We start from the raw sequence: 57,671 nt of genomic DNA on the forward strand, positions 1-57,671 counted from the left end.
ATTACCAAAGAGGTTGACGGTGAATTGTTCCTTGATGGCGTGTCTGACTCCGCGGTAAAAATCCGCTCACGGATCAGTGAACTGGAATTCTGGCCTGAACTGGAACAGTTCCGGGCTCTCTACGACGAGTGGATGGGGCTGGGCGCAAATGAATTGCCGGATGAAGAATACGGGCAGAGTATGCGCCGTGTGCTGGATATTCTCGGCCGTGCCGCGCTGACCGGCGGCATCAGTAAACTGCTGGATATCGAACTGCATTTACGTGAAGGCAACAGCGATCTTGTGATCCGTACCGACAGACAGCTGAACGAGTCTTCCAGTCACGGTATGGCTTACCTTATTTTGTGTAAGTTCCTGCTTGCCTTTACCCGTCTGCTTCGTGGTGAAGCCGATACCACTATTCACTGGCCTATCGATGAATTAGGCACACTTCACCAGAGCAACGTGAAGAAGATCTTCGATGCCTGTCAGAACAATAATATTAGCGTGGTAGGGGCCTTCCCGAATCCTGAGTCTGATGTATTAACGCTGTTTGAGAATCGCTACCTTATCGATAAAGTCAGCAGACAGTTACAGGTGGTTGAGCCAAAAGTCAGCGCTATTGCAGAACGCATTAAAGCCCGCCGCGAACAGGAGGAGTCAGCATGATGTCAGAACAGGGTCGTATTTTAAGTTTATTGCTGAAAGGGCAGTTTATTTGTCAGGTGAGTGATGAAGAAGGCTGGCGCTACCTGAAAAGCCGCGACAATGCACAGAAGCTTGAGCCTCATCTGAATGTGCTCAACCGCACTCTGGCGTCAACCGGTGAAGGCGACGTGTTTTTTGCTGCTTATTTAACGCTGGGTGACGATGAGCGCAAAGTGCTGACCCAGCAGTTTCAGGAAACTGCATCCAGTCTGGTGCCGCTGGTAGAATGGTTGTTACTGGTACAGCAAGCCAGTGAGTCAGATATGCCCGTCACGATGGGTAACGCACTGCGTTTAAATGAACTGCAAAGCGTCATAGAAGATACGCCGGCTTATGCAGAACAGCTTGAAAAAATCTCACGTTACCGGGTGTTTAACTCTACCAGTATGAATCTGGACGGTCAGCTTAAGCAGGTGTTTAAGCGTCTGACCGATATGGGATACCTGATTAAACCGAATACCGAAAAGCAGATTTATCTGGTCACCGGTAAAGTTGAGCATCTTTTTGAGATGATTAAATTTATCGACGAAACCGAAAGTCTGTCGTTGTCTGAGCAAGCTGAGGCTGCCGTGCAGCAGGGGAGCCTGATATGAGTCAGGTGTTGGTTCAGGCCGGCACGCGGTTGCTCAATGCGCTGGGCCGCCACAGCGACCTCATCATGCATGCTTACGTCAACGGGTCGGTAAAAGAGGCGGATTTTAGCCGCAAAGTGCTGGAACAACTGGTTCAGCTAGGTGTGTTGTGGCGTCCCGATCCTCAAAGTCCGCTGCGCTTGAAAAACGCGGTTCGTGCATTGCTGGAAGGCAGTTTGCAGGTTGAAAGAAACCGTACCATCAACACTAACATCACTGCGTCGCTGGCAAGCTTGCGCACGTTAGCTGAGCACTACAAAGAGTCGCTGCACTACAACCGTTTTAACGAAGCCCATGCTCATATGACCGATTTAACTGAGCATGTGTATCAGTTAACAGAGTCACTGACCAACAGCGTAAGGGTGCTGTTCAGTCGCATTAACAATGAGTTTGGCTATGTCTCTTCGGTAGAAGCAAAAATTCGTGAGAACGAACTGGCGCAGGGACAGGTGAGTGATTTACTGCAGCAACTGGAGAGTTTCCATTTCGATGAACTCAGTGAGCTCGCCGGCAGTAACCGTGAGTTGCGGCATTTGCTTGTTGTTGCGTTACAGCAGAGTTTCTCTAAAGCTGCGCAGGAACTGTCTGTGGTGCAGGCCCGCTTACTCGACCTGCTGGGGCGCTTCCGTGAGTTTCAGGGACGTACCCGTCTGCTTAAGGGCTTTTTACTGCACATGGAGCAACAACCGGATTTTACGCCGGGGAATTATCCGGCATTAAGTCAGGTGCCCGTGTTGTTCAATCAGGCAGAGAGTGTACTTGAAGCGGCGGCAGCCGACGTGAACCAGGTAGCTCACGAAGGTGACTATCAGATGATTGTCAGCACCCTGACTGACATTCATCGCCGTAAGCCGGATGAAAATGCCCACAAGGCCGCACAGGAAATTGAAGTCACGGCGCAGTCCAGTGTGTCACTGGAGAAGGATCCTATCCATGTTGCTGTGGATGATTACTTCTGTGATGTTATTGACTCCGGTCAGCCTAAATCTGCCCTTGAGTACTTTGAAGAACGGGAACTTGAGTTCGATAAAGAGGTATGGATTTATCAGGTTATCGGCGGTTATCAGTCGCTGGATGAAAACGATAAACAATTCTTCGCGCTGGATGCTTCCGGCCAGCCGGACGCTGTTTACACCGGCAATTTCTACATAAACGACGTTACGCTGGGGCTCAGATAGTCCCGGCGTAAATCGTCAACTCTGTGTCATTCACCCCGGTTTAGAACAATTTAGTCTGAACAAAGGGTGAAAATTTTTTAAATTTCCATATAATTAACATTTGTGTAACATAATGAACTTTCTGTAGCAGCTATGCGTAATAGGCGTGTCACATAGAGGAACTAAAGTGGCGCGCGAATTTGATAATACCGGCTAACCGTCGTTGTTATCAGACTGTTAAGGCATATGGCACACGAATGGAGATTATCATGCAGTTGTCCCATGAGCAGGCTTTTAATCAAGCTCTGATCCGTTTATCGGTTTTGTTATACCAGGTTGACGGTAAGGTCACACTTTCAGAACAGGATTATCTGGAAGATGTTATAAACCATTTAGACTGGCAAAGCCCCATTTGCCGCGAGGCATTTTTTACCGACGCTATCTACCAGACACGGCAGGTACTGGATGCAGGCGAAGAGCAACGTTATCTGCGTACGTTGCAAACTGACTTACTCTTTGATGCTGATAAGGCGCTGGAAGTGGCCATGGCCATCACCGGCATTGACGGCGAACGTAGTGATGAAGAAACAGAGCTTCTGTCACTGCTGACGCACAAGGTGCTTGCGAAAGCGCTGGTAAACCGTGCAAAACCGGTATCACCCTCGGAATTGAACTAGAACGATAAAATACGGCGTCTTGCAGAGATGACCGGTATCTGAATTCTGAACAGATAAAATAAGTACTGACGACATGAAAAAGGCCGCTTCAATTTGAAGCGGCCTTTGTTTTTGCTGTGTTGTTTACGCTATTTGCTGTTCATCAGCATCGGTGAGTTCTTTCTCCAGCCGCTGGGTTTCATCAGCCCGTGGCTTGGTGAAACGGGCGAGGGCGAGATACAGCACCGGTGTGAGGTAAAGAGTAAACACTACCGCGATACCTAATCCACCAAACACCACCCAACCGATAGCGTTACGGGATTCCGCGCCGGCACCGGAGGACAGGATAAGCGGCAGACCACCCAGGATGGTGGATACCAGTGTCATCATAATCGGACGCAGACGTACCTTACCGGCCTCTACTATGGCGTCGTAAACTGAATGGCCGTGGTCGCGGAGCTGGTCAGCGAATTCGATGAGCAGGATGGCGTTCTTCGCCAGCAGGCCTATCAGCATCACCAGACCAATCTGCGAATACACATTAATTGTGGTATTGGTCAGGTACAGCGCATAAATCGCTGCGGCGATACCAAAGGGTACAGTGAGCATAACCACAATGGCACTGTTAACACTCTCAAACTGCGCTGCCAGAACCAGCAGCACGATGATGAAAGCCAGAACATAAGTCAGTGCAACTTGCTGAGAGGTTTCTTCAAATGTTTGTGCCTCACCCAGGAACACAGTGCCAATGCCATCAGGAAGTGTGTCGTTGCCGAGGGCGCGGATTTTCTCTACAGCTTCATTGATGGGGAAGCCGTCAGGTAATTCCATTTCCAGTTTAATAGCTCTGCGCTGGGACTGACGCTCCAGCTCCGCGGCAACACCTTCTTCCGTGATGTACGCTACGCTGCTCAGCGGGATGAGTGAGCCATTATCAGACTTCACATAGAGATTAGTTAAATCCGACGGGTTGCTGGTATTTCGTCTGCTGGATTCCAGCATGATTGGAATCGCCTGGTCACCCACATTCAAATCAGCAATATCGTCGCCATTCACGGCAGCCCTGAGTGTCGCAGCAATGTCACTAAGCGGTACGCCCAGCTCTTCTGCCCGGCGACGGTCGATATTCACACGCATTTGAGGCTGGGTGGGTTCATAACTCACACGGGGTGAACCCAATTCCGGAATGTTGGTTTCAATAGCGGCTGCAAAGTCCATCGCGGCTTCATAAATACGTTCGTAGCTGCTACCGGTCAGGGCGAGTTCAAGTCCGCCACCCTGTCCACGTAAATTCAGGCTGTTGCCCCCGAATGCATTTCCCGGCGCTCCCGGAATTGCCTGCAACTGAGGACGGATTTCCGACACGATATCCTGTAATGATTTATCGCGGTCATCCCAGTGTTTAAGAGGTACTGTGATAAATACAATGTTTGGATCCCAGGAGCCGACTACCGTATAGATAGAATCCACAGTACCGTTTTCGACGTAAGGCAGCAGCACCTCTTCCATCTTATGAGCCTGACGATCCATAAAATTCATGCCTGCGCCGTCAGGGCCACGGGCGAAAATACGGATTGTGCCACGGTCTTCGCTGGGTAGCAGCTCATTGTTGATATTCTGAGCTGTAAACCAGGCGCCAACAGCAGCCAGAATACTTAACAGGACAATAAGCCAGGCGTATTTAAGCGACCATAAAAGTGAGCGCTGATAACCACGCAGGCATGCATTTCCGAAACGTCCCAGCGTGGCTGAAAATATGCCTTTCTCTTTGGCTTTCTTCACCGGCAAACGTGCGGTCAGAGCAGGTACCAGAGAAAGTGCGACGAAGGATGAAATGATTACCGCACCGGCCAGTACACCGCCGAATTCTCTGAACAGACGTCCCGCCGTAGACGGTAAAAATGCGATGGGGATGAACACCGAAGCGAGTACCGCCGTGGTTGCTACAACCGCAAAAAACACTTCACGGGTACCGATAACTGCCGCGGCTCTGGCTCCGAGGCCCATGCCCCGGCGACGCTGAATATTTTCTGACACCACAATAGCATCATCAACAATCATCCCGGTTGCCAGCACCAGTGCGAGCAGGGTAAGAATATTGATTGAGAAGCCAAGCATCCAGATAACGCCAAGCGCCCCGGCCAGGGATACCGGAATGGACAGGGCGGGGACGATGGTTGCACGCCATGAACCAATGAAGACTAATAATGTAAACACAACCAGAATAATGGTGATGCTTAAAGAGCCAATCACTTCGCCCACAGAATCACGGATGAATTCAGCGTCATCACTGGTAACGACAATGTCCATATCAACAAAGCGTTTGTTCAGATCTTCCACCATGGCCATAACTTCATCTGAAATTTCGATGGTATTAGAGCTGGCTTGTCTGATCACGCCTAAACCAATCACCGGACGACCGTCAAGGCGCACCATACTGCTGCTGTCTGCGGGGCCAAAAAATACGCTGGCGACATCGCCAACCCGGATATCTCCGCTGATCACGATATCTGAAACATCCTGTGCTGAAACAGACGTCGCATCTGCGCGGACGATGAGAGACTGGTCCTGAGACTGGATGCTCCCTGCAGGAACATCAAAGGGCGCTAATTCGAGTGCATTTGCCACATCTGTCATCGACAGGTTGAAACTGGTCAGCCGCAGAGGATCGACAGACACGCGAAGTACGCGCTCGCGGTCGCCACTTAACTGTACGTCAGCAACTCCGGGAATACTCAAAAATAGCGGCGCCAGATCGGTATCAACACGCTCGGTCAGCGTTTCCATATCCAGAGTGTCACTGGATACTGCCAGACTGACTACCGCCTGAGCGTCACTGTCTGCACGGATAATGGATACCTGTTCCACATCCTCGGGTAACTGGCGCTGTACACGGCTTACTGATTCGCGGGTTTCATTGGCAGCATCTTCCAAATCAATGCCGGGTCTGAACTCAACCCGCACGCGGGCGGAGCCTTCTTCGCTCTGAGCGTAGATATTTTTCACACCGCTGACCCGGGCCACTGCGCCTTCCAGCCGGCTGGTCACTTCAGCGTCCACGGTTTCCGGAGAACCGCCGGGGTACTCCGCCGTTACAGTGATTTGTGGTGTATCAACGTCAGGCAGTTCCCGTACTTCCAGACCGTTAACGGCAGCAAAGCCGGCAATGACAATAAGCAGATTAAGTACAACAATTAATACGGGGCGGCGAATAGAAACCGACGGCAAATCGCCGGTCTGTTGAGAGTGCTTAGTCATTGTTGTCGCTCCGGCGTGCCAGTTCGGTTGTGATTTGCTGCCCTTCACGAAGACGCTGAACACCTTCAGAAATCAGCATATCACCCGGAGACAGGTTACCGGATACGAGAATTGTGCCTCGCAGACGCTGATGCACAATCACATCAACGCGGCGGGCTTTACCATTTTCAGCAATCCACACGTAGGCACCGGTTGCACCCCATAACAAAGAAGCTTCAGGTACAGCCGCATATTCATTGCCATTAATCTCAAGGTTTACACGGAAGCTCATGCCCGGGCGGTAGTTGTCTAGATTGTTGTCCAGGATAGCCCGTGCACGTAAGGTACGGTCAGTTTCGCTGATACGCGAGTCAACTTCAGCAATTTCTGCCGGCAGTGTTTTATCGCGGTTTGTCCAGGGTTGTAACGTGACTTCCGGCTGGTTGAGCAATACAGTAAGCGCTGCTTCAGGGGCGCGGAAATCAACAAAGAGTTTGCTTCTGTCATCCAGAGTCGTGATGGCGGTGGTGGCTGTAATACGATCGCCCACTTCAACATCTGTCAGGCCGACAATCCCGCTGAACGGTGCTTCAACGGTGCGGTCTTCTAAATCTGCTTTGGCTTCATCAAGGGTAACTTTGGCAAGGTCACGGGTGGTTTGCGCCAGATCGAGTTCACTCTGGGGAATGGCGCCCTTTGCCCGGCTTTCCTGTAAACGTTTATAGGAACGTTCTGCGTCAAGTAACTGGAGCTCAGCGCGGCGAACGGCAACCTGCTGACGGCGGTCGTCCAGTTTTACCAGTACCCGGCCCTGTTCTACATACTGGCCCGGTACAAAATTCACTTCAGTCACTTCGTCTGCAACAGCGGGATACAATACAACCGAGCGGACGGCTTCTGCAGTTCCCACAGCTTCCACATCCCGTTTGGCATATTGAAATTTAATTTCTTCAAGGACAACGAGTTTGGCCTGATTATCGCCAAAAAACTGGGCATTGGCACTGCTGCTCACTATGGAAAATAAAACAGTGAGACTAAAAAAAACAGAGGTTCGTAGTTGGGTTTTCATTGTATTTCCGTGTTTCATCAACGCTTGTCACTCTCCTGCACGCTGAACGGAGACGCGCCGGAGTCAGTAAAGTGATTGTTGTTAAATTTTTGTTTTTATAAGCTGTGTATAGCACCACAGCCTTGTTAGCTAAGCAATTGCAGTTCAGCGTACTCCCTGTACAGCGTATCGTTTTCTATCAGTTCATCGTGTTTTCCTGTACTTACAACGTGTCCCTTATCCATGACGATGATCCGGTCAACATGTTTCACGGTGGCCAGCCTGTGAGCAATGATAATGGTAGTACGACCCTGCATCAGCTTATTCAGCGCCTCCTGCACCATTTTTTCACTGCGGGCATCCAGTGCGCTGGTTGCTTCATCAAGTAACAGTACTGGCCTGTTGGCCAGCAGGGCACGGGCAATGGCAATGCGCTGCTTCTGACCGCCGGACAACCTTACTCCCCGTTCTCCCAACTGAGTGTGATAGCCTTTCTCCAGCTCTTCAATGAATTCGTGGGCAAATGCGGATTTAGCTGCTTTCCTGACCTGCTCATCGCTGGCTGACGGGCAACCGTAGCGGATATTTTCAAGTACGCTGGTGGCAAAAACCACGGGCTCCTGAGTAACAATCGCGATCTGACTTCTTAATGATTCCAGCGATAATGACGTTATAGGGGCTTCGTCCAGCAGAATGGTGCCTTTGCGCACATCATAAAAGCGAAGCAACAATTGAAACAGCGTCGTTTTTCCTGCTCCGCTGGCCCCTACCAGGGCAACCTTCTCGCCGGGATTGACAGTTAAAGACAGTTGATTAAACAGGACGCCGCTGCCGGGGTAACAAAAAGTAATATTGTCAAAAATGATGGCTGGTGGTCTGGCCGTGTCATTACTGAACTGTGTTATGCCCGGGGAGATGTCCGGCACCGTATGTAAAAGTTCCAGTAACCGTTCGCTGGCGCCGGCTCCACGCTGAACTTCGCCGATAACCTCGCTGATGGTTGCCACGCTGCCGCCGGCCATCACCGCATAGAATAAAAAGGCTGACAGTTCACCTGCGGTCATATCACCGGCAAACACTTGTCTGGCACCGAACCAGGCAATCAGGACGATAGCGCTGAGACTCAGCAGCATAATTAATCCAATCAGCATAGAACGGTAATGGATACGGCGTCCGGCGGTTTCCATAACGGCATCCACGCCGGCCTTGAACTGGGAACGTTCCAAATCTGCTGCGTTGAAAGCCTGTACAGTCATTATTTCATGTAAACTTTGATCAATATGCGCCCCCAAATCTGCCACCCTGTCCTGACTCAGACGGGCGTAATGACGTACCTGAGGGGCAAGCAAACGGATGGGGACTAACACCGCAGGCACCGCCAGTAATACGCACAAGGTCAGCACCGGGCTGGTGATGGTCATCAGCACCAGCGCGCCGGTGAAAGTGATAAAGGAGCGGATCGCCATCGACAGACTCATACCCACCACAGTTTGAATAATGGTGGTGTCGCTGGTGAAGCGGGAAATGACTTCTCCGGTGCGTAATTTTGCAAAGAAAGATGGTGGCAGGGTGAGCAAATGAGAAAATACGCTGATGCGTATATCGGCACTGATGCGTTCACCCAGCCAGGTCATCAGGTAAAAACGCACATAGGTTGCCAGGCTTGCCACCGCAGTAATCACAAGAACACCAATAATTGCCCGGTTCAGCATGTCTGCGTTGTCGTTCATAAAACCCTGATCGACGGCCAGCTTAATTCCCTGACCCAGAAGCAGCCACGCGCCGGAGGCCACCAGCAAGGCGATGATTGCGCCTGTCACCTGTATCCGGTAGCCCGTGAGCAGGGTCCGGATCCATTTAACAACCTGCCAGGTTGTTGCCTTATTCTTTCCTTGATCTGAAGTCATGCCGGTATCTCAAAAAACACTGAACTTTGTATTTTACGCCACAGTTAACTATCAGGATTGCCGGATAAGACCACTTCGTCATTCAGCAAGACCAAAAACACAATAAATTTCTGACCCATAATTTGAATTTCACCGGAGATTGACCATAGTTAAACAACAGCAAAAGGTATTTTTAGTAGTCAGTCAGGTTCTGTGTTTGTTAAACAAGTGAACCGTCTCCGGGAGCCTCCATGCAAAACAAAGCACTACTGGTGGATGATGTGGCCAATGTGCTCGATTCTTTCCGGCGCAATCTTCGGGGGCAACTTGCTTTTGATGTGGCAAACAGCGGTAAAGCGGCGCTGGCACTGATGGCAGAAAATCATTATGCCGTGCTTGTCACTGACATGACTATGCCGGATATGAATGGCTTATCGCTGCTAAGGGAAGTAAAGCGTCTCTATCCGGACACTGTGAGAATTATGGTTACCGGTAACGGCGATCAGCAAACAGCCATAGATGCAGTAAACGAGGGGGATGTTTTCAGGTTTCTCACCAAACCCTGTTCTGTTGTTGAACTGAAGCGGGTTATAGAAGCCGGATTTCATCAACATAGTCTGATTATGGCAGAAAAGGGCCTGTTGAATCAGACAGTAAGAGGCATTGTCAGTGTTCTGGCTGAAGTCCTGGAGTTGGTGAATCCGAAGGCTGCAGCACACAATGTACAGTTGAAAATGTACATGCTTCAGCTCGCAAGGGAACTGAAGCTAAAACAAAGCTGGATGTTGGAACCCGTTGCTGAGTTATCACAGTTGGGAACGATTCTATTGCCGGGCGTACTGGCCGACCAGTATGAAACCAGCAAGCTGACGGCGGCTGAAAATGAACTGATTGAACAACACGCCAGTCTGGCCAGCGATTTACTGGAAAAAATTCCCCGCTTTGAAGCGGTAGCCAGGAACATCCGCTATCAGGACAAGTGCTTTAACGGGGAAGGTGTCCCCGCTGACGATGTACAAGGTGCAGACATTCCTTTCGGAGCGAGAATGCTTAAAGTGGTTAATGATTTTATCAGGGCACGGGAGACAGGCATGTCCACGGTGGATGCATTACGCCGGCTGGAAACAGATGCCCGCTGGTACGACGGCAAAATTTTGTCGGTCTTTACCCGAATGTTGCTGCGCAAATCCGATTTGATGTCTGTGCCGGTATCGTCCATTGAACCCGGTATGGTGATATCAGAAAAAATCGCGACCAACGCCGGAAAGCAACTGGCCAGAGAAGGGCAGGTAGTAACCACTACACTCAAACAGATCCTCACTGTATGCATACAAAGTGGTGCGTTAAGTCCTGCACTGATGATCGGAGTGTATCTGGAAGACAACGGTGACGCCGGAAATGCGGAGGATATTGCAGTATGACTTTCTGGAGGTTTATTACGCCGGAGCCGGCGTTATATACGGAAGTAAACGGTCATTATAATCACTTTATTCTTTTCCTTTCTCTGCTCGTTTCAACACTGGCGGCCTACTCGCTAATTGTCGTGTTAAAACGGATGTGGCAAACCGAATTATTGTCAACAAGACGGCAATGGAAGCGGTTTGGCAGTGTGACATTTGGGTTAGGGGTATGGGCGATGCACTTCACCGGCATGCTCGCCTTTATGTTACCTATCGGCATGTCATTTGATGTGGCATTGACCATGGTGTCTATATTGCCACCCATTGTTGGCGCTTATATCGCTGCGAAACTCATAGCGACACAAGTATTCACCTTTACCAATATTCAACTGAGTTCATTGAGTCTGGCGATCGGGATCGGGGCAATGCATTACACAGGCATGGAAGCTATGGAGACTGAAGCTGCCATGACCTACGATTTTGGCTTCTTCTTACTCTCCATCGTTTGCGCCTGGCTGTTTGCGATGGTTGCCATTTATATGGTGATTTACATACAGCGTAAAAACATTCGCGGGCAATTAGGACTGGTGGGCTGTGCCATGGTGATGGGCATGGCCATCGCGGGCATGCACTATGTGGCAATGTATGCGGTGCATTATTATTTGCCAGTAACATTTATTCCCTCAGAGACCGGGGGCCACGCTGAACCAGCCATTCTCGCACTGGCTATTACAACACTGGTGTTCGTCATTTTTGCAACAACGCTGCTGGGGTCAATTTTTGACAAGCGTTTACAGGCTGCTGAGCTTACAGCCAAAGTCAGCGCTGCCAGAGAGAAAGACATCGTGGAAAACCTGGCTGACGGCTTGCTGGTGGTCAATGAAAATGGCCGGATTACCGGCGTTAATACCGTCGGTCTCAGTTTGTTCGGATATAAAGATGCAGACCAGTTGCGCAACGAGGATATTACAAAAATCCTGCCCGGATTCGACATCCGGCTGCTCACAGGAGACGGTGAAGAAGGGAAGCATCAACACGTCATGCAACTGGACGGTAAACGGTCGGACGGCACTACCTTCCATTGCGAAATGAATTTTTCTCCTATGACCGTGGTTATACAGAACATGCATCTGTTCAACGTGGTTATCCGTGATATCACCCAACGACTTATGCTGGAAGACCAGTTGCGGCAGGCACAGAAAATGGAATCCATCGGCCAGCTTGCTGCCGGTATTGCTCATGAAATAAATACTCCGACGCAGTATGTGTCAGATAATATCTTCTTCTTAAAGGGCGCATCTGAAACCGGCATTTCTGTGATGAAAACCGTTCATGCGCTTCTCAACAGTAAGGATGAAGGCGAACAGGCTGAAATAAGAGCAGAACTTGAAGCTCTGATGAAGGGTGAAGATATTGAGTTCCTTATTGACGAGATGCCAGTGGCATTCGACCAGTCGGTTGAAGGTGTGCAGCGTATTGCAAAAATCGTCGGGGCGATGAAGTCTTTTTCCCATTCGGGTGACGAAAAAATGCATAAGGTCGACCTGAAAGAAGCAATCTCCTCAACCATTACGGTGGCCCGGGGAGAATGGCGTTATGTGGCCGACCTTGAAGCGGAGTTTTCTGAAGATGTGCCGCTGGTGACCTGCAGCAGAGACGAAGTGAATCAGGTGGTACTCAACTTTATTGTAAATGCCGCCCATGCCGTAGAAGAAAAGTTTGGCCGCGAACGGATGGAAAAAGGTTTGATTCAGGTGCGTGTGTATCCTGCGGATGACACGGTGATCATTGAGATTACCGATAATGGAACAGGCATGAGTAAAGAGGTATGCAAACGCATTTTTGAACCGTTTTTTACGACCAAACCGCCCGGTAAAGGAACAGGGCAGGGGCTTTCACTGGCCTATGCAGTGATTATAGAAAAGCACAAAGGCCAGATATTAGTGAACAGTGAAATTGGACTAGGTACTACCTTTAAAATTGTTTTACCGGTGGAACACCCGCAGACCGTTGAAAGTGAGCTCAGTGATGAAAATACTCTTTGTTGATGATGAAAAAATGGTGCTCAACGGCCTTAAACGGGCGTTGTATCAGACCGGTTGGAAAATCAGTATTGCTGACTCGCCGCAAAAAGGGCTGGAGGCTATCGCGTCAGATACGCCTGATGTGGTCATTACCGACATTATGATGCCGGTGATGAACGGTGTTGAATTTCTTGAGAAAGTGAGCGAAGGCAACCCGGTGATCAGTCGTTTCGTGTTATCAGGCCAGGCGAATGAGAGTTTAATACTGCAGGGAAGTCAGGTGTCTCACTGCTGGTTTACGAAACCCTGCTCACATGGTTTGCTGACCCAGCATTTGCGTGCTGTTGAGGAAGTAAATCAGACTTTTCCGGATAGTGCTGCTTGTCAGTCGATGGCAGTCAGTTCACCTTTGTTTAATTCTTTTACCTTGCTAAAACAGTTCATGCAGTGCGTCAATTCCAATTTGTGCGAGCTCACTGCATCTGCGCGGCCTGATATCAATGATAATATGAAAAAGGCCGTGTCTCTTTGTGGCGAACGTTTTTTCGGGCAGGGAGATTATAGTGATTTCAAGGATGCATCATTGAAACTGACACTGGGGGAGAGTCAATTTTATGCGTTGTTGTTCACCGCTGAGTTAATGATGCGGCTGCCGGGGTTATTAGACGAACCTGCGGTGGGCGCCAGGCTGGAACAGGCACTTTCCCGGTGCAAAGACCATGCTACCCCCCTTAATGCACTGGTTCTGATGATCATGGCGTTGAAACAGGATTTGCTGGCCGGCGTGACCATCCCGGCAAAAGTTTCACCCCGTCAGGCATTGTTATTTATGCTGCATATGTGGAACTTACCTTACCCCATCATCCACACCGTATCGGAAAAGGTGTCCTGAGGCGCTTTTTTCATCACTAAACTTGCAATTAAAGCGTAGATCCGTATAATGCCGCGGCCTTCTTGTTGGCGCTGATTTTTCAGTGCTTTCAACGAGGTAAGTTAACGGTAACGCTACAACGAGTTTGAGGCAACTATGGTTACTATTCGTTTACAGCGTGGTGGCGCGAAAAAGCGTCCATTTTATCAAGTAGTTGTGGCTGACAGCAGCCGCGCAAGAAACGGTCGTTTCATCGAAAACGTCGGTTTCTTCAACCCAACTGCACAAGGTCAGGCAGAACGTCTGCGTTTAGATCTTGAGCGTGTTGAATACTGGGTTGGTGTTGGCGCGAGCTTATCTGAGCGCGTTAACAGCTTGGTAAAAGAAGCTAAAAAAGCGGCAGCGTAAGCTGTCCTTAATCTGGTAGGTAAAGATGAGTCAAGCGTCTGACAAAGTGATTATTGGCAAGATCGGGGCATCGTATGGTGTGAAAGGTTGGGTCAAGATCAACAGCTTTACTGATGTACCAGAAGGTATTTTTGACTATTCACCGTGGCAACTCAGTGATGGTAAAGAATACCGGATTGATCAGTGGCGACCCCACGGTAAAAGTCTGGTGGCGAAAGTTGTCGGTGTAGAGAGTCGTGATGACGCAGAGCGCATCAAGAATCTGGACATCGCAATTAACGAAAACCAGTTACCTGAACTTGGTGAAGGTGAATTTTACTGGCGGGAGCTCACCGGCATGCAGGTCGTAACTACGCAAGGTTACGATTTGGGTGTGGTGAAAGATGTGTTTAACACTGGCGCAAATGACGTTTTGCAGGTCCGCGCCAAAGTGAATGACGCATTTGGTCAAAAAGAAAGATTATTGCCGTATGTGATGGACTCCGTCATTAAATCGGTAGATAAGGCTTCAAGTGTAATTACGGTAGACTGGGACCCGGGGTTCTAGTGACTGCGGAGAAATGGTTCGGCGTTATCAGTTTGTTTCCTGATATGTTCGCACCCTTCATGCAACAAGGCGTTGTGGGACGGGCTGTGAAATCAGGCATTCTGGATGTCGAGATGTTTAACCCACGTGATTACACGCACGATCGTCATCGTACCGTTGATGATCGCCCTTATGGCGGTGGTCCGGGTATGTTGATGATGGTGAAGCCTTTAACTGACGCCATCGCCGCGGCGAAACAAGCCGGCGGTGAACATGCAAAGGTGATTTACTTATCACCACAGGGTAAAAAGCTGGATCAGGCAGGGGTTAAACGCCTTGCCACTAACGACCGCATGATTTTTATCTGCGGGCGTTATGAAGGAATCGATGAGCGCGTCATTGAGGCCCATGTTGACGAAGAATGGTCAGTAGGGGATTACGTGCTAAGCGGCGGCGAACTGCCAGCGCTTGTGCTCATGGATGCGGTAGCCAGAATGGTGCCGGGTGTACTCGGTCATCAGGCTTCTGCCATTGAAGATTCTTTCACCGACGGGTTACTGGATTGTCCGCATTACACGCGGCCTGAAGTACTTGACGGTAAAGCGGTTCCTCCTGTGTTGTTGAGCGGTGATCACGAAAAAATCAGACAGTGGCGACAGATGCAATCGCTGGGCAGAACCTGGCAGCGTCGCCCCGAGTTATTAAACCACCTAGCTCTGACTGAGGAGCAGCAGCGTCTTCTTGAAGTATTCAAGTCGCAGTTGCAGCAAGATGACAGTTAACTAGGACGAGAGGATATGATGAGCAAAGTCAGTCAAGATATCATCAAGAAAATTGAGCAAGCACAGCTCAAAGCTGATGTTCCTGCATTTGGTCCAGGTGACACAGTAGTAGTAAAAGTTCGCGTTACTGAAGGTGACAAAGAGCGTCTTCAGGCGTACGAAGGTGTTGTTATCGCTAAGCGTAACCGTGGTCTTCACTCGTCTTTTACCGTACGTAAAATTTCAAGCGGCGAAGGCGTAGAGCGTGTGTTCCAAACACACAGCCCGGCGGTTTCTTCTATTGAAGTTAAACGTCGTGGTGCAGTTCGTCGTGCTAAGCTTTACTATCTGCGTGAGCGTTCAGGTAAATCTGCACGTATCAAAGAGAAGCTTAACTAAGATTACTAATCCTTGCGTTACTGTTAACTATGAAAAAGCCCGCTTTAAGCGGGCTTTTTTGTACCTTCTGAAAAACCTTTACAGCCAGCCTTTCTGTTCTGCGATTCTGGCTGCATCAACACGGTTTGTTGCCCCGAGTTTGGCAATGGACTCTGAGAGATAATTTCGAATCGTGCCTTCTGACAGAAATAACTGAGATGCAATTTCTTTGGTTTTTAATCCGTCGCTGGCGAGTTTCAGCGCCTTACGCTCCTTTTCAGACAGGGGGTTATTGTCATCTAATGCCAGTAAAGCCAGCTCAGGATCAATGACACGTTCTCCACGATTGATTTTCCTTAACGCTGAGATAAGATAATCACTGTCAGATTCTTTTAAAATAAAGCCTTTTGCACCAAGCTGCATAGCCCGTTTAATATAACCGGGTTTAGAAAATGTCGTCATAAATACCACAGTGCCGGCAAAACCTGAGTCCTGTAACTTACGGGCCATGTCCAGGCCACTCAGATTTGGCATTTCGATGTCAGACAAAATCATATCCGGATGAGGATTGTTACTAAGCCATGAGATGGCAGCTTCCCCGTCCACACACTTTCCGGTGACTGTGATGTCATCTTCCAGATCCAGTAAACTGGCGATAGCATCCCGCACCAGTGACTGGTCCTCGACAATGAGTAACGAAATAGCCTGCATAGTTATTCTCCGGTGTGTAAGGTCAGTCTGACCCTTGTTGCGTCGCCACTCGTTATCGACATCTCTGCACCTATTAAGCCGGCGCGTTCTCTGATGCCAGTCAGTCCATTTCCCGCATCAATAACCGCATGCTTACCATTATCTTCAATCGTTATCGCTAACATTCCGTTTTCCCGCAGGGCTGAAAGACTCACAAGATTCCCCTTGCTGTGCCGCAAAATATTGGTAAATACTTCTTTTACGACCAGCGCGAGATGAGATTCTTGCAAGGCGCTGAGACCGCTAAATGCATCGTCGTGAACAGAGGCGTTGACTGCAAAGCCCAGTTCAGAGAGTGCGCGGGTGTTTTTGGTAATTTCTTCCGAAACGCTGAGTTTTTTCAGGTCGCTGACTGCATGACGGATCTCGCTTAAAAGAGACTGAGAAAGATGTGCAAGCGCTTTTACTTCCCGGTGTGCTTCCTGCGTGCGGCCTTTTTCTATGAGTTTCCCCGCTAACTGTGCCTTCAGTGACATGCTGCTTAGTGCGTGGCCGGCAATGTCATGGAGGTCACGGCCAATGCGTTCCCTTTCTGCAATAGCACTGAGCGCACTCAGTGACTCTGCGTGTCTGGCATCTTTAAGCTGGCTCCAGGTTTCCTTACGTTCCATTACGCCAAAGCAAGAAAGTACAAGCAGGTTAATTAATGAAGCGAGAAAAAATAGCAGGTGATCATCAAACCAGAATAATTGTAAGCCTGTTAAGGACAAACCGGTAAACAGTACAAATGCGATACCGGCGGAAACCGGGTAGTAGTAGCCGGCAATATATGCAATAAAGCCAAATAGTACAGACGCTCCCGGATTGTAAAAGCTGATGGTAAATGACAGGGCCGTCAAAGCCGACAAAGGCAGGGGCAGGGTAGAGAGCTTGCAGTGAATGGCAAGCAGATACAGAGCCACAAACAGGATGTATCCGCAGCCAAAGATCACTAACTCCCGGGGAGCAACTGACTCAGCATAAAAAAGAGGGACAAAATAAGATAACGAGAAAATTAATGAACTGTAAGACCATTTTTTCTTGGATCCTTCCGACAGTAACGGTAGCTGAGAAGCATGCATAACTGATGAATTCCTTCCTTATTGGAATACGACGGCAGATTTGCTGGTAATTAATAGTGTACCCGAAAGTATGAGCACTATTCCCGCAACAGCGTAAGTGTCGAATTTTTGGTTCCAAAATACAACTGACGCAGTGACAATAAGCGCAATGCCCATCCCCGACCATATTGCATAGGCGACACCAATACCCATATTTTTTAATACGGCCGCAAATATCATTCCTGAGATTGCATAAAGAGCAATTGACGCAGAGCCATAATGCCATTTTTCCCAGCCGTCCGACATTTTTAAACAAAGTGTGGCAGCAACTTCTGTGAAAATGGCGCAAGCAAGTAATACATAAATCATGGTGTTCTCCTTATTGTGCAAGCCGGGCTTGCAGCGGGTTAAGTGCCGGTTAAATGTACTCAATGTTGAAGCATGTTCAGTATGGCTTGAGCGGTTGCCTGTTGTAAGTCACAAACATCATCAGTGTCAGATGACAAATGTCATGATAAATAATGATTATCTAATGTTAATGATAATAATTATTATTTGAAATTCGCTATGTCCTCTTTATAATGTCGTCCGAATTTTCACTTTGGTTAAGAGCAGGTTTCACAATGACTAAAAAGCACATTTTTGCGCTTTCACCTATCATGCTGGCAATGGCTGTACAGGCGCAGAATGCTGATGCAGACAACAACGGTGCGCAAGCGGATGAAGACAATATCGAAGTAATCCGAATTGTTGAAAGTCGCGTTCAGCGTATCAGTTCAGGCGCGACTGGCCTGGGTCTGGACAGCTTTGATACGCCACAGTCGCTGTCGATTCTGGAATCTGATCTGATTGAAGACTACCGCTTAAGTGATATCAACAGCCTGTTTAAGCAGGTGACAGGTATTAACGTCGACCAGTCTGAAACCGACCGGACATACTTCAACGCCCGTGGTTTTGACATCACCAGTATGCACATTGACGGCTCGGGCATTCCTTTCGGCGATATTTTTGTCGGCGATCTGGATACGGCGATTTATGAAAAGGTCGAGTTTATCCGTGGTTCAAACGGTCTGATCACCGGCCTGGGTAATCCGTCCGGTACGGTAAACTACGTGCGCAAACGCCCCGGTAACGAAACCGAAGCCAGTGTTGACTTTACACTGGGCCGCTGGGCATCCATGCGAACTGTGGCTGATGTATCCACGCCACTGACTGATTCCGGCAGTTGGGCAGCCCGTGTGGTGGTGGCCCATCAAAATAAAGAGAGCTGGCTGAACCTGTACGAAAATGAACGTAACGTGTTCTACGGTATCGTTGACGGACAGCTGAGTGACAGCGTGACTGTGATGTTCGGCTATTCGCATCAGGACAACAACAGTGACGGTGTGACATGGGGTGCAGTGCCTTTAATTTATTCAGATGGCACCCAGGTTGATTTCGACCGTTCTACCACTACAGCGATGGATTGGACCTATTGGGATACATTGAATAAAACCGCGTTTGCAGAGCTAAGCTGGTTTATTAACGACAATCTGCAATACACGTCTAAGCTGAATCACATCCGCTATGAAGATCACTCTGCGCTATTTTACACCTATTCCAACACCGGCTTAGACGCTGAAACGGGCTTAGGCATGCTGGGTTATCCGGGTAGATTTGATGCCGAAGATAAAACCTTAATCTGGGATAACAACCTGCAAGGTACGTTTGAGGCTTGGGGCAGGGAACATACATTTAATGTTGGTGTCAGCCTGGCTGATGCAGAAACCAGTGACATGGATTACGGTGCACTGAGCGGCTTTGATGACATGCCTGCTCTGCCGGGCTGGACGGGAACTGAAGTGGCACTCCCTGAATGGGCGGCACCTTATCAAGCGGGTTATACCGACATTTCATTAAACCGTTTTTACGGCTCAGTACAGCTTGCGGTTACCGATGCGCTTGATTTGGTGCTTGGTGTCAGCTTTGTTGACTATGAAAACGAGGGTGAGTCCTGGGGCGCGTCAACCTCTACGACTGAAAATGGCAGCAGCCCGTATATCGGCTTTACCTGGGAAGTTCTGGAAGGCCTGAATGTATACGGCAGCTACAGCGATATTTATCAGCCACAGTATTACCTGAATGAAGATCTTCAGCCTCTGGGGTCAGCAGAAGGCCGCAGCTATGAAATGGGCGTTAAGAAAGAGTTCGCAAACAACTTCCTGCTGACTGTTGCACTGTTCAGAACGGAACAGGAAAACCTGTATGAATTCATCGAATACGGCGATGGTGACGGTGTTGATGATGACGATTACTCAGATGACTTTAATTATGCGCTGTACCGTGGTGTAACCGTAGACTCAAACGGTTTTGAAGTTGAACTGTCCGGTGCAATCACTGATGAGTTATCCGTTCAGGGTGGCTTAACTGTGCTGAGCATGGATGAAGAGAACGGCGATGAAGCCCGTACCTTTATTCCCCGTCGAACTTTTAAGATGCTGGCGGACTATGCACCTGTGTGGAATGAAAAGCTTAATATGGGTCTGTCTGCCCGGTATCAGAGTGAAACTTATTTCACATCAGGTTATGGCCGTATTACTCAGGATGCATACGCTGTGCTGGGCGGTTATGTGACCTACAGCTTCAGTGATAATCTGTCTTTCAGCCTGAATCTGGATAACATTACTGACGAGAAATACCTCAGCTCAGTAAGAACCGAGCAGGCATTCTACGGATCACCGACAAACTACAGTCTGACGGTTAGCTGGGATTATTAATTCCTGCTGACAATGTAACAAAATGCCCGCCTGAGTAGCGGGCATTTTTGTGTCTGTGATAGGCTTTTTCTTCCCCATCTTTACAGGCATTTCTGAATGGAAAACGGCACTTCACTTTTACAGCACAATCCTGAATTTCTGAACATGCTGGCAGGGGAATGGTATCTCACTAATGATGCCGGCCTCAGGCAAGCCAGGGCGCAGGCAAAAAAGCTGTGTCATCAGGCTGACGTTCTCTCAGGAACGGAAAAGTCACAAGTACTCAGTCAACTTATTCCCGGTGCCACGGGTTTACAGACAGGCCGTCACTTTAATTGTGATTACGGATTTCAAATTGTTTGCAGGGGTGTGTTTACCGCTGGTTGTTATTTAACCATTCTCGATGGCGCTTCTGTGGAAACCGGCGATAATATAATGGCCGGAGATAATGTTGTCATTGCCACCGTTGAGCATCATAAAGATCCCCAAAAACGACTTGCCGGATGGCAACGGGCACGTCCTGTGGTGATAGGGAGTAATGTAACTATCGGAAATGGCGTAACAATTCTGCCGGGCACCGTAATAAAAGACAATACAGTCATCCCCGACGGCGCAGTCGCAGGCCGGCGATAACCTGGTCTTTAGAACGATTTTGCCGGCGTAGTGTCAAAAAAGTCTCCGGTGGTGGTTGCGGCCTTTATCAAAAATTGATAAAAAGTCAACGAGCTACGCCAATAAAGATTTTTATATTCTGTAAACTTAGATTTACATCGTGAGCGGGCAGTTAAAATACCGTGTAGCGCCGGCGGCAATTTTGCAAAAGGTCACTGCAGGCAGGCCAACCAATTTTATTTTATGAAGAGAGTCTCATGATTAAGGACACCGTTAACAACGTACACGTCAGTGCTGAACAGGTACTGATCACTCCGGATGATTTAGCTAAAGAATTGCCGGTTTCTGATGAAGCCCTTTCGGCTATCTCTGAATCCAGAAAAATTATTTCCGATATTATTCATGGCCGTGACCACCGTTTACTGGTGATCTGTGGTCCCTGTTCCATTCACGATATCGACGCAGCGAAAGATTATGCGTTGCGCCTGAAAGAACTTCATGAGTCGTGTAAAGATACCCTGTTCATCGTTATGCGGGTGTATTTCGAAAAACCACGTACAACCACAGGCTGGAAAGGGCTGATAAATGACCCGCACCTGGACGGTACGTTTGATATTGAAACCGGGCTGCGTAAAGCCCGCGAGTTACTGATCTGGTTAGCAGAACTTGAAATCCCTGTTGCGACAGAAGCGCTGGATCCAATCAGCCCGCAATATCTGGCAGAGCTGTTCAGCTGGAGTGCTATCGGTGCCCGTACTTCTGAGTCTCAAACTCACCGTGAAATGGCATCAGGCCTGTCTATGCCTGTCGGATTCAAAAACGGCACAGACGGCAGCCTGGATATTGCAGTGAATGCACTGAAATCAGCTGCTTCCGGTCACAGCTTTATGGGGATCAACAAGCAGGGGCAGGTAGCGGTTATTTCTACCAGTGGTAACCCTGACGGCCATATCATTCTGCGTGGTGGTAAACAGCCAAACTACGACTCCGTTTGTGTATCTGACTGCGAAGTTGATTTGGAAAAAGCCGGTCTGACTGCAGGACTGATGGTAGATTGCAGTCATGCTAACTCCTCCAAAGATTACCGTCGTCAGCCGCTGGTAGCGCAGAACGTGGTTAATCAGATCCTGGAAGGTAACCAGTCGATTATCGGTATCATGCTCGAAAGTCATATTAATGCCGGTAACCAGAAAGGTGATGGTGTGCCTGTTGACGAACTGGAATATGGTGTGTCAATCACTGACGGTTGTATTGACTGGGAAACCACAGATACGCTTATTACCCAAACCAGAGATAAGCTGATAACTGTGTTACCATTGCGCCAAAATAAACGGTCTGCTGTAGCCTGAAGCTGCAGCGCCTCTCTTCAGAGTCGCAACATGACGGATCATTCCAGTAAACTGGCCGCACTGCGGTCAGGTATTGACGAGCTCGATGCTGAGCTCGTTTCTTTATTATCCCGGCGGGCAAAACTGACCACTCAGGTTGGTCAAATCAAAGCGGAAACAGGCATGCCTGTGTATGTGCCCGAGCGGGAAAAAGAACTCATTGCCTCAAGACGTGCCGATGCAGAAGCTGCCGGTGTATCGCCTGATTTAACCGAAGATTTACTGCGCAGGATCATGCGTGAGTCTTATCACACCCAGAATAACCGCTACCGCTGTATTAATCCTGATATTCAGCAGGTTGTTATTGTCGGTGGTGCCGGTGCGCTGGGTAAAGTCATCGTCAGTCTGTTTGAAAAGTCCGGTTATCCGGTGGCAGTGGTAGAAAAAGACGACTGGTCAAAACCGGAAACGGAACAGCTTTTTGCGCGGGCAGATCTGGTGATCGTTGCCGTACCTATTACACTGACTGAAGCGGTGATCAGACAACTGGATGCATTGCCTGAACATTGTGTGCTGGCTGACATCACCAGTATTAAAGTGAAGCCTCTGACCACCATGCTGTCGTGCCACAAAGGTCCGGTGGTGGGTTTACACCCCATGTTCGGACCCGATGCGCCCGGTATGATAAAGCAGGTTGTGGTGGTATGTGATGGCAGGGGAGAAGCCAGCTATCAGTGGTTGATTGAGCAAATGCGCACCTGGGGTGCCACTGTTCATCACAGCACGGCAGAAGAACACGACCGGGCAATGGCCTTTATTCAGGTAATGCGCCACTTCAATACATTTGTTTATGGCGCACATTTGCAGGGTGAAAACCCGGATCTGGAAACTCTGACAGTATTCAGCTCACCGATTTATCGTCTTGAACTGGCAATGGTAGGCCGCCTGTTCGCTCAGTCGCCGCAACTCTACGCAGACATTATCTTCAATAATCCTGATAACTTTGCGTTGCTGAAGCGTTTTCATGAGCGTTTCGGACATGCATTATCGTTATTAGAAAAAGGCGATAAACAGGCATTTATCGATGAGTTTAACCGCATTGGCAGCTGGTTCGGAGATTACGCGAAAAAATGTCTTGTCGACAGTAAACAGCTTTTATTAAAAGCCGACGATGATGAGATGTTGAGGAAAAATTAATTATCTTTATTTGATATTTAATTAATAGAGAAAGGTGGACGTTTGTCTGCCTTTTTTGTTTTGTATGATATTTAACTCAAATTCGTCGAATTAAAAGGTCATTTTACAATTAATTCAAGGTTAGTATTCACTATCAATAAAGTGATTGTTTAGTTGGGCTTTATTTAGGTTTCACTGATGTGTGTAAAACTTATTCACCCACTGTCTTTAAAATGTAATTAAAAGTAAAAAATGGAATTTTTGTCGCTATTTCCCCTTTTGTAAATTGATTTACACAGCTGGATTATGGTTTATTCCCCGCCGCGATTTCAGTCGCACAAATATAACCATCAATAATCAGAACTTCGTAATTGTCTGATTTCAGATAATGCAAATAGTTCAGGGGAACTAAAAAGTGAACATCAATCCTAAAATCGCCCAATCGATTAAAATTGCATTTGCAATGGGAGCAGCTTCAACCCTTCTAACGACAACACACGCCTTCGCACAGGATACAGCCACAGCTGAACAGCAGGTTGAAAAAGTGCAGGTCACCGGCTCACGCATTAAGCGTACCGACATGGAAACGGCCAGTCCCGTTGCAATCATCAGCGCTGAAGACATTTCTTTAGGCAGCTACACGTCGGTTGAACAGGTTTTACAACAAAGTCCTGCTGCCACTGGTATGGCAACAGGTGCCGCATCGAACAACGGCGGTGTGGGGGCTGCCCGCATTAACCTGCGTGGTTTAGGCGCCAACCGTACACTGGTACTGGTTAATGGCCGCAGAATGGTAAATTCCGGTACCGGCGCAGACTCTTCGGTTGACCTTAACACTATCCCGCTGGCGGCAATCAAGCGTATTGAAGTACTGAAAGACGGTGCTTCTGCGGTATACGGCTCAGACGCTGTTGCCGGTGTGGTTAACATCATTACAAAAGACGACTTTGAAGGTTTTCAGATTGATGTCGGTTATGCAGGCAGTGATGAGGGTGATGCCAACACAGGTAACATCAGTATTGTAACCGGTGCAGGCGGTGATAAAGGCAATATCGTTCTGGGTATCAGCTATGTTGACCGTGGCTCTGCCATGCAGGGCGACCGTGGTTTCTCTGCCTGTCCTGACAACGATTATGATGCAGAAGGTAACTGCCAGTCAGGCAGTTCCTATGTACCGGGTGGTGCATACAATGCGGGCGACGGCTGGGGAACACTGGACAGTGATAAGAACTTCTCTGAAGGTTACACGCCTTACAACTACTCTGAGCGTTCTTATCTGTACACGCCGCAGGAACGTATCGGCTTATTCGCGAACGGTAATTACAACCTGACTGATGATGCACAGGCATACATGGAATTTTTGTATACCAAGCGTACATCCACGCAACAAATGGCACCGTCTCCGATCAGTGCAACCCTGACCGCTGATGCGACAGGTAACCCTTTCGGTGTCGCAACCTCCATGCGTCGTCGTATGACAGAAGTGGGTGACCGGGTTTTCGATCAGACCACAGATACCATCCGTTCAGTCGTCGGATTCCAGGGCTATCTGGATATCGGTAACGGTTTTGACTGGGATGTGTCTTACACCTACGGCCGTAACGATGCCACAGACCGTTCTTCCAATTACATCAACCTGACTAAAATTTATCAGACCATGGACACTGATGTGTGTGACGATGTCACGATTCCTTGTCAGGACTGGTTCGCCACTGAAGGCAATATTACTCAGGAAACTCTGGATTACATCACTTATACCGACCAGGCATCCGGTGGTAACCAGTTTACTTCCTGGAATGTAAACCTGTCGGGAGAGCTTTTTGAACTGCCAGCCGGTTTCGTCGGCTTTGCCGGTGGTGCGGAATACCGTAAAGAGAAAGGCTGGTATCAGCCTGATGCGGTAACTGTTGCAGGTGATGGCAGCGCCTCGGCGCAGGATCCTACATCCGGCGGCTACGACACCACGCAGGTTTACGCAGAATTTGCTGTGCCTTTACTGGCTGACGTCCCGGGAGCAGAAGAGCTGTCTCTTGATGCCGCTATCCGCTGGTTTGATTACAGCACGTTTGATTCTGATATCACCTGGAAGCTGGGTCTGACCTGGCGTGTAAACGAAGATCTGATGTTCCGTGGTGTGGCGTCTACTGCATTCCGTGCACCTACCGTAGATGAACTGTACGGCGGTAACGTGGGTTCCTTCGATTACCTGGTTGATCCGTGCTCAGGCTATGGCAGCCTGGATACCGCGTCAAACGTATATCAGGCTTGTAATGCGCAGATTGGTAACACCTCTTATGCGTACACGGATTCTCAGATTGAGAATACCTACGTGACCATTGATAACCTGAGCCCGGAAGAGGCTGATACTTATACATTAGGTGTGGTGTACAGCCCGTCTTTTGTGGAAGGCTTATCAATGACACTGGATTATTTCACCATTGAATTGAGCAATGCAATTTCCCGTATCGATACACAGTCTTATCTGGACAGCTGTTACGGTGGGGATGAAGAAGCTTGTAGTGTCCTGAGCATCGTCCGTGACGATATCACCGGTAACATTGATTACATGGAATCACCGCTAACTAACGTGGGTACCCTGAAAACCCGTGGTGTTGATGCCAATGTGACCTATAACTTCGACGCACTGGGTCTCAACTGGAACGTTAACTGGGATACCACCCGTCTGCTTGAGTATACTGAAGACAATGTGGAATACACAGGTAAAATCGACGGTAACAACGGTGGATTTGCAGAGTGGAAGTCTAACTTTGCGATTAAAGCCGGTACCGATGACTGGAAGCTGCGCTGGAAGATGCGTTACATCGGTGGCATGACAGACGATTACTATCTGGAATCGTACGGTCTGATGACAGATGTGGGTACTGTGGTGTACCACGATGTTTCAGGTGAATACTACATCAATGATCAGTGGTCAGTGTCTGCCGGTATTGACAACCTGTTTGATAAAACGCCTCCGTACCTGTATTCGTACAACGATATGAACACCGTACCGGAAGTTTACGACGTGCTGGGCCGTTATTTACACGCCCGCATCACTGTACGCTTCTAAGCTTTGTGCAATATGAGTAAAGCAAGTCCTCAAACATGCTTGCTTTACTCTGATTGAACTGCGCAACTGGTCGTCTCCCTGGTACCGTGTTGCGCTTTTTTTAGTTAAAAGCTGAATGTGCGGCTGACACTGGCAAACAATCTAGCATCCGCCGTATCGTAACTCAGTGTTGTATCCTCTGCTGCAATCTCGATGTCAAAACCATGAAACTGCGTCTGATATGCCACTTTGTAATGCACGTAACTGCTGTCGCCGGTATCCCACTGATATTTATCTTCATCCAGTGAATGAGAGTTATCAACCGTCAGCTGTATTGCATGGTTGTCTGCAATACTGAACGTATGGGCGACTTTCCCGATGACATGGTCTGCGCCGGTACCGAAATAATCCCACGAATACCACAGTGTGGTTTCTGTTATACCCAGGCGGTGGGTAAAAATCAGTTTTCCGTACATCTCCGGGTAGTTATATTCGCTGGCTGCAGAGCTGCCATAGTAGCTGTAGTAAGCAATACCGAAATCAGCATCTGTTGAATCATTCAGTGACTGATAATAACCGGTGTAAAAATCCAGTTCGCGGTTTGCTGCATCGCCGTAATCCACATTGGATGTCCAGCTGCCCGCATACCAGCCGTTGTCAGCCGCATAGTCGATACTGCCCTGAAGGGCCGGATCATTTTGCGTCTGACTTACCCCGTTAAACATGTAATCAGAGGCGCCGGTTACCGTGGCTGACCAGTCCGCCAGCGCGGCCGGTGCAACGGCAAGTGAGCAAATCGCTACCATTTTTGAATATGTAAACTGCATATATTCTCCTTACTGCATGGTTTCGATTTTTTCAAAATCGAGTTCATTTTCTTTCGGTGAGCTGTCTATTTTTCTGACCGGTGTGAATTTCTTGTACAGAATATAGCCCAGACAGCAATAGAACAGGGCAATCACCAGGGCGCCGACCCACTGAATTTTCAGGAAGTCGATTTTGAACAGCATGGTCAGTGCTGCCAGTGCGATGAAGTTCAGGAAGAAGTACTTCCACTTACCCAGTCGTCCTGACGACAGATTCAGGTTGTCGGTATATAAACGAATGAGGGAATCCAGCGAGTTGATAACGAACACAATACCCACAAACACCATGGCGATGTTGCGGATCCCGGTGGTGTCTAAACCGGCCTCGTGATAGTGATACAGCACACCAAACCACAGTGCGATGGGAATCGAGGGGAAGATCAACATCGCTGACAGCACCTGCCAGGTTTTTAAGCCGCCGACGAAGCGGGAAGTAAACTGACCAATCATGATGCTCCAGGCAAACCACCAGAACAGATAAAACGCGTGATAGTTATTCAGCGGGAACAGAAAGTGCTCAATATTTGCGAAATAGCCGCCCAGCAGGGATGTGGCAGCGAAGTATTCTGAAATGTCACTTTTACCCCACAAGAAAGCACCGCCCCACATGAATGCGATGAGCGAGATAAACAACCAGGTCGTAGAAACACTTAAAATTCTGACGTATTTAATATCTGTGCTGCTGTACACCGAAAAAGCGATGGCTGCGAACACGATAAGATAAAACACAGGTACTATGGACTCGCCATCTCCGAGGGACGGCAAATACCATGGCAGGTTTTTAAGAAGGAGGAACGCCGTAAATGCACAGGTACCGATGATCACCACGTTATTGATGAACTTTACCCAGCTGATTTCAAAGAATTTTACCTTCGGCTCGATGACACAAAAGTAAAAACAGGTAACAAAGTAAAAAGCCCAGATGAAGAAGCCCCAGAACCCGAACTCAATGGCGAGAGGGTTGGTAAAGGCATACTCCGGGTTTGCCGGGGTATCGGCATAGGTGCTGAACTCCGTCAATGGAAACATGATAAGTCCTACATCCAGTCCTGAAGTAAACAGAATGGAAATGAAGGTCAGTGTTTTCACCGGCGTCACACCGATCATGGTTAAGTTGCCCCACTTCCACAAAATGAAAACAATGGCGATAAGGGTTAGCGCGATACCGGCGCTTAACCATAAATTCATAGGTTACTCCTGATTGTTCACCGGCGATTCAACGCCCATTACACCCATATCTCTGCTGCGCTGACGTTGCTTCCACTTAAGATCGCCCAGCACATCCCGGTTCTCTGAGGCGAGTGGTTCATTACCCAGGATCAGATCGGCTGCCCGCTCAGCCACCATGATGGTCGGTGCATTCAGGTTGCCGTTAGGAATGGTGGGGAAGATGGACGAGTCAACCACGTGCAGATTAGCGATACCGTGTACCCTGGTTTGCGAGTCGACGACGGCCATATCATCTTCACCCATTTTGCATGAGCAGGAGGGGTGGTAGGCACTTTCCACCGCCCGGCGGACAAATGCATCGATTTCCTCATCAGTCTGCACCTGTTTGCCGGGCTGGATTTCTTCGCCACGGTACTTGTCGAACGCAGACTGATTGATGATTTCGCGGGTCAGTCTGACACAGGCGCGGAAGCCTTCTATGTCATCCTGATGTTGCAGGTAATTAAACTGTATTGCCGGAGCCTGTGACGGATCCGCTGATTTTACATGCACGAACCCGCGACTCTTTGGTTTGTTGTGGCCAATGTGCACCTGGAACCCGTCACCTTTCACTGCGCTTTTTCCATCGTAACGCATGGCGGCGGGTAAAAAGTGGTATTGCAGATCAGGCCATTCCACACCTTCTTTCGAACGGATAAAACCGCAGGACTCAAAGTGATTGGTGGCACCCAGGCCGTCTTTAAACAGCAGCCAGCGGGCTCCGATCAGTCCTTTTGAAAACCAGTCCAGTTTGCTGTTCAGTGTGACTGGTTCTTTGCAGTAGAACTGGAAATAAAACTCCAGATGGTCCTGCAAGTTTTCTCCCACACCGGGTAAGTGATGCTGACAATCAATACCGGCTTTTTCGAGTACTTCACGGTTACCGATACCGGATAGTTGCAACAAATGAGGAGATCCGATGGAACCGGCACTGAGAATAACAGCTTTGCTTGCAAACGCTTTTTCAGTGCCGTCTTTGCCGGTGAACTGAATACCTTTTGCGACTTTGCCTTCCAGCAGGACTTTTTCAACAGTCGCCAGGGTCACAATGGTCAGGTTATCACGGTGCTTAACCGGATCCAGATAAGCTCTTGCGGCAGAGCAGCGTTTTCCGCCTTGCACGGTCATGTGCATCGGGCCAAAACCTTCCTGCTGTGCGCCGTTGTAATCGAGCGTTTCTGCATAACCCGCCTGTTTGCCCGCTTCAATGAAAGCAGTATAAAGGGGGTTCTGCATCTGGTTGCCGTTATTTGTTCCCAGCGGTCCGTCTTCTCCGCGGTAGGCGTTGGCACCTTCGTACCAGTCTTCAGCACGTTTAAAATAGGGCAAACAATGTTGATAATCCCATTGCTCAGCACCGTGCTCTGCCCATTCATCAAAGTCGCAGGCATGGCCCCGTACGTACACCATACCGTTTATTGATGATGAGCCACCCAGCACCTTTCCTCTCGGGCAGTGCATTTCACGGTCATCAAGATAAGGCTCCGGTTCCGTGTGAAACTGCCAGGCGTATTTGTCGGTATTCATCGGAATCGACAGGGCAGTGGGCATCTGAATGAAAATGCTTTTATCACTGCCGCCGGTTTCTACCAGTAATACCTTATGCTGCGTATTGGCAGACAGGCGATTTGCCAGCACACAGCCTGCAGAGCCCGCACCGACGATAATGTAGTCATACTGTTCCATAGTGACCCCTTAAAACGGTGCTTCAAGTGGTGTCATGCCCATGTATACCGATTTTGTCTGGGTATACTGATCAAGGGTTTCGATACCGTTCTCACGGCCGATGCCGGATAGCTTGTAGCCGCCCACAGGCATTTCAGCAGGAGAAGCGCCGTAGTTATTGACCCAGCAAATTCCGGCTTTCAGCTGGTGGATGACACGGTGAGCCCGCTGTACATCTTTGGTCATGATGCCTGCTGCCAGGCCCAGAGGGGTGTTATTCGCACGGCCTATTACTTCGTCTTCATCATTGAAGGTCAGAATACTCATGACAGGGCCGAAGATTTCTTCCCTGCAGATAGTCATGTCGTCCGAACAGTCAGTGAAAATGGTTGGGGCCACGAAATAGCCGTTGGGGGCATCGTCCGGTTGCAACGTCGTGCCGCCGGTGAGCAGTGTCGCGCCTTCAGCTTTCCCTTTTTCGATGTATCCCATCACAAGGTCCTGATGTTTTTTTGAAATCAAGGCGCCGAAATTGACGTCCGGGTTCATCGGGTCGCCGGCTTTGATATTGTTTTCCGTGCGGGTTTTCAGTTCACCGACAAAAGCGTCATAAACACTTTCATGAACAAATACCCGTGTGCAGTTTGTGCATACTTCACCCTGGGTATAGAAATTCCCCAGCATGGCTGCACTCACAGCCTGAGAAATATCCGCATCGTCAAAAACGATAAGGGGGGACTTGCCACCTAACTCCATGGTGACATCTTTTAAATTGGCGGCAGCGGCTTCCATTACTTTACGGCCCGTGCCTACTTCGCCGGTAAACGACACTTTTTCAATGTCCGGGTGAGTGGTCAGCCAGTTACCTGTGTCGCCATCACCATGAACCACATTAAACACACCGGCTGGTACGCCGGCTTCAATGTAGACTTTAGCCAGCTCAACAGCTCCCCGTGGCGTTTCTTCTGATGGCTTGAACAGCATGGCATTACCGGCGGCCAGTGCCGGCGCGGATTTCCAGCAGGCGATCTGGATTGGATAATTCCACGCACCAATCCCGGCACAAATGCCCAGAGGTTCTTTTCGGGTGTAGTAGAAATCCCCGCCCAGATCCTGTTGCTGACCAACCTGAACAGGGGCAAGATTGGCGAAGTATTCGATGGCATCAGCACCGGTGACCACATCCACACAATCTGCTTCCTGAATAGGCTTTCCGGTATCCAGTACTTCGTAACGGGCCAGTTCGTCGTTGCGCTCACGTAGAATAGCGACGGCTTTAAGCAGTATTCGTGAACGTGCCATTGCAGTCATAGAGGACCACTGCTTAAAACCTTCTCTGGCACTCTCTATTGCTGCCTGACGGATTGAGTCATCAGCAACTTCAACATCGTAAATGACTTCTCCGGTGGCCGGGTTAGTAACAGAGAAGGTTTCCCCGGACTGGTTACTGACAGGTTTGCCGTGGATAAAATTCAGAAGTCTTTTTTCAGACATTAGATACCTCAGTAAAAATAAAAAATGACGATGACACCGGCCAAAATACGGGTAGCAAAATACCCCCGCAGTGCAGGTATCATTCAGTTCGAAATCGCGTTATATACTTTCTGAGAGGGTGTTTTGGCTCACTTTCGTTTGAAGTCAAACGGGTGTGATGACGCTTAATTATTATTTAGTGAATTTGAAAGCTTTCTGTATCATATAGATAGCATGCTGAACTTCAGCAGAAAAAAACGCAGTAAAAATCGCGGTGCATGGTCGCAGAAATGAGAGGAAAAGGCAAATCAGCCCCTGCACGGGGCTGAATTAAAGGCTGGCGATTACTCGCTGTCGATGAGCGCGCTGGCGGCGGCTACTTTCGTCGGACTGACTTCTTCAGTGGGGTAACAACCCAGCACCTTCAGGTAGCGGGTCATCTTTTTCAGGCTCTCAATGGCATTCTGTACCGGTCCGTCTTCCAGATTTCCTTCGAAGTCGATGTAAAACATCTCTTCCCAGGGATTACCCGTAATCGGCCGTGATTCCAGTTTGGTCATATTAAGCTGGTTGTCTTTGAGCACCGTCAGAGCTTCAACGAGAGCCCCCGGCTTTTGTACAGTAGACATAATAATCGTGGTCTTAGCCGGAACCTGTAGCGGTACTTTTACCGGATCTCTTGATACAACAAAGAAGCGGCTGTGGTTCTCTTTCTGATTTGCCAGATTAGACTTAATAGCCATTAATCCGTAAAGATTTCCGCCGGCTTCACTGCCGATAGCAGCCACATCGTCACGTTGTAACTCACTGACAGTCAGCATCGCTGAAGAGGTGGCATCCATGGTTTTCACTTCAACATTGCCCAGTTCCGCGAGGAAATGGCTGCACTGAGTAAATACCTGAGGGTGGGCATACAAGGTTTTAATTTTGCTGAGACTGGTGTCTTTAGCTACCAGCAAGCTGTGGCGGACAGGGTGGGTAAGTTCACCAATGATACTCAGGTGAGTGTGTTGCAGCTGGTCATAAACTTCATTGATGCTGCCTGAGCTGGTGTTTTCAATGGGGAGTACAGCGTAATCAGCTTCATTACTTTCTACTTTCTGAACAATTTCAGCAAAGCTCTGGCAGCCCATTTCCATCAGTTCACCGGGCCGGCGGGAGAAATATTTTTGTGTTGCCAGATAGCTGTACGACCCTTTATCGCCCAGAAAAGCAACACGGTTAAGCGGCAGGCTGCTGCCGGGATTTGCCCGTTCGGCCAGCATGGCTTGCTGATTCAGTACACTGTCTTCAATGATAACGTGAAAAATCTGGGTGACGTAGTGGGGATCCAGGCCAGCGTTCCGGCCTTCTTTGATTAAACGGATAAGCAGTTGTTCTTCCCGTTTAACGTCTCTCACCGGAATGTGGTGGCGGATTTTAGTTTCTGCTACTTCATTGGTCAGCTGACGCCGCTCGGCCAGCAGGGTTAACAACTGGCTGTCCAGTTCGGTAATGCGTTTTCGTATTGCGTCTAAAGCGGGTTCTGACATAGTTCTACACTCGTATTCGTGGCAAAAAAAAACCTCCCGTGCGGGAGGTTTATACACACAGCGCATCCTCCCTCAAATGAAGGTGATAAAACCAAAAAAGAATGCGTTAGTGTGCTTTATATTCGTTTTCATATGCCCGACTTTATGACGATGACCGGTGAGTGTCAATAGTTTTATACAGTTTTGCACCGGTCGTTATCACCGTTCATCTTCAATCTTAGTGCCGGTTGTGCTAACAGCACCGGGGTTTACCTGTTACTCGCCTAAAAGTGCCGCCAGCATAGCCCGCACTTCGGTAGGTTCGAAGGGTTTATCACACAGGGCATTAACCCCGGTTTGCTGAATGTTAGCCATGTGCATACTGTCCTGAGACTCAGATGTCACCATGATAATTGGAATATGCGCAGTTTCCGGATTAAAGCGAATAAATTCAGATAATTCACGGCCGTCCATTTCCGGCATGTTGTAGTCTGTCACTACCAAATCAAATTCGGCATCTTTTATATGCGTCAGGGCCATGGCACCGTTTTCTGCTTCAGTGATCTTCTTCAGACCCATTCCTTCCAGCACCCGGCGGATATGATTACGGGCCAGACGGCTGTCATCAACCAGCAGCACGCGGACTTCATGCACGTCGAACAATTCCAGTTCAAGCTCATCGTGATTAATTAAATCTAAACTTGCGTTCAGTGCCCGGGACAGGTGAATGGGTTCGAAAGGCTTAGGCAAAATCGCGGCCACCCCTGCCTGTTTAAATTCTTCCAGTTTCACAGTACGGCTTTCGCTGGACACCAGCATGAAAGGAATGGATGCATATTCCTGATGACTTTTAATGAATTTTAATAACTCAATGGCGGTGCCGTCTTCAAAATACATGGCACTGACAACTAAATCTGCACTGTGGGATTCGATAGCCTCGCGGGCTTCCTTAATTGAACTGACAGCGTCAATTTCTCTGACGTTTTCCTTGAGTAACAGGTTTGTAATTATTTTTCGTTGTGTATCTGAAGGTTCGACCAGCACTATGTGCAAGTCAGAGATTGAAAGCTTTTCCATTTTTTCTCACCTGACGTCACTATTGAATGAGACTAATTGTAGTAAGGATTCGGTTTATCCACCGGCCAGTTTAACGGTATATTGTTTGTCCTGAAGTAAAGTCCGCAGTTTTTCGCGGTCATCTGTTTGTACTTCTATCAGGCCTTCTTTTACTGCGCCACCGCAGCCGCATTTCTTCTTCAACTCGGTACACAAGGCCTTCAGGGCTTTTGCATCCAGGTCCAGACCGTGGATAACAGACACACCTTTACCTTTGCGTCCTTTTGTTTCACGGTGAATTCTGACTACACCATCTTTGGAAGATGAGCGGGTCATTTGTGGTTTCGATTCCTGAATACGTCCACCGTCGGTACTGTATACTAATTTTGAGTCTTGCATATGTATGTCTCTGATTACGTTTGTATGGCACCGTACGGGTGATTTAGTCTTTAGTCTAATATCAGTGCGCTTTTCGCTATTTCCGCATGCATCTCAGTACGTTAGTGTGCCTGCTAAGGTAATGATAAGAAATATTACAGGGAAATCCCAATGGATTCCGGCTTTTTCCGTTGTTTATGTTTTATAAACGGTTAATAACGGACTACGCTTAAACAAGATTTAATCAAAGGAAGAATGAATGACAATTGCAGCTGGTTTATCTGATGATGGCGTCACCTGGGTAATCGAACTGGACGATAAATTTGATTTCGGCAAGGTGCAGGAATTCAGAGATGCGTACATGTCGCTACCTCAAACTGTTGAAACCGTAGAAGTCGATTTGGGCAAAACAGAATACATGGACAGCTCGGCTCTTGGCATGTTGCTTAACATGCAGAAAACTCTGGCAGACAAATCGCTGAAATACAAAATTACCCATTGTCGTCCTCAGGTCGGGCGCATCTTAACTATCTCCCGGTTCGACAAGAAATTTGCCATTTCCTGATAAACAGAAAGGCTCACAGCCATGAAAATTCTGATTGTCGATGACGAGTCGCTGAACCGCTTTTTGCTTCTGCACATGCTGGAAGAGGAGGGGTATACCGACTGCTACGAAGCGAAAAATGGTGCAGAAGCACTGGAGATGGCCTCACGGCTTAAGCCTGATCTCATTTTGCTTGATGTGATCATGCCCCAGATGAACGGATACGAGGTCGCTCCCCATTTAAAGCAAATGTATGGTGACAGCTATCTGCCGGTGATTTTCATCACTTCACTGGATGATAAAGAGAGTCTGGCCCGTTGTCTTGAAGTGGGTGGTGATGACTTTGTCGCCAAGCCTTTTGATAAAGTCATTCTGGCAGCGAAAATCCGTGCTCACGGGCGTATCAGGCAACTCAGCAACAAAATTGAAATGCAGAACCGTGCCTTACGGTATTTTCAGCAGAATGTTGACCGCGAACATACCATTGTTGAGCATATCTTTAATAATGCCATTGTAAACAAGTCTGACATCACCGCTTTCTTCGATTTCGATTTGTCACCGGCGGCGGTGTTTAACGGAGATGTGTTTCTGTGTGAGGCCAGTCCTGCCGGCGGCGTGTATTTCATGGTGGGTGACTTCACCGGTCATGGTCTTGCATCTGCTATCGGCGTGCTGCCTGTCAGCCGGTCTTTCCGTTCTATGGCCAGACGTGGTCTCTCTGCCGGGGAAATGGCGGCAAAACTGAATACCACCCTATTATCTTTACTTCCGGCAGATATGTTTTGTGCCGCTGTCATTGTGGAAATAGATGCCAGCGGCAAGCGGTTTTCCGTCTGGAATGGCGGCATGCCTCAGTTATTGCTGAAGGAAGCAGGCACACGCCGGGTACGCTCCTTACCGCCAAGGCATATGGCTTTGGGTATCCTGGAGTCTGATGAATTTGAAGATGACTGCGAGGTGTTCGAAGCGGCAGAGGGAGACCAGCTACTGGTCTACACCGACGGATTGATGGAGGTGATGAATGCTGCCGGAGAAATGGCTGACGAACATGGCGTTATTAAGTGGTTTTCCGCACAGGCAAAGGTAACATCTCAATATTTGCACGACAGGGCAGTGAACTACCGTGGCGACCTGCAGCAGGCCGACGACATGACCATTGTGTTGTATACCTGTCAGTCACTGGCAACAGTGAAAAATGACTTTACCCTCAATGAGCTGCCTTACAGCATCAGTCTGTCTCTCAGCGGGGCAGAGCTTAAAAATCAGCATATCGTACCGTCGCTTATCGAAATGATTAATTCACAACCCGGTATGACGTTACTGCGATCAGATCTATACACTGTACTTTCGGAGATGTTTAATAACGCACTCGAGCATGGCATTCTGAAACTGGACTCTGCGTTAAAGTCCTCACCGGACGGCTTTCTGGAATATTATCAGGCGCGGGAAATCAGGCTTAAACAACTGCAGGAAGGCTCGGTCAGCTTTTTAATTCAGTTTCTGCCCAAAGATGCTGCACTGGATATCACAATCAGCGATTCCGGAGAGGGTTTTGATTATACAGCGCCGGCAAATACTGGTGAAGACAACAGTTTTGGCCGGGGACTGACACTACTCAACGAGCTTTGTGAGCAGGTGACTTACTCAGGTAACGGCAACACACTGAAGGTCCGGTTGTCTGTTGACCGGTAATTTATCGCCGGCGCTTGATTGCTTATCTCACGGGGTGAAACATTCTGGTTGAAAACGCGTATAAACAGTTAAACGTCCAAACCGGAATATCACATGTTAAAAGCCGTACTTGATTTGTTCAGGGATAACCCGTCAGACAAACCGCAAACCCATACAACAGAACTGGCCACCGCCGTGTTGCTGAGTGAAATTATTCGCGCAGATCGCGAAGCAGACCCCAGGGAACTTGAGGCATACCGCGCCTTGCTGGAAAGGCAGTTTTCTCTGGATACTGATGAGCTGAACGCATTAATGAACGAAGGTCAGACGTCGGCAGAAGAAGCGGTCGATATGGTGCAGTTCACACATGTTATTAATCAAAAGTGTAATATTGATGAAAAGCAGGCTATTCTAACGGGCTTATGGGAAGTGGCCTATGCCGATAAAAATATTGCTCCTGTTGAAGAGCATACCATCAGACGTATAGCCGACTTATTACATTTACCTCACAGCCAGTTTATTAAAACAAAGCTTTCCGTTACGGAACAGTCTGCCGGTTGAGCAGTTTGCATAGCTGAGTCGTCCGACTGGTGTAAACAATCAGGCAGGTTAGTTTGTTCCGGTCCATGAAGTTGCCGTTGACGTTGCTGATATCCACAGCGGTAGCGGCGTCAGTAATCGTTGTCTACATCGTGTCGCTGAACGCGCAGCAAGCCCGTGTTACCTCCATGCAGCAGGAGCAGTTGTCAGCACTCGTGCAGAATGTTGCGGCCCGCCTGGAGCCGGCGCAGGATAACCGTGACATCGATGGCGAAGTAGCACGAAAGGAACTTGCTCTGCAGTTATCACACCGTCAGGTCACTGCGGCTTTCGTATTTGATTTAAGAAAAAACCTCATCACCTCTTCGGTTAAACAGAATAACCTGGCCAGTGACTCCTTTGCTGCCACATTGCCAGCCGGCATTCAGGCGGCTGACGGACTTATGTATGCCGTAGCCAATATCGGTAAAGAGCCTTATCTGACTGGCAAAGTGGTGATGGTCAGTGATATGAACGGGCTGCTGGCGCAGTCGCAGAAGACATTATTTTTCTCTGTCATTCCCTGGCTTGCCGGCACCATCTTTCTCACCGTGATTGTCGCGCTGCTGGTAAGCCGCAGATTGCTCAGACCCCTGCAGGCCCTGATCGAATTTACCCGTGATATCGCCAGAGACAAAGACTACTCAAAGCGATTTTCTGATAAACATAATCACGAGGTCGCCAGGCTGGGCACCAGTATCAACAGTTTTCTCGATACAATCGAAGTCGAACTGATCATCAATAAAGAACAGAACGATACGCTGGTGGAACAGCAGCAAACAATGATGCGGCTGGCGAATTACGACAGCCTCACAGGACTCCCTAACCGGCAATTCGTGGTGGATAACCTCAGGCTTGAGCTGGCCCGTGTAAGACGCACCAAAGATGATTTGGCACTGGTTTTCTTTGATCTCGACGGATTCAAAGGGATTAATGACTCGCTGGGACATGAAACCGGTGATCTGATCCTGATAGAAGTGGCGGACCGTGTCGTGAACCTGTTGCGGGAAGGCGATTTAATTGCACGGCTGGGCGGTGATGAATTTATTATTGTGCCTGACAGGGACGTGTCGGATGCAAGCCTGAAAAACCTGGCAGATAAACTGGTCAGCGCATTCACCGACCCCTTCATGCTGAGAGGTCTGGCGTTGACCGTTGGTGTCAGTGTAGGGATTGCCAGAGCCAGTGATGCGGAGTACGAGCTCAGTCAGTTAATGAGTAATGCTGACCTTGCCATGTACCGATCTAAAGCGAAAGGACGCGGGACTTACACATTATTCACCATTGATATGGTTGAATCGTACAAGCGTAAAATGTCTATTGCTAACAGCATTGACGGTGCCATCCGGCAGGATGAATTTCTGGTTTACTATCAGCCCAAAATTAGTCAGCAGGGTGAAATTATCGGCCTTGAAGCGCTCATACGCTGGCAGCACCCTGAATTTGGTCTGGTGATGCCGTCAGAGTTTATTCCCATTGCAGAGCAGGGTGGTAAAATATCGGCCATCACCCAGTGGATGATTGAACGGGTATGTATGGAACTGCCCGATCTGCAAATGCTGATCTCCCGTAAATTTAAAGTCGCAATCAATCTGTCCGGCCACGATTTACGCCACACCGGCTTGTTCGACGATATCTACGGGTTATTTGAACGTTATCAGGTGAATCCTGAGTATTTCGAATTTGAAGTCACCGAATCCGCCTATCTGGAAAACTTTGCTTTTGCTGATAAGTTCTTCAAGCGTCTCAGCAATCTCGGTTGTGCTATTTCTCTGGATGATTTTGGTACCGGTTATTCATCGTTAAGTTACCTCACGCAAATCACCATCGATACGCTTAAGGTTGATCGTCAGTTTATCCGTGAACTGGACACCTCTGAGCGCTCACGGCTGGTAACCGGTACCATCATTGATCTGGCTAAACGACTGGCACTAACCGTATGTGCCGAAGGTATAGAGCACCCCGGTCAATGGGCGTATCTGATTGAGCATGGCTGTGATCATGTTCAGGGATACTTGTTCAGCAAGCCTGTACCCCTCTCCAAACTGCTGACTATTGACCAAAATTATCTGCATTTATTAAATGCTCCGGATGCGGCGCAGGGATAAAAATTTGCGCCGCCAGTGTAGATAATTTGCAACACCTGCAACTTCTTATTCGTAGTGTTAAACCGCAAGTTACTGATTTTGTTGGTTAATGGTATTTTGGCACTACTTGTGCAATCTCCTGTTTAACGTGAGCTTCTGTATAACCGGACGGGTCTCAGTCCTTTACATCCGCTCACAACCCGCGAGCACAGGAGGTTGTTATGAAGCGAATTGAGAAAGTATTTTTATTGTTATTTACCATTATTGCTGTTCAGGCTATCGCTGTTGCAGAGGCCAATGCCGGTGAAGCATGGATGTCTGAACTGGATGAAGATCAGGACGGTTATATCTCACTTAAAGAGGCTGTTGCTGATACCCGTTTGTTACGTCTTTTCAGTCGCATTGACGATAATGCAGATGGTCAGTTGAGCATTGACGAGCTGAAAGCCAGCGAGGAAGTAGAACTACTCAGCATGCGCGCATCTGCTAAATAATCTTTTTAACGATGGCACAGGGTATTTGGTGCCATCATCTATTGCGGCATTGAAAGGGGTATGCGATCCTGAAAAACCGGACTTTATTTAGTGATCGAATTTTGCGAGTTGGTTCCCTCAGACAACTTACGTTAGGTAGTTTTTTACTTGCGCTGGTTCCCCTTATAGCACTGCTTTGGCAAAGCCAGAGCGATCTTGCCAAAGTCAGCAGGATGACCACCAAAGAGACACGTTTCGTCGTGACGGTCGTGGGTTACCTGCAAAATCTGGACGGTGCTGCCATAGATCTGGAACGTACCCTCCGTCAGTACGCCATTATCCAGAACGCCACCGTCGCTGATTTAACTGACAATGCAATTGCTCAGTTTGCCAGCGCGCAAAGCAAGCTCTGCGGTATCGTTCCGGCGAGTGAAAATTGCGGGCTGCTGAAAAAGCAAATTGAGCAATTACGAAATTTCCGCACTATTAACGATCAGCTTTTACTGAATGCGTATCTCGCTTCATTAAGTAACGGTGTTACAGCCATCCGTAAAGACGTGGACAAGGCTATTCAAACCCGTCTGGCTGTGCAGCAGGAAGACATGACTGATATGCAGGCCAAGCAGGCATGGTCGACGGCGCTGCTGGTCAGTGTGTCATTGTTGCTGATTTTGCTCGGCAGCCAGTTGATTGTGAATCCGGTGCGCAAGCTCAAGCAAATCATTCAGATCCTCGCCCATCAGCGTGGTGAGCTGCCGCCATTGTCTACGAAGGCGCCCTACGAATTAATTGGGGTAGAAAGAGATCTTCATTGGCTGGCGGAACGTTTACAGCAGCTTGAACATATACGCACTGCGCTTTTGCGACATGCCGCCCACGAACTTAAAACGCCGCTGGCAAGCATTAAAGAAGGGTGTAGTTTGCTTTCTGAGAATGTTGTCGGTGAGCTGAATCCCCAGCAGGTTGAAGTACTGTCTTTGCTCAGTTCCAGTACCCAGCGCCTGAATACGCTGGTAGAAAAGCTGCTGGATTACAACCTGCTTCTGCAGCAGGCTGAACCCAAATTTACGGACATCAATCCGCAGGATCCGGTCAGAGATTGTATCGAAGATTACGCTCTGGCACTGCAGGACCGTGAGGTTACTGTGGATGTAACAGTAGAAACCATTAGTGTCGACGAGGAGTTGTATCGTCGTATACTTGATAATCTGGTATCGAATGCTGTGGCACACGGTGCAATAGGCAGACCTATTTCCGTCAGAATTTATCAACAGGAGGAGGTAGCAGTACTTGATGTAGCTAACCGGGGGAAAAAGATTCCGCCGGAAAAAGTGGGTAAACTTTTTGAACCGTTTACCCGGGGTGACGATCCAAGAAACGACAATGTCATTGGTACGGGGTTGGGCCTGTCCATTGTTTCAGACTGTGCCCGTTTGATGCACGGCGATGTGGCTGTTGTTGATGTAGATTATGCCGATGTCTGTTTTAGAGTAAGCATTCCGCAGAAGGAAAAACGTTAATGAAAATCAAATTATTGCTGCCACTGGCCGCCATGCTGGGTGGATGTGCAGCGATAGAAGGGAATGAGTCTGCACCAGTTATTCCGGTCGAGGAAAATACGGTCGCACCGCAACTGGTGGAGAGTGATTCCCTTTGTCTGGTAGAAAAAGACACAGAATCTTTTGAGCACCAGTGCGATTTGCTCTATTGGGTGAACCTGTGGGTTCAGGCCGACAATACCCGCTGGCCTGTGCGCAGAGATGCTATCGCCGGGTTGTCCGATTCCACAGAGGATAAAATTAAAAAAATCATTTTATCACTCCCTGTAGACACCCCTTATCAGAGTCGCCTTCGTGCCCGGCACTGGCTGACTGAAGTGAAGGATAAGCTGACGCCGGATATGCAAACCGTGGTGGCCACTATTGTTAATGCCCCCAACGATGAAATGCTTGAGCTTGAATCGGCAATGGTGATCTTAAACCGCGTGAACACCGATAAAGAAAAGCAGTTGCAGATGCTTGAAAAAGAACTGGAATCACAAACAAAGAAGATGGAAGAGTTGCTTAAAGTTGAAGCAACGCTGATGGATAAAAACAGGAGTACGCAGCGATGAATGAATCCGGAGCGCGAAACGCCAGATTATTGCTCGTTGACGACGATAAAAGTTTACTTCGCCTGCTGACCATTCGCCTTGAAGGTGAAGGGTATCAGGTCACGGCGGTAGAAGATGGTCAGGCGGCATTACGCAAAATTCGTAGTGATGACTACGACGTGGTGTTGTCTGATTTACGTATGCCGGGCCTTGATGGTCTGAGCTTATTTGAAGAAATCATGGGGGTCCGTAAGGATATTCCTGTGATATTGATGACAGCCCACGGTACGATTTCTGACGCCGTTGCGGCAACCCAGCGTGGTGTATTCGGCTTTTTGCCTAAGCCGGTGGATCACGATGAATTACGCAAGTTATTGCAAAAAGCCCTGAGTCAGTCGTTATCTGTTCAGCCGGAAGAGTGGTGCAAAGATATCATCACCCGTGCACCGGAAATGACCAGTGTGATGGACCAGGCTTTCCGTATTGCCCAGCGTGAAGTGAGTGTGCTTATCAGTGGTGCCAGCGGTACCGGTAAAGAACTGCTGGCGAATGCTATTCACCGTGCCAGTAACCGCCGTGACAAGCCGTTTATTGCCATTAACTGTGGTGCATTGCCGGAAAACCTGCTGGAGTCAGAATTGTTTGGTCATGCAAAAGGCGCCTTTACCGGTGCGGTGCATGCAAATCCCGGTTTGTTCCGTGAAGCGGATGGCGGTACCTTGTTCCTTGATGAAATTGGCGACATGCCAATGACGTTACAGGTCAAATTGCTCCGTGCGTTGCAGGAACGTCAAATCCGGCCTGTGGGCAGTGCTAAACACGTAGACATCGACGTACGTATTATTTCTGCAACACACAAAGATTTGCATAAAGAAATGGAAGAGGGCAGCTTCCGTGAAGATTTGTACTATCGTCTTAACGTGGTGAATCTGAAACTACCTTCCCTGAAAGAGCGCAGTGAAGACATTCCGTTGCTTGCCCGTACATTGCTTCAGCAAAGCGGTCAGCGTCACGGTGTGAATGTGACGCAGTTTTCTGATGATGCCATGCAGCTACTGGTGAAATCAGAATGGCCCGGTAACGTGCGGCAACTGGTTAACGTGGTTGAGCAGTGTGTGGCGCTGACACAAACGCCGGTGATCCCGCTGCATCTGGTGCAACAGGCTCTGTCGGCTACCCGCCAGAGCTGGCCAACACTGACCGAAGCCCGTGATGCATTTGAACAGAAGTATCTGCACAAATTATTGAAAATGACCGATGGCAACGTGACCCGTGCCGCCGAGCTGGCCGGTCGTAACCGTACCGATATGCACAAGCTGATGAAAAAACATGAGCTTGATGCCGGTGATTTCCGCTAGAAGCCGGTAACTTCACCAACATTATTTTCTGATAATGCCCCGCCGCACTCTGTTAAATGAGCAGAGTGCGGATATTTATTTCCTCTCTACAACCCGGTTCTTAATCTTTCAAAACAAAGAAGTTTGCTCAGCAGATGGTGGTGCGAAAGTCAGAGCAGGCAATGCTGCATCAGGATAGCAGGCGTTGTAACTGTCGATAAATTCTGCTGCCAGCCAGGGCGCATCGCCATTTTCCGGTTTGTGGAAGAACATGTATGGTGTGCGGCCTTCAAGCCGCCACTGATGGCATTTTCCTATCCAGGGTTGTAAGCAGCGGGTATTGGCGGCATCGTCATTACCACCCACAAAGCGCACAACCGGTGCCGTGGATGTCGCAATCACATTCACCGGCAGTCTGGGCTTTTTCATCCGTACTTCTGTGGTCAGTTCGCTGTCAGACGGACCGGCGAATAATCCCCGCGTATCCATAATGACCCTGTTTACCTTCTGTTCTATGAGCATGCGGTTAAATTGTTGTTCCGCGCCACCTTTTTCAAAAAATGCCGGATGACGTACTTCAACGCCAAGAGGTATGTCTGCCGGAAATTGCTGCAACATGGCTGAAATGGCCTGCAAACTGTCAGGGCCGGTGCTGGCGGGCAGTTGCAACATCAGCATGCCCAGCCGCTCTTTCAGCGGGGCCAGCAGCAACAACTGCTTTTCAATATCAGGGTGGTTCGGGTCCGGTGCACCGCTGTGAGTGATGGTCTGGTGGACTTTAAACGTAAAGCGGAAGGTCTGCGGGGTTTGCTCAATCCACCGGGCCACAGTGTCCGGTGAGGGCAGGGCATAGAAGGTGGTGTTGCCTTCCACTGAATTCATCTGCTTTGCATAATATCCGAGGGCATTTTTTCGTGCTCCGGCATCGTTAAACCAGTCCCCCGGCCAGCGGCTGTGTTGCCACTGAGGCACACCAATGTACACAGGTGGCAGAGAATTGTTCAGTTGGCTGTGGAAATCGCTTTTAGTCATTGGGCTTTACGATGCATTTGTTTATACTATGCGACCTTATTTTTATCTAAAGTCTGAGGCTTAACCGGATAGTTGCCTGACTGAGACAAGTCACCGTCCGGCTGCATTGAAGCACTGACCGCAATGCCTTGCAAGTCAGCATCGCCAGGCAGACAACACATTACCAGAGGTTCAGGGACCATGCGCACAGATTACTGTGGGAATATTGATTCATCTTACGCCGGCCAGGAAGTCACACTTTGTGGTTGGGTTAACAAGCGTCGTGATTTGGGCGGCGTTATTTTCATCGATCTTCGTGACCGCGAAGGCATCGTGCAGGTGGTATTCGATCCCGATTTACCGGAAGTACTGGACGTAGCCAATAAACTGCGTAATGAATTCTGCGTGAAGCTGACCGGTAAAGTGCGTGCCCGCCCTGAAGGTCAGATCAACAAACAAATGCGTACCGGTGAAATTGAAATTCTGGGTACTGGACTGGAAATCATTAACAAGTCTGCGGTGTTGCCGCTGGACTGGAATCAGGAAAACTCTGAAGAACAACGTCTGCGCTATCGTTACCTCGACCTGCGCCGTCCGGTAATGAGCGACCGCCTGAAGTTTCGTGCCCGTGTTACCGGTGCGGTACGTCGTTATCTGGAAGAAGAAGGTTTCCTGGATATCGAAACCCCGATTCTGACGAAAGCTACGCCGGAAGGTGCCCGTGACTATCTGGTTCCAAGCCGGACTCACAAAGGCGAATTCTTTGCGCTGCCACAGTCACCTCAGCTTTTTAAACAGTTGCTGATGATGTCGGGTATGGACCGCTATTACCAAATCGTAAAATGTTTCCGTGACGAAGACTTACGTGCTGATCGTCAGCCAGAATTCACTCAAATCGATTTGGAAACCACCTTCCTTGATGCTGATGGCGTAATGTCTATCACCGAAGGCATGATCCGTGACTTGTTCCAGAAAATGCTGAATGTCGATCTGGGTGAATTCCCCCGTATGACATACGCAGAAGCGATGCAGCGTTTCGGTAGTGATAAGCCTGACTTACGTAACCCGTTGGAACTGGTAGATGTGGCTGATTTGCTGGCTAACGTAGAGTTTAAAGTATTCTCCGGTCCGGCCAACGATCCGAAAGGCCGTGTGGCGGTTATCCGTGTGCCCGGCGGTGCCAGTCTTTCCCGCAAACAGATTGACGAATACACTAAATTCGTCGGTATCTATGGCGCCAAAGGTCTGGCATGGATGAAGGTGAATGAAGACAAGCCTGGTCAGGAGGGTCTGCAATCACCCATCCTGAAATTCCTGTCTGAAGACATTACTGATGCGCTGTTACAGCGTACCGGCGCACAGGCTGGCGACATACTGTTATTCGGTGCGGACAGCAAAAACGTAGTAACTGAAGCTATGGGTGCACTGCGTCTGAAGCTGGGTGAAGATTTCGAATTGCTGGAAGGTGACTGGAAACCACTGTGGGTTGTTGACTTCCCTATGTTTGAAGAAGCGGACGGCGCGCTGTTTGCGTGTCACCATCCGTTCACAGCACCCCGCGGCCTGACCGCTGAAGAGCTCAAAGCGAACCCGGCTGAAGCGATTTCTGATGCCTACGACATGGTACTGAACGGTGTGGAACTGGGCGGTGGTTCTGTGCGTATTCACAATCAGGACATGCAGTCTGCGGTATTCAGTATTCTGGGTATCGACGAAGAAGAAGCGCAGAACAAGTTTGGCTTCCTGTTAGAAGCTCTGCAGTTTGGCGCGCCGCCCCATGCTGGTCTCGCTTTCGGTCTGGATCGTCTGGTGATGCTGATGACCGGTGCAACGTCAATTCGCGACGTAATGGCATTCCCGAAAACCACCACGGCTGCATGCCCGCTGACAGATGCACCGGGCCCTGCGAATCCGGCAGCGCTGGCGGAACTGGCCATTGCGACTGTTAAGAAAGACGCTGAATAATTCCGGATGGCGTTAAAGCGACCGGAATCTGTGCTGGTGGTGCTCTATGATGAGCACCACCGTATATTGTTACTACAACGCAACGATGACCCTTCATTCTGGCAGTCTGTAACAGGGACTGTCGAAGCCGGTGAGCTTCCTGCAGAAACTGCTGTGAGAGAAGTCGCCGAAGAAACAGGCATCGTTCTGACTCCCTTGCAGCTTAATGACTGCTCTCATATTAACCGCTACGAAATCCGCCGGCGCTGGCTGCACCGTTACCCGCAGGGTACCCGTTTTAATACTGAGCATGTCTTCAGTGCCTGTGTCTCTTCGGCCAGTGAGCTTGTGCTAACTGAGCATCTGGCGTTTGAATGGCTGGACAAACCTGATGCCCTGGCTAAATTATGGTCGCCTTCAAACCGTGATGCAGTAGAAGCATTTGTACCGGAGTGCCGAAGATGATTATACTGGGTATAGATCCAGGTTCCCGTGTAACAGGGTATGGTGTGATTGCCAGAAAACAGGGAAAAATTGTTTATTTGGGCAGTGGATGCATTCGTGTCAAAAGCGATGTTATGGCTGACCGGCTGGCACAAATTTTTGCCGGTGTGGGTGAAGTAATACGTGAATTCACGCCGCAGCAATTTGCCATAGAGCAGGTTTTTATGGCGAAAAACCCGGATTCTGCATTGAAGCTCGGGCAGGCAAGAGGGGCTGCCATTGTGGCGGCAACGCAGTCTGAATTGCCGGTGGCTGAATATTCGGCGAGACAAATCAAACAGGCTGTTGTCGGAAAGGGTAGTGCGGAGAAAACCCAGGTACAGCATATGGTTAAACATTTGCTTAATTTGCCGGGAACGCCTCAGGCCGATGCTGCCGATGCCCTTGCTGTAGCGCTGTGCCATGCACACACGGAACAAAGTCTGATTAACATGGCGGGACAGGCCAGTAAAACCGTCCGTCGCCGCCTACGCTGAATCGGTGCTAGCAGGCTCTTCTGGAGACACATGCCGGTGCCGTTTAAAACACGCCGTGAACCCATCCCCGGGGGCTCTGCTGCAGCATCCATGCTGCAGAAGGTTTTAAACGTCCCCGACTAGTGTCTCTGCGAGCCTTTTGCACCTAAAAAATGATGCTTGGCTATTTTTGCAATTGAGCACGAATTGGCTGCGAAATGAAGGCGGTCATTATAGTCCGGCACCTAATTTGGTTATCAAAAAAATGATTGGAAGAATTGAAGGGCGATTACTAGAAAAACAGCCCCCGGAAGTATTAATCGATGTGAACGGTATTGGCTATGAAATTCAGATGCCGATGACCAGTTTTTATCAACTACCAGCAGTAGGTGAGAGTGTGGCGGTTTATACCCACTTTGTGGTGCGCGAAGACGCACAATTGCTGTTTGGTTTTGCCGATAAAATGGAACGTGAGCTGTTCCGCGAACTGATTAAGGCCAATGGTGTGGGGCCGAAGTTGGGCCTTACCATTCTGTCTGGCATGTCTGCAGGACAATTCCTGATTAGCGTGCAGAATGAAGATGTGAGTGCACTGGTCAGCCTACCGGGCATCGGTAAGAAAACTGCCGAACGGCTGGTGGTTGAACTGAAAGACCGGCTGGCCAAATTCGGTAAACAACAAGCTGTTCCCATGCCCGTAGACGTAGACGCCAAATTCATGAACACTATTGTGCCGGTAAACGATGCCAGAGAAGAAGCACAAAGTGCACTGATTGCCTTAGGGTATAAACCTGCTCAGGCAAGTAAGCTGGTTGAATCTGTTTATCAGGACGGTATGGGTAGCGAAAGTCTTATCCGCGAAGCTTTGAAAGCTGCAATTTAACGGGAATAAGTGATGATTGAAGCAGACAGACTTATAGCGCCGGCTGCCACCACCGAAGATGAAGTTATCGACCGTGCCATAAGGCCGAAAATGCTGGCTGACTATACGGGTCAGCCCCATGTGTGTGAACAGATGGAAATTTTTATTCAGGCGGCGCGCAATCGTGATGATGCCCTTGATCACCTGCTCATTTTCGGTCCTCCGGGATTAGGAAAAACCACGCTGGCAAATATTGTTGCTAATGAAATGGGCGTGAATATTAAAACCACATCCGGTCCGGTGCTGGAAAAGGCCGGTGATCTGGCAGCACTGCTTACCAATCTTGAAAAAAATGATGTGTTGTTCATTGATGAAATCCATCGACTGAGCCCTGTGGTGGAAGAAATCCTGTATCCGGCTATGGAAGACTATCAGCTTGATATCATGATAGGTGAAGGCCCGGCTGCCCGCTCTATTAAACTGGATTTACCACCGTTCACGCTGGTGGGGGCGACCACCCGTGCCGGCTCTCTGACTTCGCCTCTGCGTGACCGTTTCGGTATTGTGCAACGTCTTGAGTTTTACAATATCAAAGATCTCACCACCATTATTCAGCGCAGCGCCAGTTATCTGAATCTGGATATGGATGCAGCCGGTGCTGAGGAAGTGGCGCGGCGCTCCCGTGGTACGCCGCGGATCGCAAACCGTTTGCTTCGCCGTGTCAGAGACTATGCAGAAATTAAAGCCGACGGAAAAGTACATGCAGAGATTGCAGCGAAAGCGCTGGATATGCTGGATGTGGATAAAGAAGGCTTTGATTACATGGACAGAAAACTGCTGACGGCCATTATCGATAAATTCGACGGAGGTCCGGTGGGGCTTGATAATCTGGCAGCCGCAATCGGGGAAGAAAAGGAAACCATCGAAGACGTCATTGAGCCGTTTCTTATTCAGCAGGGGTTCCTTCAGCGCACCCCGAGAGGCCGTATTGTGTCTCAGCGGGCTTACCTGCATTTCGGATTTGAACCAAAAAGCTAAAATATCCTTTCTTGCCGGTCAGTGATTCATTGGCCGGCCATTTCTTCTTTCTGCTGCTATTTATGATATTTTCTTTCGGGCATAAAAAAAGCCCGCTCAAATTGAACGGGCTAAAACAACAAGTGTTGAAGGAAATAAATCCAGGGAACTCATGTCAATCAGGAGAAAACTCGTGTGAAACCGTTCCAGAACCGCTTCACTCTGTTCGACAGATGGGCGCATTATAGAGTAGTTTCTGAACCTGACAATTGAGGAAAATTATTTTTTACCATTAGAAAAATTAATGTGTTAAGTTGCTGTTAATGACTGGCCGTGGAATTTGTTTTTACCGCAGGAATAAAGCGTTTCAACGGCATAGATGGACCATTTGGTGAGTTCCCGGGTAAGTTTTTATTTATGACGTTTTCATTACATTTTTAAAAGTGGAGTATTGCATGTCTGCAAAACATACCATGCCGGTGCGGGTTTATTACGAAGACACAGATGCCGGCGGTATTGTGTATTATGCGAATTATCTGAAGTTCATGGAGCGGGCCAGAACCGAGTGGTTGAGATCGCTGGGCTACGAACAGGACAAGTTGATGGAACAATCCATAGCCTTTGTCGTCAAACGGGTTGAAATGCATAACCATGCGCCGGCCAGATTTAATCAATTGTTGAGTATTGAATCGCAAATTGTAGAATTGAAGGGCGCAAGTTTGACTTTCAGACAAGAAATAAAAGATCCGCAAGACAACTGTTTAGTGTCGGCGGACATAAAAATTGCATGTGTAGACCCTGTGGCAATGAAGCCACGGAAATTACCAGCCACTTTATCAGGGGATTTAGCTAGTGGAATCTGATTTAACCTTTATCGGTCTGTTCCTTCAGGCCAGTTTTGTTGTTCAGCTTATTATGTTGTTGCTGCTCAGTGTGTCAGTGGCTTCATGGACGTTCATTTTTCAGCGTACCAAAGCATTGAATGCAGCAGATAAAGAAATGCGCCAGTTTGAAGACAAATTCTGGTCAGGCGCAGATCTCAACCGTCTTTATCAGGAATTATCCGCCCGTTCTGATGTAACAGGGATGGCCAACATTTTCTGCGCCGGTTTTAAAGAGTTTGTGCGTCTGCGCAAAGGTAACACCGCAGTAAACGGCATTGTTGACGGTACCTACCGTGCAATGCGTGTATCTATGTCCCGTCAGGTGGAAGAATTGGAAAGCCGTTTACCCTTTCTGGCGACTGCCGGTTCTATCAGTCCTTACATCGGTCTGTTCGGTACGGTATGGGGCATCATGAATGCATTTATTGCACTGGGTGAAGTGCAGCAGGCCACACTGGCCATGGTGGCGCCGGGTATTGCAGAAGCCCTTATTGCAACCGCTATCGGTCTTTTTGCTGCTATTCCGGCAGTTATCGCTTACAACCGCTTCAGCCATAAAGTTGAGAAACTGGAGAACAGCTACGGGAATTTCATGGAAGAGTTTTCTGCCATATTGCACCGTCAGGCGATGACGGCACAGCCACAGTAACGATGTCCGGAGACTGATTATGTACATTCGTAAACGGCGTCGTCCGGTATCCGAAATTAACGTGGTGCCTTATATCGACGTGATGCTGGTACTGCTGATCATTTTTATGGTTACCGCGCCGCTTATTTCCCAGGGTGTGAAAGTGGAATTGCCGAAAGCCAGCGCCCAGCCGATTGAGCAGGAAAATACGCCGCCGCTCATCGCTTCGGTGGACGTACAGGGTAACTATTACCTGAACGTTGGCAACGACCAGGAAACCCCGCTGGGTACGCAGGAACTTACTGCACTGGTGGCCGAAAAATTAAAGTCTGAACCGCAAACGCCGGTGGTGGTGAAAGGGGACGGACAGGTTGCATATAACGAAGTGATTCAGTTGATGGTCTTGCTGCAAAAAGCAGGGGTGCCGTCAGTGGGATTGATGACAGACCCGGTGGACGAATCATAAAAAAGTATGCGTAAATTAAATTCTAATCAGCAGGCATTAGCTAAAGCCATTGGCGTTCACGTGGCGATTGCTGTAGTGTTGCTAATTAGCGTCAGTTTTTCGCCCGATCCTTTCGAGCCTGTAAGCAACAGTGATGCGCCTGTCATTCAGGCAACATTCATCGATGCGCAGGCCATTGCCGATAAGAAGCGTGCTGAACAGGCTGCAGCAGAGAAGGCTCAGGCGGAAGCCGATGCCCGTCAGCGCAAAGCCAGAGAAGCAGCCGCTCAGGAGCGCAAGTGGAAAGAAGAGCAGGCGGCCAGACAGGCAGCTGAAAAGAAAGCGGCAGATAAGAAGCGCCGCGAAGAAGCTGAGCGTCAAAAGCAGCAGGAACTTAAGCGTATTGCTGCGCAAAAGGAGAAAGAACGTAAGCAGCGGGAGGCACAAGAAAAAGCCGACGCGGAAAGAAAAGCAAAAGAAGCCCGTGAAAAAGCAGAACAGGAAAGGATTTTGCAGGAGAAAGCCGAAGCTGAACGCGCAGCTCAGGCTCAGCGTCGCCGGAAACAGGTGATGTCTGAAGTTGATCGCTACCGGGCGTTGATAACCTCTAAGGTGCAAAGCTTCCTGTATGCAGATGACAGCTTTAAGGGTAAAGAATGTCGTCTGAATATTCGCCTTGCAACGTCAGGTTACGTGACTCAGGTTAAACGCCTGGGTGGTGATGATGCGTTATGCCGTGCAGCAGAAGCAGCCGTGCGCCGGCCGGATAAGTTGCCTATGTCGGATGATCCGGCCGTGTACGAACAAATAAGAGATATAAACATAACGGTGAGACTGTAGTGACGATGAAAAAAATCAGGATGTTATTAGGTCTTGTCATACTAAGCGCTAGTGGTATGGCAAAGGCAGCATTGGAAATAGTGATCACTGAAGGGGTAGACAGTGCGCGCCCGATAGGTGTTGTCCCGTTTAAATGGGAAGGGGCCGGTCAGATGCCGGAGAACATCTCCGAAGTGGTGATGGCAGATTTAATGCGCAGTGGCAAGTTTAACCCGATTGCCGTTGCTAAAATGCCACAACAGCCGGCAACCGATAAGCAGGTTAATTACAGTGCCTGGGCGGCTACCGGTGTGGACACCATTGTCGTGGGTAGCGTGGCGCCGGAAGGGGCTGACAGATACAGAGTATCGTTTGAGCTGATTGATGTGTTGCGTGGTCAGGTTACCGGCGGCAAAAGTCAGGGTATGAGCAATGGCAAACTGGTTGACAGTGCTGATCATGTGATTGATGCCCGCCAGTCGGTAATCGGCTCTGCGGATTTTCGTCAGTACGCTCACCGCATCAGTGATGTGGTTTACGAAAAATTGACAGGTGAACGCGGTGCGTTCCTCACCCGTTTAGCGTATGTTGTGGTGCGTGACAGAAATAAAGAAAAGCTGCCGTACCAGCTGGTTATTTCAGATTATGATGGTGAAAATGAGACAAGATTATTGTCTTCACCTGAGCCGTTAATGTCACCATCATGGTCGCCTGACGGTGAGAAACTGGCTTATGTCAGTTTCGAGAACAAACGTCCGCAGATTTTTATCCAGGATATTTACACCATGGCGCGCACAAAGATGACGGATTTCCCCGGCATCAACAGCAGCCCGGTTTTCTCGCCGGATGGTAAAAGTCTGGCAATGGTGTTGTCAAAAGATGGCAACCCGGAAATCTATGTGATGGATATTGCGACGAAAAATTTACAGCGCATTACGCGAAATCGTGCCATCGATACGGAGCCGGCCTGGACACCGGATGGCAAGAGCTTAACATTTAGCTCGGAACGGGGTGGTAAACCTCAGATTTATAGCGTAAATTTATCTTCTCGTAAGGTTAGACGTCTTACATTTGAAGGCGAGCAGAATCTTGGCGGTACCATTACACCTGACGGTAAACAAATGGTATTGGTAAATCGCACACGGGGTGATTACCGTATCGCTAAACTTGGATTGGAAAATGGCGGAATACAAGTACTGACGAAGACCTTTCTGGACGAGTCTCCGAGTATTGCGCCGAATGGAAGCATGATTATTTACAGTACCCTTCACAATGGCACACAGGTTTTATCTCTGGTGTCTTTAGACGGGCGCTTTAAGGCCAGGTTACCAGCCACAAATGGACAAGTGAAGTCGCCGAGTTGGTCACCATTTTTGTTTTAAAACAGATATACACAAATAAATATAAGGATTAAGAGGATGCAAATGAATAAAGTGATGAAAAGCTTCATTATTGCCTTGCCAGTGGTGACTATGATGGCTTGTTCTTCCGGCCCGTCTGAAGAAGAACTGGCCGCTGAACGTAACCGTGTTGCCCAGGAGCAGGCAGAAGCGGAACGTCAGGCTCGTGAAGCTGAACAGGCGCGTGTACAGGCAGAAGCTGCTACCCGCATGCAACGTCAGCAGGAGATGGTTGAAGAGCAGAAAGCGGCGCTGAAAAAAGAGCAAACCGTTTACTTTGATTTCGACCGTGCAACGATTAAAGCAGAATTCCAGGCTTTACTGGATAAACACGCTGAGTTCCTGGTAAACAACCCGGATCAAAACGTGGTTATCGAAGGCCACACTGACCAGCGCGGTACACCAGAGTACAACATTGCTCTTGGTGAACGTCGTGCACAAGCTGTTGAAACTTACCTGATGAACGCAGGTGTAAGCAGCAGCCAAATCTCTACTGTTTCTTACGGTGAAGAGAAGCCAGCAGTTATGGGGTCAACTGAATACGCGATGGCACAAAACCGTCGTGGTATCGTAGTTTACCAATAAGGGTTAAGCTTTGGTTAAACCAATGATTCAGGGCGTCACCATGTGTGCCGCCCTTTGTATTTCAGCCGCAGCGCAAGCTCAGGCACCTGTTTATGATGTCGGTAACAGCAGCTCGCAGCAAACGGCTAATTCAGGCAATTCCTCCAGCACTTTAGAGCAACGCATCACTGTACTGGAGCGAATGGTAGACAGTCGCACGCAAATGCAGCACCGTTTACAGCAACAACTCGACACCATGCAGGGTGAAATTGACGAGTTGCGCGGGGCTGTAGAAGTGCACACCAATCAACTTGAGAAAGTGCTTGAGCGCCAACGCGAGTTATATCTGGAAATTGACAAGCGTGTTGAAGCGTTAAAGCAGGCTGGTGTGGGCAGTGCATCCGGTTCAGCTTCTGATTATTCATCACCTGCGCCGTCTCAGCCAACACCGTCGAAACCTCAGTCACCGGCACCGGCCAGCGCAGAAAGCGAGAGTGATGCCTATGACGCTGCAGTTAATCTGATCCTGAAATCCAGAGAATACGACAAAGCCATTCCGGCTTTTCAGTCTTTCCTGTCATCTTATCCAAACAGTGAATACGCGCCCAACGCGCATTATTGGTTAGGGCAGTTGCTGTTTAATCAGCAAAAGTGGTCTGATGCATCTGAACAGTTCAATATTGTTATTGATCGCTTCTCAGACTCTCCCAAACGACCTGACGCATTACTTAAGCTTGGAGTGATAGCAGAAAGACAGGGCAACAAAGGGCAGGCCAGAAGCCTGTTTCAGCAAGTGGTCAATGAATATCCTGATTCATCAGCCACCAAACTTGCCCAGTCCCGTTTATCCGGATTATAAGCTGATTAAAAAAACCTCCTCCGGGAGGTTTTTTATTGCCCACGAAATTCTGCGTAAAATACACCTGCCTGTTTTTTATACGGAAAATCAAAAGTTAGCGGTGATGTACTCAATTTCCTCACTACAAATTTGTCTGCGAAGTGTGACGTTGAGAACGTAAAATAACCATCTGTTGCCGGCGTCTCAAAAATAATTAAAATTATTTTGAGAAAGTTGGTGAATAATCCGGCAGTTGCACAAAATTTTTTTTAAAGATGAGAAAAAATTCAGGCAAATCCCACTGCAATTTCGCGTCCGGATGCTACATTTTTATCTGTCGGGCAGGGTTAAATTCAAAATAACTCTCCGAAAAGCGGGGGAATACTGTACGATTTGATTTCATTTTGACCGTTTGAACAAGAAAAACGAGAAAAGTGAAAATAAATCCGGATTTAAGGTTGCACTGCCTCAGAATCTGAGTATTATATGCCGCCGTTGCCACAGAGTGGTGACGCAGAAAGGCGAAAGGGTCGTTAGCTCAGTTGGTAGAGCAGTTGACTTTTAATCAATTGGTCGCTGGTTCGAATCCAGCACGACCCACCACTTTCTCCTCTGTGAGAATGTCGCTTTTTACCGCAACCATAAGATGGGTCGTTAGCTCAGTTGGTAGAGCAGTTGACTTTTAATCAATTGGTCGCTGGTTCGAATCCAGCACGACCCACCATCTTATCTTTGCTCCGGTTATCCGGAACCTCTTAAAATTCTTAAATACTTCCTGTTAGATATTATCCCGATCCGTTATCAGCTTTATCAACCGCAAAAGCATTGCACTGTTATAAGTCATAGCGCTTTAATCCGGGCAAACACTTTTATTCATAGCGTATCCCTATGTAATTTTTATGACAGTCGGGTATAATCCGTCGCCCTATTGTCGATTATTCAGGCTATTTGTTATGACTATTGCTTTCAGAGTCGATCAAGTTGATTATCCGTTCCCGGCCAAGCCTGCGCCGCTTACTGATGTGCGCAAGGCCGAACTGAAGGAACAGATCAAGCAACTGCTGCGTGATCGTAATGCTGTTCTGGTAGCTCACTATTACACTGACCCCGAGATTCAGGCGCTGGCCGAGGAAACCGGTGGTTGCGTTGCGGACTCTCTGGAGATGGCACGCTTTGGCCGTGATGCCACTGAGCAAACGTTAATCGTTGCCGGTGTCCGCTTCATGGGTGAAACAGCAAAAATTCTCAGTCCTGAAAAAACCGTACTGATGCCAAACCTGGAAGCAACCTGTTCGCTGGATATCGGTTGCCCGGTGGAAGAATTCAGTGCTTTCTGTGACGCGCACCCTGATCACACCGTGGTTGTTTACGCCAATACGTCTGCTGCTGTAAAAGCAAGAGCCGACTGGGTGGTGACATCCAGTATTGCGCTGGAAATTGTTGAGCACCTGGACGAGCAGGGTAAACCTATCATCTGGGGCCCTGATCGCCATCTGGGTGCATACATTGCGAAGAAAACCGGTGCTGATATGCTGATGTGGCAGGGCGAGTGTATTGTTCATGACGAGTTTTCAGCGCAGAAACTGAGTGATATGAAAGCAGTGTACCCTGATGCAGCCATTCTTGTGCATCCGGAATCACCTGCCAGTGTTGTTGATCTTGCGGATGCTGCCGGTTCGACAAGTCAGCTGATTCAGGCCGCTCAGGATATGCCTAACAACACGTTTATTGTGGCAACAGACAAAGGCATTTTCTATAAGATGCAACAACTGATGCCAGAGAAGACGTTTATTGAAGCTCCAACGGCCGGTAACGGCGCAACCTGTAAAAGTTGTGCTCACTGCCCGTGGATGGCAATGAACGGCTTACAGGCCATCTACAACAGCCTGACAGAGGGTGTGAATGATCACGAAATCCATGTGGATGAAGCTTTGCGTCACAAAGCCCTCATTCCGCTGGACAGAATGCTCAACTTTTCAGCACAACTGAAGCAGAAAAAGCTGGCAATTGCTTAATAAAAGCGCAGTTGAGGATTTTTTCCCGGTGAGTACTTGATTCAGCGGGAGACTTTCCCTACTATACGCGCGCTTTGACGAATTTCGTCAGACAATTCCGGAGAGATGGCTGAGTGGCTGAAGGCGCACGCCTGGAAAGTGTGTATACGTTAATAGCGTATCGAGGGTTCGAATCCCTCTCTCTCCGCCAGATACTAAAAACCCGCATTCACTGCGGGTTTTTGCTTTTCAGGCTTAAAACTGAATATCAGGCACCAATCACACCGCACAATGCTCTTGCGCCACCGCCGCCAAGTTTCTCCGGCGCGTCCGAGTAGTTATCACCGCCCTGGTGAACCATCAGTGCTTTGTCTTTTACGTCTTCCAGTGATAACCGTGGTGCCAGTAACGGATGGCTGGCATTGCCCTCATCATCAACCAGCAGTATGGGTAAATCACCCATGTGGCTGTTATCAGCCCAGGGATAACCGTGCTGACCGGTTTTTTCCGGGTCCATATGACTGCCTGCTGCACCGGCGGGAACATTCTTTCCGTCTTTCATGGCAGAATCGCATGACGGATTTTCATGCACGTGGAAGCCGTGTCCGCCTGCCTCAAGACCGGATAATGCCGGTGTAAACACGAGTCCGTATTCGCTCTCTTCAATTTTTACGGTGCCGGCTGATTCACCGGTGGCAGGGTCTTTCAAGGTAACAGTGAAAAATTCTTCGTCTTCTGCAGCAATGCTACCGGCTGCGAAAAATAATGACATAGATAAAACGAGGGCTGATTTTTTCATGAAGTCTCCGTGTAAATGAAATCTGAGGGCCGTTGCAGTGGAGAAGCGGTTCTTGCAGTGGCTGTCAGGTTTCTACCCGGTCAGCACGGAAGGGAGATCAGATTTTAACGGTGACAAATACAAAAAAGCAGCCATCAGAGGCTGCTTCGCTTAAGAAAAATGATGCTTACAGAGCGGCAATAGCTGCTTCGTAATCCGGCTCATC

Annotated in this window: 54 protein-coding genes and 3 tRNA genes (2 of these 57 running past the window's edge); 40 read left to right on the forward strand and 17 right to left on the reverse strand. The window is 48.8% G+C overall.

Going from position 1 to position 57,671, the window contains the following annotated elements:
• From ACXAGR_RS14810 to ACXAGR_RS14825, 4 genes are all read left to right on the forward strand, one after another.
• Positions 1 to 648 carry the 3' portion of an ATP-binding protein gene (locus ACXAGR_RS14810; RefSeq protein WP_474844779.1) on the forward strand. 3,033 nt of this gene lie to the left of the window's left edge, so 648 of the gene's 3,681 nt are visible here — the last part of the coding sequence; its start codon lies off the left edge, out of view; the stop codon is at positions 646 to 648.
• Positions 645 to 1,280 carry a condensin complex protein MksE gene (locus tag ACXAGR_RS14815; protein ID WP_119500778.1) on the forward strand — a complete coding sequence of 212 codons (636 nt, stop codon included), beginning with the start codon at positions 645 to 647 and terminating at the stop codon, positions 1,278 to 1,280. The genes ACXAGR_RS14810 and ACXAGR_RS14815 overlap by 4 nt, the downstream gene beginning before the upstream one ends.
• Positions 1,277 to 2,497 carry a phosphoenolpyruvate carboxylase gene (locus tag ACXAGR_RS14820; RefSeq protein WP_474851117.1) on the forward strand — a complete coding sequence of 407 codons (1,221 nt, stop codon included), beginning with the start codon at positions 1,277 to 1,279 and terminating at the stop codon, positions 2,495 to 2,497. Before ACXAGR_RS14815 ends, ACXAGR_RS14820 begins: the two co-directional genes overlap by 4 nt.
• A 248-nt stretch (positions 2,498 to 2,745) precedes the next feature.
• A complete protein-coding gene (locus tag ACXAGR_RS14825; RefSeq protein ID WP_119503352.1) occupies positions 2,746 to 3,153 on the forward strand; it encodes a tellurite resistance TerB family protein in 408 nt (135 codons plus the stop codon).
• Between the two features lie 123 nt (positions 3,154 to 3,276).
• Here the strand turns inward: ACXAGR_RS14825 and ACXAGR_RS14830 are convergent, their stop codons facing one another.
• The 3 genes from ACXAGR_RS14830 to ACXAGR_RS14840 all read right to left on the reverse strand — a co-directional run bounded on the left by ACXAGR_RS14830 (position 3,277) and on the right by ACXAGR_RS14840 (position 9,324).
• On the reverse strand, positions 3,277 to 6,390 hold the full coding sequence (locus tag ACXAGR_RS14830) for an efflux RND transporter permease subunit (protein ID WP_474851118.1): 3,114 nt from the start codon (positions 6,388 to 6,390) through the stop codon (positions 3,277 to 3,279).
• The gene (locus tag ACXAGR_RS14835; protein WP_119500781.1) at positions 6,383 to 7,438 is read right to left on the reverse strand and encodes an efflux RND transporter periplasmic adaptor subunit; all 1,056 of its coding nucleotides are present in this window, start codon (positions 7,436 to 7,438) and stop codon (positions 6,383 to 6,385) included. Before ACXAGR_RS14835 ends, ACXAGR_RS14830 begins: the two co-directional genes overlap by 8 nt.
• A 125-nt stretch (positions 7,439 to 7,563) precedes the next feature.
• Positions 7,564 to 9,324 carry an ABC transporter transmembrane domain-containing protein gene (locus ACXAGR_RS14840; RefSeq protein ID WP_474844781.1) on the reverse strand — a complete coding sequence of 587 codons (1,761 nt, stop codon included), beginning with the start codon at positions 9,322 to 9,324 and terminating at the stop codon, positions 7,564 to 7,566.
• Between the two features lie 230 nt (positions 9,325 to 9,554).
• Here ACXAGR_RS14840 and ACXAGR_RS14845 point away from each other — a divergent pair, with 230 nt between their 5' ends.
• The 7 genes from ACXAGR_RS14845 to rplS all read left to right on the forward strand — a co-directional run bounded on the left by ACXAGR_RS14845 (position 9,555) and on the right by rplS (position 15,692).
• Positions 9,555 to 10,724 carry an HD domain-containing phosphohydrolase gene (locus ACXAGR_RS14845; RefSeq protein WP_474851119.1) on the forward strand — a complete coding sequence of 390 codons (1,170 nt, stop codon included), beginning with the start codon at positions 9,555 to 9,557 and terminating at the stop codon, positions 10,722 to 10,724.
• Positions 10,721 to 12,751: an MHYT domain-containing protein gene (locus tag ACXAGR_RS14850; RefSeq protein WP_474851120.1), complete on the forward strand. Its 2,031-nt coding sequence runs from the start codon at positions 10,721 to 10,723 to the stop codon at positions 12,749 to 12,751. Before ACXAGR_RS14845 ends, ACXAGR_RS14850 begins: the two co-directional genes overlap by 4 nt.
• A complete protein-coding gene (locus ACXAGR_RS14855) occupies positions 12,732 to 13,619 on the forward strand; it encodes a response regulator (RefSeq protein WP_474851121.1) in 888 nt (295 codons plus the stop codon). Before ACXAGR_RS14850 ends, ACXAGR_RS14855 begins: the two co-directional genes overlap by 20 nt.
• 135 nt (positions 13,620 to 13,754) lie before the next feature.
• The gene (gene rpsP / locus ACXAGR_RS14860; RefSeq protein WP_070174859.1) at positions 13,755 to 14,006 is read left to right on the forward strand and encodes a 30S ribosomal protein S16; all 252 of its coding nucleotides are present in this window, start codon (positions 13,755 to 13,757) and stop codon (positions 14,004 to 14,006) included.
• 25 nt (positions 14,007 to 14,031) lie between these two features.
• The gene (gene rimM, locus ACXAGR_RS14865) at positions 14,032 to 14,553 is read left to right on the forward strand and encodes a ribosome maturation factor RimM (protein ID WP_474851122.1); all 522 of its coding nucleotides are present in this window, start codon (positions 14,032 to 14,034) and stop codon (positions 14,551 to 14,553) included.
• The gene (trmD, locus tag ACXAGR_RS14870) at positions 14,553 to 15,314 is read left to right on the forward strand and encodes a tRNA (guanosine(37)-N1)-methyltransferase TrmD (RefSeq protein WP_474844786.1); all 762 of its coding nucleotides are present in this window, start codon (positions 14,553 to 14,555) and stop codon (positions 15,312 to 15,314) included. Before rimM ends, trmD begins: the two co-directional genes overlap by 1 nt.
• A gap of 18 nt (positions 15,315 to 15,332) precedes the next feature.
• Positions 15,333 to 15,692, forward strand: a complete 360-nt coding sequence (gene rplS, locus ACXAGR_RS14875; protein ID WP_119500788.1) for a 50S ribosomal protein L19 — start codon at positions 15,333 to 15,335, stop codon at positions 15,690 to 15,692.
• A 78-nt stretch (positions 15,693 to 15,770) separates the two neighbouring features.
• Here rplS and ACXAGR_RS14880 read toward each other — a convergent pair whose 3' ends face one another.
• Genes ACXAGR_RS14880 through ACXAGR_RS14890 form a run of 3 tightly spaced genes read right to left on the reverse strand, consistent with a single transcriptional unit; the run spans position 15,771 to position 17,830 of the window.
• Positions 15,771 to 16,382, reverse strand: a complete 612-nt coding sequence (locus ACXAGR_RS14880) for a response regulator transcription factor (protein WP_119500789.1) — start codon at positions 16,380 to 16,382, stop codon at positions 15,771 to 15,773.
• 2 nt (positions 16,383 to 16,384) lie between these two features.
• Entirely contained in the window at positions 16,385 to 17,482 is a 1,098-nt protein-coding gene (locus tag ACXAGR_RS14885) for a sensor histidine kinase (protein WP_474851123.1), read from the reverse strand.
• Between the two features lie 18 nt (positions 17,483 to 17,500).
• Positions 17,501 to 17,830, reverse strand: a complete 330-nt coding sequence (locus tag ACXAGR_RS14890; protein ID WP_119500791.1) for a DMT family transporter — start codon at positions 17,828 to 17,830, stop codon at positions 17,501 to 17,503.
• Between the two features lie 254 nt (positions 17,831 to 18,084).
• On the opposite strand from ACXAGR_RS14890, the gene ACXAGR_RS14895 reads away from it, so the two are divergent.
• From ACXAGR_RS14895 to ACXAGR_RS14915, 5 genes are all read left to right on the forward strand, one after another.
• Entirely contained in the window at positions 18,085 to 20,217 is a 2,133-nt protein-coding gene (locus tag ACXAGR_RS14895) for a TonB-dependent siderophore receptor (RefSeq protein ID WP_474851124.1), read from the forward strand.
• A 96-nt stretch (positions 20,218 to 20,313) separates the two neighbouring features.
• Entirely contained in the window at positions 20,314 to 20,829 is a 516-nt protein-coding gene (locus ACXAGR_RS14900) for a maltose acetyltransferase domain-containing protein (RefSeq protein ID WP_474851125.1), read from the forward strand.
• A gap of 236 nt (positions 20,830 to 21,065) precedes the next feature.
• Positions 21,066 to 22,157, forward strand: a complete 1,092-nt coding sequence (locus tag ACXAGR_RS14905) for a 3-deoxy-7-phosphoheptulonate synthase (protein WP_474844790.1) — start codon at positions 21,066 to 21,068, stop codon at positions 22,155 to 22,157.
• A 30-nt stretch (positions 22,158 to 22,187) separates the two neighbouring features.
• Positions 22,188 to 23,333 carry a bifunctional chorismate mutase/prephenate dehydrogenase gene (gene tyrA, locus ACXAGR_RS14910; protein WP_474851126.1) on the forward strand — a complete coding sequence of 382 codons (1,146 nt, stop codon included), beginning with the start codon at positions 22,188 to 22,190 and terminating at the stop codon, positions 23,331 to 23,333.
• A gap of 394 nt (positions 23,334 to 23,727) precedes the next feature.
• Positions 23,728 to 26,382 (forward strand): TonB-dependent receptor plug domain-containing protein, encoded by a 2,655-nt coding sequence (locus ACXAGR_RS14915; protein WP_474851127.1) that lies wholly within the window; start codon positions 23,728 to 23,730, stop codon positions 26,380 to 26,382.
• Between the two features lie 104 nt (positions 26,383 to 26,486).
• Here ACXAGR_RS14915 and ACXAGR_RS14920 read toward each other — a convergent pair whose 3' ends face one another.
• The 7 genes from ACXAGR_RS14920 to yciH form a co-directional block, all read right to left on the reverse strand.
• A complete protein-coding gene (locus ACXAGR_RS14920) occupies positions 26,487 to 27,188 on the reverse strand; it encodes a TorF family putative porin (protein WP_474844792.1) in 702 nt (233 codons plus the stop codon).
• Positions 27,189 to 27,197: 9 nt separating this feature from the next.
• Positions 27,198 to 28,415: a BCCT family transporter gene (locus ACXAGR_RS14925; RefSeq protein ID WP_119500797.1), complete on the reverse strand. Its 1,218-nt coding sequence runs from the start codon at positions 28,413 to 28,415 to the stop codon at positions 27,198 to 27,200.
• Positions 28,416 to 28,418: 3 nt separating this feature from the next.
• The gene (betA, locus tag ACXAGR_RS14930) at positions 28,419 to 30,122 is read right to left on the reverse strand and encodes a choline dehydrogenase (RefSeq protein WP_474851128.1); all 1,704 of its coding nucleotides are present in this window, start codon (positions 30,120 to 30,122) and stop codon (positions 28,419 to 28,421) included.
• Positions 30,123 to 30,131: 9 nt separating this feature from the next.
• Positions 30,132 to 31,595 carry a betaine-aldehyde dehydrogenase gene (gene betB, locus ACXAGR_RS14935; RefSeq protein ID WP_474851129.1) on the reverse strand — a complete coding sequence of 488 codons (1,464 nt, stop codon included), beginning with the start codon at positions 31,593 to 31,595 and terminating at the stop codon, positions 30,132 to 30,134.
• A gap of 323 nt (positions 31,596 to 31,918) precedes the next feature.
• Positions 31,919 to 33,106, reverse strand: coding sequence for a prephenate dehydratase (gene pheA / locus ACXAGR_RS14940; protein WP_119500799.1), 1,188 nt, complete (start codon positions 33,104 to 33,106; stop codon positions 31,919 to 31,921).
• 255 nt (positions 33,107 to 33,361) lie between these two features.
• Complete coding sequence (locus ACXAGR_RS14945; protein ID WP_119500800.1) at positions 33,362 to 34,162, reverse strand: response regulator; 801 nt, start codon at positions 34,160 to 34,162, stop codon at positions 33,362 to 33,364.
• Between the two features lie 54 nt (positions 34,163 to 34,216).
• The gene (yciH, locus tag ACXAGR_RS14950; RefSeq protein ID WP_474844796.1) at positions 34,217 to 34,540 is read right to left on the reverse strand and encodes a stress response translation initiation inhibitor YciH; all 324 of its coding nucleotides are present in this window, start codon (positions 34,538 to 34,540) and stop codon (positions 34,217 to 34,219) included.
• A 238-nt stretch (positions 34,541 to 34,778) separates the two neighbouring features.
• On the opposite strand from yciH, the gene ACXAGR_RS14955 reads away from it, so the two are divergent.
• The 8 genes from ACXAGR_RS14955 (at position 34,779) to ACXAGR_RS14990 (ending at position 43,323) form a co-directional block, all read left to right on the forward strand.
• Complete coding sequence (locus ACXAGR_RS14955; protein WP_119500802.1) at positions 34,779 to 35,084, forward strand: STAS domain-containing protein; 306 nt, start codon at positions 34,779 to 34,781, stop codon at positions 35,082 to 35,084.
• Positions 35,085 to 35,105: 21 nt separating this feature from the next.
• Positions 35,106 to 36,755, forward strand: coding sequence for an ATP-binding SpoIIE family protein phosphatase (locus ACXAGR_RS14960; RefSeq protein ID WP_474851130.1), 1,650 nt, complete (start codon positions 35,106 to 35,108; stop codon positions 36,753 to 36,755).
• Positions 36,756 to 36,848: 93 nt separating this feature from the next.
• Positions 36,849 to 37,295 (forward strand): tellurite resistance TerB family protein, encoded by a 447-nt coding sequence (locus ACXAGR_RS14965; RefSeq protein WP_474851131.1) that lies wholly within the window; start codon positions 36,849 to 36,851, stop codon positions 37,293 to 37,295.
• Positions 37,296 to 37,360: 65 nt separating this feature from the next.
• Positions 37,361 to 39,421 carry a putative bifunctional diguanylate cyclase/phosphodiesterase gene (locus ACXAGR_RS14970; protein ID WP_474851132.1) on the forward strand — a complete coding sequence of 687 codons (2,061 nt, stop codon included), beginning with the start codon at positions 37,361 to 37,363 and terminating at the stop codon, positions 39,419 to 39,421.
• A 200-nt stretch (positions 39,422 to 39,621) separates the two neighbouring features.
• Positions 39,622 to 39,894, forward strand: a complete 273-nt coding sequence (locus tag ACXAGR_RS14975) for an EF-hand domain-containing protein (protein WP_474844800.1) — start codon at positions 39,622 to 39,624, stop codon at positions 39,892 to 39,894.
• Positions 39,895 to 39,992: 98 nt separating this feature from the next.
• Positions 39,993 to 41,393: a sensor histidine kinase gene (locus tag ACXAGR_RS14980; protein WP_349586212.1), complete on the forward strand. Its 1,401-nt coding sequence runs from the start codon at positions 39,993 to 39,995 to the stop codon at positions 41,391 to 41,393.
• Positions 41,393 to 41,986 (forward strand): hypothetical protein, encoded by a 594-nt coding sequence (locus ACXAGR_RS14985; protein WP_119500808.1) that lies wholly within the window; start codon positions 41,393 to 41,395, stop codon positions 41,984 to 41,986. The genes ACXAGR_RS14980 and ACXAGR_RS14985 overlap by 1 nt, the downstream gene beginning before the upstream one ends.
• A complete protein-coding gene (locus tag ACXAGR_RS14990; RefSeq protein ID WP_119500809.1) occupies positions 41,983 to 43,323 on the forward strand; it encodes a sigma 54-interacting transcriptional regulator in 1,341 nt (446 codons plus the stop codon). The genes ACXAGR_RS14985 and ACXAGR_RS14990 overlap by 4 nt, the downstream gene beginning before the upstream one ends.
• Before the next feature lie 108 nt (positions 43,324 to 43,431).
• Here ACXAGR_RS14990 and ACXAGR_RS14995 read toward each other — a convergent pair whose 3' ends face one another.
• Both ACXAGR_RS14995 and ACXAGR_RS15000 read right to left on the reverse strand, forming a co-directional pair.
• Positions 43,432 to 44,334 carry a DUF72 domain-containing protein gene (locus ACXAGR_RS14995; RefSeq protein WP_474851133.1) on the reverse strand — a complete coding sequence of 301 codons (903 nt, stop codon included), beginning with the start codon at positions 44,332 to 44,334 and terminating at the stop codon, positions 43,432 to 43,434.
• Positions 44,335 to 44,360: 26 nt separating this feature from the next.
• On the reverse strand, positions 44,361 to 44,516 hold the full coding sequence (locus tag ACXAGR_RS15000; protein WP_161599126.1) for a hypothetical protein: 156 nt from the start codon (positions 44,514 to 44,516) through the stop codon (positions 44,361 to 44,363).
• Between ACXAGR_RS15000 and aspS the strand changes: the two genes are divergently transcribed.
• The 16 genes from aspS (at position 44,515) to ACXAGR_RS15080 (ending at position 56,878) form a co-directional block, all read left to right on the forward strand.
• Positions 44,515 to 46,278: an aspartate--tRNA ligase gene (aspS, locus tag ACXAGR_RS15005; protein ID WP_474851134.1), complete on the forward strand. Its 1,764-nt coding sequence runs from the start codon at positions 44,515 to 44,517 to the stop codon at positions 46,276 to 46,278. The two genes, ACXAGR_RS15000 and aspS, sit on opposite strands and share 2 nt — an antisense overlap.
• Before the next feature lie 6 nt (positions 46,279 to 46,284).
• Entirely contained in the window at positions 46,285 to 46,722 is a 438-nt protein-coding gene (gene nudB, locus ACXAGR_RS15010; RefSeq protein WP_474844803.1) for a dihydroneopterin triphosphate diphosphatase, read from the forward strand.
• Positions 46,719 to 47,237 (forward strand): crossover junction endodeoxyribonuclease RuvC, encoded by a 519-nt coding sequence (gene ruvC, locus ACXAGR_RS15015; protein ID WP_119500813.1) that lies wholly within the window; start codon positions 46,719 to 46,721, stop codon positions 47,235 to 47,237. Before nudB ends, ruvC begins: the two co-directional genes overlap by 4 nt.
• Positions 47,238 to 47,481: 244 nt before the next feature.
• A complete protein-coding gene (gene ruvA, locus ACXAGR_RS15020; RefSeq protein WP_474844804.1) occupies positions 47,482 to 48,099 on the forward strand; it encodes a Holliday junction branch migration protein RuvA in 618 nt (205 codons plus the stop codon).
• 12 nt (positions 48,100 to 48,111) lie between these two features.
• Positions 48,112 to 49,116, forward strand: a complete 1,005-nt coding sequence (ruvB, locus tag ACXAGR_RS15025) for a Holliday junction branch migration DNA helicase RuvB (RefSeq protein WP_474851135.1) — start codon at positions 48,112 to 48,114, stop codon at positions 49,114 to 49,116.
• Positions 49,117 to 49,550: 434 nt separating this feature from the next.
• Positions 49,551 to 49,958 carry a tol-pal system-associated acyl-CoA thioesterase gene (gene ybgC, locus ACXAGR_RS15030; protein WP_119500816.1) on the forward strand — a complete coding sequence of 136 codons (408 nt, stop codon included), beginning with the start codon at positions 49,551 to 49,553 and terminating at the stop codon, positions 49,956 to 49,958.
• On the forward strand, positions 49,948 to 50,628 hold the full coding sequence (tolQ, locus tag ACXAGR_RS15035) for a protein TolQ (RefSeq protein WP_119500817.1): 681 nt from the start codon (positions 49,948 to 49,950) through the stop codon (positions 50,626 to 50,628). Before ybgC ends, tolQ begins: the two co-directional genes overlap by 11 nt.
• A gap of 19 nt (positions 50,629 to 50,647) precedes the next feature.
• Positions 50,648 to 51,073: a protein TolR gene (gene tolR / locus ACXAGR_RS15040; protein ID WP_474851136.1), complete on the forward strand. Its 426-nt coding sequence runs from the start codon at positions 50,648 to 50,650 to the stop codon at positions 51,071 to 51,073.
• 6 nt (positions 51,074 to 51,079) lie between these two features.
• Entirely contained in the window at positions 51,080 to 51,892 is an 813-nt protein-coding gene (tolA, locus tag ACXAGR_RS15045) for a cell envelope integrity protein TolA (RefSeq protein WP_474851137.1), read from the forward strand.
• A 5-nt stretch (positions 51,893 to 51,897) separates the two neighbouring features.
• Entirely contained in the window at positions 51,898 to 53,253 is a 1,356-nt protein-coding gene (gene tolB / locus ACXAGR_RS15050; RefSeq protein WP_119503354.1) for a Tol-Pal system beta propeller repeat protein TolB, read from the forward strand.
• A 36-nt stretch (positions 53,254 to 53,289) separates the two neighbouring features.
• A complete protein-coding gene (pal, locus tag ACXAGR_RS15055; RefSeq protein WP_303574978.1) occupies positions 53,290 to 53,856 on the forward strand; it encodes a peptidoglycan-associated lipoprotein Pal in 567 nt (188 codons plus the stop codon).
• A 22-nt stretch (positions 53,857 to 53,878) separates the two neighbouring features.
• Positions 53,879 to 54,694: a tol-pal system protein YbgF gene (gene ybgF / locus ACXAGR_RS15060; RefSeq protein ID WP_474851172.1), complete on the forward strand. Its 816-nt coding sequence runs from the start codon at positions 53,879 to 53,881 to the stop codon at positions 54,692 to 54,694.
• A 506-nt stretch (positions 54,695 to 55,200) separates the two neighbouring features.
• Positions 55,201 to 55,276: transfer RNA gene (locus ACXAGR_RS15065), tRNA-Lys, on the forward strand.
• 45 nt (positions 55,277 to 55,321) lie between these two features.
• Positions 55,322 to 55,397 (forward strand) — tRNA-Lys (locus tag ACXAGR_RS15070).
• Positions 55,398 to 55,626: 229 nt separating this feature from the next.
• The gene (nadA, locus tag ACXAGR_RS15075) at positions 55,627 to 56,688 is read left to right on the forward strand and encodes a quinolinate synthase NadA (protein ID WP_474844806.1); all 1,062 of its coding nucleotides are present in this window, start codon (positions 55,627 to 55,629) and stop codon (positions 56,686 to 56,688) included.
• 99 nt (positions 56,689 to 56,787) lie between these two features.
• A tRNA-Ser gene (locus ACXAGR_RS15080) sits at positions 56,788 to 56,878 on the forward strand.
• Between the two features lie 57 nt (positions 56,879 to 56,935).
• Here the strand turns inward: ACXAGR_RS15080 and sodC are convergent.
• Complete coding sequence (sodC, locus tag ACXAGR_RS15085; RefSeq protein WP_474844807.1) at positions 56,936 to 57,466, reverse strand: superoxide dismutase [Cu-Zn] SodC; 531 nt, start codon at positions 57,464 to 57,466, stop codon at positions 56,936 to 56,938.
• 166 nt (positions 57,467 to 57,632) lie between these two features.
• Positions 57,633 to 57,671, reverse strand: partial view of a thiol peroxidase gene (gene tpx / locus ACXAGR_RS15090; RefSeq protein WP_303574976.1) — the end only. 456 nt of this gene lie beyond the right edge of the window; only the last 39 of its 495 coding nucleotides appear in the window; the start codon falls outside the window, past its right edge; its stop codon occupies positions 57,633 to 57,635.

The sequence above is a fragment of the Alteromonas sp. ABH4_457 genome, from assembly GCF_056160625.1.

Bases quoted from the DNA above. Each gene is read 5' to 3' on its own strand.
- betA (WP_474851128.1), bottom strand. From the start codon at position 30,122: ATGGAACAGTATGACTACATTATCGTCGGTGCGGGCTCTGCAGGCTGT.
- ruvC (WP_119500813.1), top strand. From the start codon at position 46,719: ATGATTATACTGGGTATAGATCCAGGTTCCCGTGTAACAGGGTATGGT.
- ruvA (WP_474844804.1), top strand. From the start codon at position 47,482: ATGATTGGAAGAATTGAAGGGCGATTACTAGAAAAACAGCCCCCGGAA.
- yciH (WP_474844796.1), bottom strand. From the start codon at position 34,540: ATGCAAGACTCAAAATTAGTATACAGTACCGACGGTGGACGTATTCAG.
- ACXAGR_RS14990 (WP_119500809.1), top strand. From the start codon at position 41,983: ATGAATGAATCCGGAGCGCGAAACGCCAGATTATTGCTCGTTGACGAC.
- ACXAGR_RS14955 (WP_119500802.1), top strand. From the start codon at position 34,779: ATGACAATTGCAGCTGGTTTATCTGATGATGGCGTCACCTGGGTAATC.
- ACXAGR_RS14925 (WP_119500797.1), bottom strand. From the start codon at position 28,415: ATGAATTTATGGTTAAGCGCCGGTATCGCGCTAACCCTTATCGCCATT.
- ACXAGR_RS14995 (WP_474851133.1), bottom strand. From the start codon at position 44,334: ATGACTAAAAGCGATTTCCACAGCCAACTGAACAATTCTCTGCCACCT.
- ACXAGR_RS14830 (WP_474851118.1), bottom strand. From the start codon at position 6,390: ATGACTAAGCACTCTCAACAGACCGGCGATTTGCCGTCGGTTTCTATT.
- nadA (WP_474844806.1), top strand. From the start codon at position 55,627: ATGACTATTGCTTTCAGAGTCGATCAAGTTGATTATCCGTTCCCGGCC.
- ACXAGR_RS14900 (WP_474851125.1), top strand. From the start codon at position 20,314: ATGGAAAACGGCACTTCACTTTTACAGCACAATCCTGAATTTCTGAAC.
- pheA (WP_119500799.1), bottom strand. From the start codon at position 33,106: ATGTCAGAACCCGCTTTAGACGCAATACGAAAACGCATTACCGAACTG.
- tolR (WP_474851136.1), top strand. From the start codon at position 50,648: ATGTACATTCGTAAACGGCGTCGTCCGGTATCCGAAATTAACGTGGTG.
- ACXAGR_RS14840 (WP_474844781.1), bottom strand. From the start codon at position 9,324: ATGACTTCAGATCAAGGAAAGAATAAGGCAACAACCTGGCAGGTTGTT.
- tolB (WP_119503354.1), top strand. From the start codon at position 51,898: ATGAAAAAAATCAGGATGTTATTAGGTCTTGTCATACTAAGCGCTAGT.
- sodC (WP_474844807.1), bottom strand. From the start codon at position 57,466: ATGAAAAAATCAGCCCTCGTTTTATCTATGTCATTATTTTTCGCAGCC.
- ACXAGR_RS14845 (WP_474851119.1), top strand. From the start codon at position 9,555: ATGCAAAACAAAGCACTACTGGTGGATGATGTGGCCAATGTGCTCGAT.
- ACXAGR_RS14825 (WP_119503352.1), top strand. From the start codon at position 2,746: ATGCAGTTGTCCCATGAGCAGGCTTTTAATCAAGCTCTGATCCGTTTA.
- ACXAGR_RS15000 (WP_161599126.1), bottom strand. From the start codon at position 44,516: ATGGTCCCTGAACCTCTGGTAATGTGTTGTCTGCCTGGCGATGCTGAC.
- ACXAGR_RS14855 (WP_474851121.1), top strand. From the start codon at position 12,732: ATGAAAATACTCTTTGTTGATGATGAAAAAATGGTGCTCAACGGCCTT.
- tyrA (WP_474851126.1), top strand. From the start codon at position 22,188: ATGACGGATCATTCCAGTAAACTGGCCGCACTGCGGTCAGGTATTGAC.
- ybgF (WP_474851172.1), top strand. From the start codon at position 53,879: ATGATTCAGGGCGTCACCATGTGTGCCGCCCTTTGTATTTCAGCCGCA.
- ACXAGR_RS14985 (WP_119500808.1), top strand. From the start codon at position 41,393: ATGAAAATCAAATTATTGCTGCCACTGGCCGCCATGCTGGGTGGATGT.
- ACXAGR_RS14890 (WP_119500791.1), bottom strand. From the start codon at position 17,830: ATGATTTATGTATTACTTGCTTGCGCCATTTTCACAGAAGTTGCTGCC.
- ACXAGR_RS14945 (WP_119500800.1), bottom strand. From the start codon at position 34,162: ATGGAAAAGCTTTCAATCTCTGACTTGCACATAGTGCTGGTCGAACCT.
- ACXAGR_RS14820 (WP_474851117.1), top strand. From the start codon at position 1,277: ATGAGTCAGGTGTTGGTTCAGGCCGGCACGCGGTTGCTCAATGCGCTG.
- ACXAGR_RS14970 (WP_474851132.1), top strand. From the start codon at position 37,361: ATGAAGTTGCCGTTGACGTTGCTGATATCCACAGCGGTAGCGGCGTCA.
- ACXAGR_RS14920 (WP_474844792.1), bottom strand. From the start codon at position 27,188: ATGCAGTTTACATATTCAAAAATGGTAGCGATTTGCTCACTTGCCGTT.
- rimM (WP_474851122.1), top strand. From the start codon at position 14,032: ATGAGTCAAGCGTCTGACAAAGTGATTATTGGCAAGATCGGGGCATCG.
- tolA (WP_474851137.1), top strand. From the start codon at position 51,080: ATGCGTAAATTAAATTCTAATCAGCAGGCATTAGCTAAAGCCATTGGC.
- ACXAGR_RS14905 (WP_474844790.1), top strand. From the start codon at position 21,066: ATGATTAAGGACACCGTTAACAACGTACACGTCAGTGCTGAACAGGTA.
- aspS (WP_474851134.1), top strand. From the start codon at position 44,515: ATGCGCACAGATTACTGTGGGAATATTGATTCATCTTACGCCGGCCAG.
- pal (WP_303574978.1), top strand. From the start codon at position 53,290: ATGCAAATGAATAAAGTGATGAAAAGCTTCATTATTGCCTTGCCAGTG.
- ACXAGR_RS14835 (WP_119500781.1), bottom strand. From the start codon at position 7,438: ATGAAAACCCAACTACGAACCTCTGTTTTTTTTAGTCTCACTGTTTTA.
- ruvB (WP_474851135.1), top strand. From the start codon at position 48,112: ATGATTGAAGCAGACAGACTTATAGCGCCGGCTGCCACCACCGAAGAT.
- ybgC (WP_119500816.1), top strand. From the start codon at position 49,551: ATGTCTGCAAAACATACCATGCCGGTGCGGGTTTATTACGAAGACACA.
- ACXAGR_RS14885 (WP_474851123.1), bottom strand. From the start codon at position 17,482: ATGCATGCTTCTCAGCTACCGTTACTGTCGGAAGGATCCAAGAAAAAA.
- ACXAGR_RS14850 (WP_474851120.1), top strand. From the start codon at position 10,721: ATGACTTTCTGGAGGTTTATTACGCCGGAGCCGGCGTTATATACGGAA.
- rpsP (WP_070174859.1), top strand. From the start codon at position 13,755: ATGGTTACTATTCGTTTACAGCGTGGTGGCGCGAAAAAGCGTCCATTT.
- ACXAGR_RS14815 (WP_119500778.1), top strand. From the start codon at position 645: ATGATGTCAGAACAGGGTCGTATTTTAAGTTTATTGCTGAAAGGGCAG.
- nudB (WP_474844803.1), top strand. From the start codon at position 46,285: ATGGCGTTAAAGCGACCGGAATCTGTGCTGGTGGTGCTCTATGATGAG.
- ACXAGR_RS14965 (WP_474851131.1), top strand. From the start codon at position 36,849: ATGTTAAAAGCCGTACTTGATTTGTTCAGGGATAACCCGTCAGACAAA.
- betB (WP_474851129.1), bottom strand. From the start codon at position 31,595: ATGTCTGAAAAAAGACTTCTGAATTTTATCCACGGCAAACCTGTCAGT.
- ACXAGR_RS14960 (WP_474851130.1), top strand. From the start codon at position 35,106: ATGAAAATTCTGATTGTCGATGACGAGTCGCTGAACCGCTTTTTGCTT.
- rplS (WP_119500788.1), top strand. From the start codon at position 15,333: ATGAGCAAAGTCAGTCAAGATATCATCAAGAAAATTGAGCAAGCACAG.
- ACXAGR_RS14880 (WP_119500789.1), bottom strand. From the start codon at position 16,382: ATGCAGGCTATTTCGTTACTCATTGTCGAGGACCAGTCACTGGTGCGG.
- ACXAGR_RS14975 (WP_474844800.1), top strand. From the start codon at position 39,622: ATGAAGCGAATTGAGAAAGTATTTTTATTGTTATTTACCATTATTGCT.
- ACXAGR_RS14895 (WP_474851124.1), top strand. From the start codon at position 18,085: ATGACTAAAAAGCACATTTTTGCGCTTTCACCTATCATGCTGGCAATG.